The 57671-nt window shown below is 64.7% G+C and carries 54 protein-coding genes (2 of these 54 only partly in view); 18 read left to right on the top strand and 36 right to left on the bottom strand.

Annotated elements, in window-relative coordinates; all coding sequences use genetic code 11:
* Positions 1-250, bottom strand: partial view of a spirocyclase AveC family protein gene (locus tag BN973_RS22975; protein ID WP_036471017.1) — the 5' end (the start) only. 860 nt of this gene lie to the left of the window's left edge; the window shows 250 of its 1110 coding nt (coding positions 1-250); it begins with the start codon at positions 248-250; its stop codon lies off the left edge, out of view.
* A 78-nt stretch (positions 251-328) separates the two neighbouring features.
* Here BN973_RS22975 and BN973_RS30065 point away from each other — a divergent pair, with 78 nt between their 5' ends.
* Positions 329-949, top strand: coding sequence for a TetR/AcrR family transcriptional regulator (locus BN973_RS30065; RefSeq protein WP_051641431.1), 621 nt, complete (start codon positions 329-331; stop codon positions 947-949).
* Positions 950-1021: 72 nt separating this feature from the next.
* Here BN973_RS30065 and BN973_RS22965 read toward each other — a convergent pair whose 3' ends face one another.
* Together BN973_RS22965 and BN973_RS30060 are read right to left on the bottom strand one after the other, a co-directional pair.
* Entirely contained in the window at positions 1022-1918 is an 897-nt protein-coding gene (locus BN973_RS22965; protein WP_036471016.1) for a DUF7064 domain-containing protein, read from the bottom strand.
* Between the two features lie 158 nt (positions 1919-2076).
* On the bottom strand, positions 2077-2754 hold the full coding sequence (locus tag BN973_RS30060; protein ID WP_051641430.1) for a TetR/AcrR family transcriptional regulator: 678 nt from the start codon (positions 2752-2754) through the stop codon (positions 2077-2079).
* 270 nt (positions 2755-3024) lie between these two features.
* Here BN973_RS30060 and BN973_RS22955 point away from each other — a divergent pair, with 270 nt between their 5' ends.
* Positions 3025-4650 (top strand): PEP-utilizing enzyme, encoded by a 1626-nt coding sequence (locus BN973_RS22955; protein WP_036471015.1) that lies wholly within the window; start codon positions 3025-3027, stop codon positions 4648-4650.
* A gap of 96 nt (positions 4651-4746) precedes the next feature.
* Here BN973_RS22955 and BN973_RS22950 read toward each other — a convergent pair whose 3' ends face one another.
* Positions 4747-5208: a pyridoxamine 5'-phosphate oxidase family protein gene (locus tag BN973_RS22950; protein ID WP_197747372.1), complete on the bottom strand. Its 462-nt coding sequence runs from the start codon at positions 5206-5208 to the stop codon at positions 4747-4749.
* A 106-nt stretch (positions 5209-5314) separates the two neighbouring features.
* On the opposite strand from BN973_RS22950, the gene BN973_RS22945 reads away from it, so the two are divergent.
* Positions 5315-5677, top strand: coding sequence for a hypothetical protein (locus BN973_RS22945; RefSeq protein ID WP_139830316.1), 363 nt, complete (start codon positions 5315-5317; stop codon positions 5675-5677).
* Positions 5678-5781: 104 nt separating this feature from the next.
* On the opposite strand, the gene BN973_RS22940 is transcribed toward BN973_RS22945, so the two are convergent.
* Positions 5782-7272 (bottom strand): phosphotransferase family protein, encoded by a 1491-nt coding sequence (locus BN973_RS22940; protein ID WP_036471013.1) that lies wholly within the window; start codon positions 7270-7272, stop codon positions 5782-5784.
* A gap of 20 nt (positions 7273-7292) precedes the next feature.
* Positions 7293-8270: a DUF7065 domain-containing protein gene (locus BN973_RS22935; protein ID WP_139830317.1), complete on the bottom strand. Its 978-nt coding sequence runs from the start codon at positions 8268-8270 to the stop codon at positions 7293-7295.
* 171 nt (positions 8271-8441) lie between these two features.
* On the opposite strand from BN973_RS22935, the gene BN973_RS22930 reads away from it, so the two are divergent.
* A complete protein-coding gene (locus BN973_RS22930) occupies positions 8442-8966 on the top strand; it encodes a MarR family winged helix-turn-helix transcriptional regulator (protein WP_051641428.1) in 525 nt (174 codons plus the stop codon).
* Between the two features lie 172 nt (positions 8967-9138).
* Entirely contained in the window at positions 9139-9294 is a 156-nt protein-coding gene (locus BN973_RS31180; RefSeq protein ID WP_156959187.1) for a hypothetical protein, read from the top strand.
* Here BN973_RS31180 and BN973_RS22925 read toward each other — a convergent pair.
* The 7 genes from BN973_RS22925 to BN973_RS22895 all read right to left on the bottom strand — a co-directional run bounded on the left by BN973_RS22925 (position 9291) and on the right by BN973_RS22895 (position 16365).
* The gene (locus BN973_RS22925) at positions 9291-10523 is read right to left on the bottom strand and encodes a phosphotransferase (protein ID WP_084163510.1); all 1233 of its coding nucleotides are present in this window, start codon (positions 10521-10523) and stop codon (positions 9291-9293) included. The genes BN973_RS31180 and BN973_RS22925 overlap by 4 nt on opposite strands.
* Positions 10524-10606: 83 nt before the next feature.
* Positions 10607-11353 carry a hypothetical protein gene (locus BN973_RS30055; RefSeq protein WP_051641426.1) on the bottom strand — a complete coding sequence of 249 codons (747 nt, stop codon included), beginning with the start codon at positions 11351-11353 and terminating at the stop codon, positions 10607-10609.
* Between the two features lie 35 nt (positions 11354-11388).
* A complete protein-coding gene (locus BN973_RS22915; RefSeq protein WP_051641425.1) occupies positions 11389-12018 on the bottom strand; it encodes a TetR/AcrR family transcriptional regulator in 630 nt (209 codons plus the stop codon).
* Positions 12019-12054: 36 nt separating this feature from the next.
* Complete coding sequence (locus tag BN973_RS22910; RefSeq protein ID WP_051641424.1) at positions 12055-12876, bottom strand: enoyl-CoA hydratase/isomerase family protein; 822 nt, start codon at positions 12874-12876, stop codon at positions 12055-12057.
* 5 nt (positions 12877-12881) lie between these two features.
* On the bottom strand, positions 12882-13910 hold the full coding sequence (locus BN973_RS22905) for a DUF7064 domain-containing protein (RefSeq protein ID WP_036471011.1): 1029 nt from the start codon (positions 13908-13910) through the stop codon (positions 12882-12884).
* A 12-nt stretch (positions 13911-13922) separates the two neighbouring features.
* Positions 13923-14987 (bottom strand): phosphotransferase family protein, encoded by a 1065-nt coding sequence (locus BN973_RS22900; RefSeq protein ID WP_084163509.1) that lies wholly within the window; start codon positions 14985-14987, stop codon positions 13923-13925.
* Positions 14980-16365 (bottom strand): protoporphyrinogen/coproporphyrinogen oxidase, encoded by a 1386-nt coding sequence (locus BN973_RS22895; RefSeq protein WP_084163508.1) that lies wholly within the window; start codon positions 16363-16365, stop codon positions 14980-14982. The genes BN973_RS22900 and BN973_RS22895 overlap by 8 nt, the downstream gene beginning before the upstream one ends.
* Positions 16366-16652: 287 nt before the next feature.
* Between BN973_RS22895 and BN973_RS22890 the strand changes: the two genes are divergently transcribed.
* Both BN973_RS22890 and BN973_RS22885 read left to right on the top strand, forming a co-directional pair.
* The gene (locus tag BN973_RS22890; RefSeq protein WP_036471008.1) at positions 16653-17315 is read left to right on the top strand and encodes a hypothetical protein; all 663 of its coding nucleotides are present in this window, start codon (positions 16653-16655) and stop codon (positions 17313-17315) included.
* 2 nt (positions 17316-17317) lie between these two features.
* Entirely contained in the window at positions 17318-18625 is a 1308-nt protein-coding gene (locus tag BN973_RS22885; protein ID WP_036471007.1) for a protoporphyrinogen/coproporphyrinogen oxidase, read from the top strand.
* A 42-nt stretch (positions 18626-18667) separates the two neighbouring features.
* On the opposite strand, the gene BN973_RS22880 is transcribed toward BN973_RS22885, so the two are convergent.
* Positions 18668-19321, bottom strand: coding sequence for a TetR/AcrR family transcriptional regulator (locus BN973_RS22880; protein WP_169718246.1), 654 nt, complete (start codon positions 19319-19321; stop codon positions 18668-18670).
* Between the two features lie 165 nt (positions 19322-19486).
* Here BN973_RS22880 and BN973_RS22875 point away from each other — a divergent pair, with 165 nt between their 5' ends.
* A complete protein-coding gene (locus BN973_RS22875; protein WP_084163506.1) occupies positions 19487-21139 on the top strand; it encodes a phytoene desaturase family protein in 1653 nt (550 codons plus the stop codon).
* 20 nt (positions 21140-21159) lie between these two features.
* Here BN973_RS22875 and BN973_RS22870 read toward each other — a convergent pair whose 3' ends face one another.
* From BN973_RS22870 to BN973_RS22860, 3 genes are read right to left on the bottom strand one after another with little or no spacing between them, the layout of a single operon-like run.
* On the bottom strand, positions 21160-22569 hold the full coding sequence (locus BN973_RS22870; protein ID WP_036471004.1) for a cytochrome P450: 1410 nt from the start codon (positions 22567-22569) through the stop codon (positions 21160-21162).
* Positions 22570-22598: 29 nt separating this feature from the next.
* Complete coding sequence (locus BN973_RS22865) at positions 22599-24155, bottom strand: phytoene desaturase family protein (protein ID WP_036471003.1); 1557 nt, start codon at positions 24153-24155, stop codon at positions 22599-22601.
* Position 24156: 1 nt separating this feature from the next.
* Entirely contained in the window at positions 24157-25059 is a 903-nt protein-coding gene (locus BN973_RS22860; RefSeq protein WP_036471002.1) for a DUF1295 domain-containing protein, read from the bottom strand.
* A gap of 127 nt (positions 25060-25186) precedes the next feature.
* On the opposite strand from BN973_RS22860, the gene BN973_RS22855 reads away from it, so the two are divergent.
* The 4 genes from BN973_RS22855 to BN973_RS22840 are packed head-to-tail and all read left to right on the top strand — an operon-like array spanning position 25187 to position 29339.
* A complete protein-coding gene (locus BN973_RS22855) occupies positions 25187-26230 on the top strand; it encodes an LLM class flavin-dependent oxidoreductase (RefSeq protein WP_036471001.1) in 1044 nt (347 codons plus the stop codon).
* Positions 26231-26243: 13 nt separating this feature from the next.
* Positions 26244-27260, top strand: coding sequence for an LLM class flavin-dependent oxidoreductase (locus BN973_RS22850; protein ID WP_139830318.1), 1017 nt, complete (start codon positions 26244-26246; stop codon positions 27258-27260).
* Between the two features lie 7 nt (positions 27261-27267).
* Positions 27268-28590 carry a protoporphyrinogen/coproporphyrinogen oxidase gene (locus BN973_RS22845; protein ID WP_036470999.1) on the top strand — a complete coding sequence of 441 codons (1323 nt, stop codon included), beginning with the start codon at positions 27268-27270 and terminating at the stop codon, positions 28588-28590.
* A 17-nt stretch (positions 28591-28607) separates the two neighbouring features.
* Positions 28608-29339 carry a hypothetical protein gene (locus BN973_RS22840; protein ID WP_051641423.1) on the top strand — a complete coding sequence of 244 codons (732 nt, stop codon included), beginning with the start codon at positions 28608-28610 and terminating at the stop codon, positions 29337-29339.
* 22 nt (positions 29340-29361) lie between these two features.
* On the opposite strand, the gene BN973_RS22835 is transcribed toward BN973_RS22840, so the two are convergent.
* From BN973_RS22835 to BN973_RS31175, 6 genes are read right to left on the bottom strand one after another with little or no spacing between them, the layout of a single operon-like run.
* Positions 29362-30117, bottom strand: a complete 756-nt coding sequence (locus BN973_RS22835) for an SDR family NAD(P)-dependent oxidoreductase (protein ID WP_036470998.1) — start codon at positions 30115-30117, stop codon at positions 29362-29364.
* Between the two features lie 15 nt (positions 30118-30132).
* The gene (locus tag BN973_RS22830; RefSeq protein WP_036470997.1) at positions 30133-31188 is read right to left on the bottom strand and encodes a phosphotransferase; all 1056 of its coding nucleotides are present in this window, start codon (positions 31186-31188) and stop codon (positions 30133-30135) included.
* The gene (locus BN973_RS31450; RefSeq protein WP_036470996.1) at positions 31185-32180 is read right to left on the bottom strand and encodes a hypothetical protein; all 996 of its coding nucleotides are present in this window, start codon (positions 32178-32180) and stop codon (positions 31185-31187) included. The genes BN973_RS22830 and BN973_RS31450 overlap by 4 nt, the downstream gene beginning before the upstream one ends.
* Positions 32177-33337, bottom strand: coding sequence for an LLM class flavin-dependent oxidoreductase (locus BN973_RS22820; protein WP_036470995.1), 1161 nt, complete (start codon positions 33335-33337; stop codon positions 32177-32179). The genes BN973_RS31450 and BN973_RS22820 overlap by 4 nt, the downstream gene beginning before the upstream one ends.
* Positions 33334-34344, bottom strand: coding sequence for a DUF7065 domain-containing protein (locus BN973_RS22815; RefSeq protein WP_036470994.1), 1011 nt, complete (start codon positions 34342-34344; stop codon positions 33334-33336). The genes BN973_RS22820 and BN973_RS22815 overlap by 4 nt, the downstream gene beginning before the upstream one ends.
* Positions 34341-36038 (bottom strand): phytoene desaturase family protein, encoded by a 1698-nt coding sequence (locus tag BN973_RS31175; RefSeq protein WP_330981745.1) that lies wholly within the window; start codon positions 36036-36038, stop codon positions 34341-34343. Before BN973_RS31175 ends, BN973_RS22815 begins: the two co-directional genes overlap by 4 nt.
* A 65-nt stretch (positions 36039-36103) precedes the next feature.
* Here BN973_RS31175 and BN973_RS22805 point away from each other — a divergent pair, with 65 nt between their 5' ends.
* A complete protein-coding gene (locus BN973_RS22805) occupies positions 36104-38944 on the top strand; it encodes an ATP-binding protein (protein WP_084163502.1) in 2841 nt (946 codons plus the stop codon).
* Positions 38945-39110: 166 nt separating this feature from the next.
* Positions 39111-39806, top strand: coding sequence for a TetR/AcrR family transcriptional regulator (locus tag BN973_RS22800; RefSeq protein WP_084163501.1), 696 nt, complete (start codon positions 39111-39113; stop codon positions 39804-39806).
* 12 nt (positions 39807-39818) lie between these two features.
* Here the strand turns inward: BN973_RS22800 and BN973_RS22795 are convergent, their stop codons facing one another.
* From BN973_RS22795 to BN973_RS22765, 7 genes are all read right to left on the bottom strand, one after another.
* Positions 39819-41339 (bottom strand): class I adenylate-forming enzyme family protein, encoded by a 1521-nt coding sequence (locus BN973_RS22795; RefSeq protein WP_036470991.1) that lies wholly within the window; start codon positions 41337-41339, stop codon positions 39819-39821.
* A 104-nt stretch (positions 41340-41443) separates the two neighbouring features.
* A complete protein-coding gene (locus BN973_RS22790) occupies positions 41444-41869 on the bottom strand; it encodes a Zn-ribbon domain-containing OB-fold protein (RefSeq protein WP_084163500.1) in 426 nt (141 codons plus the stop codon).
* The gene (locus tag BN973_RS22785) at positions 41866-43047 is read right to left on the bottom strand and encodes a thiolase C-terminal domain-containing protein (protein WP_036470990.1); all 1182 of its coding nucleotides are present in this window, start codon (positions 43045-43047) and stop codon (positions 41866-41868) included. Before BN973_RS22785 ends, BN973_RS22790 begins: the two co-directional genes overlap by 4 nt.
* Positions 43044-44504: an aldehyde dehydrogenase gene (locus BN973_RS22780; protein WP_036470989.1), complete on the bottom strand. Its 1461-nt coding sequence runs from the start codon at positions 44502-44504 to the stop codon at positions 43044-43046. The genes BN973_RS22785 and BN973_RS22780 overlap by 4 nt, the downstream gene beginning before the upstream one ends.
* A 15-nt stretch (positions 44505-44519) precedes the next feature.
* Positions 44520-46922, bottom strand: coding sequence for a CaiB/BaiF CoA transferase family protein (locus BN973_RS22775; protein WP_036472905.1), 2403 nt, complete (start codon positions 46920-46922; stop codon positions 44520-44522).
* Positions 46923-47230: 308 nt separating this feature from the next.
* Entirely contained in the window at positions 47231-48685 is a 1455-nt protein-coding gene (locus tag BN973_RS22770) for an aldehyde dehydrogenase (RefSeq protein ID WP_036470988.1), read from the bottom strand.
* A gap of 100 nt (positions 48686-48785) precedes the next feature.
* Complete coding sequence (locus tag BN973_RS22765; protein ID WP_036470987.1) at positions 48786-50027, bottom strand: cytochrome P450; 1242 nt, start codon at positions 50025-50027, stop codon at positions 48786-48788.
* A gap of 347 nt (positions 50028-50374) precedes the next feature.
* Between BN973_RS22765 and BN973_RS22760 the strand changes: the two genes are divergently transcribed.
* Genes BN973_RS22760 through BN973_RS22750 form a run of 3 tightly spaced genes read left to right on the top strand, consistent with a single transcriptional unit; the run spans position 50375 to position 53133 of the window.
* Positions 50375-51538, top strand: a complete 1164-nt coding sequence (locus tag BN973_RS22760) for an aromatic ring-hydroxylating oxygenase subunit alpha (protein WP_036472904.1) — start codon at positions 50375-50377, stop codon at positions 51536-51538.
* The gene (locus tag BN973_RS22755; RefSeq protein ID WP_051641421.1) at positions 51535-52329 is read left to right on the top strand and encodes an SDR family NAD(P)-dependent oxidoreductase; all 795 of its coding nucleotides are present in this window, start codon (positions 51535-51537) and stop codon (positions 52327-52329) included. The genes BN973_RS22760 and BN973_RS22755 overlap by 4 nt, the downstream gene beginning before the upstream one ends.
* Positions 52330-52359: 30 nt before the next feature.
* A complete protein-coding gene (locus tag BN973_RS22750; protein WP_036470986.1) occupies positions 52360-53133 on the top strand; it encodes an SDR family NAD(P)-dependent oxidoreductase in 774 nt (257 codons plus the stop codon).
* A 21-nt stretch (positions 53134-53154) separates the two neighbouring features.
* Here BN973_RS22750 and BN973_RS22745 read toward each other — a convergent pair whose 3' ends face one another.
* Genes BN973_RS22745 through BN973_RS22730 form a run of 4 tightly spaced genes read right to left on the bottom strand, consistent with a single transcriptional unit; the run spans position 53155 to position 55562 of the window.
* The gene (locus BN973_RS22745; RefSeq protein ID WP_084163499.1) at positions 53155-53874 is read right to left on the bottom strand and encodes a hypothetical protein; all 720 of its coding nucleotides are present in this window, start codon (positions 53872-53874) and stop codon (positions 53155-53157) included.
* A gap of 50 nt (positions 53875-53924) precedes the next feature.
* Positions 53925-54194, bottom strand: a complete 270-nt coding sequence (locus BN973_RS22740; RefSeq protein WP_036470984.1) for a cytochrome C oxidase subunit IV family protein — start codon at positions 54192-54194, stop codon at positions 53925-53927.
* Positions 54195-54199: 5 nt separating this feature from the next.
* Positions 54200-54793, bottom strand: coding sequence for a cytochrome c oxidase subunit 3 (locus tag BN973_RS22735; RefSeq protein WP_036470983.1), 594 nt, complete (start codon positions 54791-54793; stop codon positions 54200-54202).
* A 25-nt stretch (positions 54794-54818) separates the two neighbouring features.
* Complete coding sequence (locus BN973_RS22730; protein ID WP_036470982.1) at positions 54819-55562, bottom strand: hypothetical protein; 744 nt, start codon at positions 55560-55562, stop codon at positions 54819-54821.
* A 228-nt stretch (positions 55563-55790) separates the two neighbouring features.
* Here BN973_RS22730 and BN973_RS30050 point away from each other — a divergent pair, with 228 nt between their 5' ends.
* The gene (locus tag BN973_RS30050) at positions 55791-56429 is read left to right on the top strand and encodes a TetR/AcrR family transcriptional regulator (protein ID WP_051641420.1); all 639 of its coding nucleotides are present in this window, start codon (positions 55791-55793) and stop codon (positions 56427-56429) included.
* Here BN973_RS30050 and BN973_RS22720 read toward each other — a convergent pair.
* Complete coding sequence (locus BN973_RS22720) at positions 56408-57136, bottom strand: TetR/AcrR family transcriptional regulator (protein WP_084163497.1); 729 nt, start codon at positions 57134-57136, stop codon at positions 56408-56410. The genes BN973_RS30050 and BN973_RS22720 overlap by 22 nt on opposite strands.
* On the bottom strand, positions 57102-57671 hold the 3' end of the coding sequence (locus tag BN973_RS22715; RefSeq protein ID WP_036470981.1) for a class I adenylate-forming enzyme family protein. It continues 957 nt past the right edge of the window; only the last 570 of its 1527 coding nucleotides appear in the window; its start codon lies off the right edge, out of view; it ends in the stop codon at positions 57102-57104. Before BN973_RS22715 ends, BN973_RS22720 begins: the two co-directional genes overlap by 35 nt.

Here is a 57671-nt window from a genome sequence, read left to right as displayed (position 1 = left end):
TGCCGAAGATCACTTCGACGCAGCGCACCAGCACCACGTACCAGGTCGGCTCCAGGCCGCGCCCGAGCGTGTTGGGCGTGAAGTCCCCGCTGACGATCCACATCGTCCAGCAGTAGGCGATCAGGGCCAGCCACAGAAAGCCGTGGACGATCCAGATCTTGGCCCACGTGCGTTGCGCCGCGACCGGATCCGGGCCAGCCACGCCGACCCCCGTCGGCTTGGCTGCCGTGAACGGGCGTTCATCCAGCATGTGACCACGGTAACAGATCTATCTGTCGATGAACAGATAAATATCTGTCTGTCGACAGAAACGTCGTACACTCGTGGCGTGTCCAGTGCGATCAAGCGTCGGTCGAGGACGAATCAGGAGCGCGTCGAGGAGTCGACGCTTGCCCTGATCGCGTCGGCGATCCAGCTGTTCGCCCGGCAGGGCTACGAGCGGACGACGGCCGTCGAGATCGGCATCAACGCCGGTTTCAGCCGCAACATGGTGCGGGACCGCTACGGCTCCAAAGACGCCTTGCTGCAGTCGGTTTTCGATACCTTCGCCGATCTTTTGCTTCCCGCCATGCGGCGCGAGCGCGGTGGCACCGGGCTGGACCGTGTGCTCAGTCAGCTCGACGATCTTCTGGACGCGGTAGAGCGCGAACCCGAAACGATGCGGGCGATGATCGTGCTCACCTTCGAGACACCGGCCGCGTTGCAGGGCTTCGCCGGTTGGTTTGACCGCCTTATTGCCGACTATGAGGCAGAACTCACCGACCACTTCGCTGCGGGTCAATCCGACGGCTCGGTCAGAAACGACCTCGACCCCGCGCGCGAGGCCGAGATCTTCGTGTCTTACGCAATCGGCCTGTGCTTCAGGTCAGCCCTGCGCCACGATGGCTACGACTTCGCGGGAGAGATCAAAGCCTGGAGGGCCCGCCTTGCGCAACAGTACTCCGTCTAACCTCTTGTGACGGTGGGGTTTTCGAGGCCTCTGCTTGGGGCTTGCTCGATCGAAGGCCGTCGGCTGCGGTGTTCACCGAGGCAGGTCGCGGATTCGGGCGAGGCGTTCGAGCCAGCCGTAACCTCGTTCGTCGTCCCATTCGAAGACGAGAGGCCCTTCGACGAGCATTGTTGCGGCCGGGTCGTCGACGTCGACGCCCAGGGCTTGGCCGATGGGGTGCAGCAACGTAAATGGGGTCGCCGCCGTCACCTGCCCGGAGACGGTCACGGTGCCGAAGTCACCGCCCAAGCTGATCTGCACCTCACGGGGGTCGCCGGACGGACTTGTCACCGGTGGAACTTCCATGGCGCTGACATCGTGAATCGTCTTGCCGTCGAACAGCATTCCGGCGGTAAAGCCGGGCCCGTCGTCCTGCCAGATCCGTACCCCGAAGTAGACCTTGCCGCTGGGGGTGAACCCGAACGACCAGCCTTCCCTGGCGAGCTTGCTGTGATCGCGGAACCCGCGGCTGTGGTCGCGGAATCCCCGAGCGGAGAAGTTGGTGGTCAGACCGGCGATGGTGACCGCCCCGTCGAGTTGCATCGCCTGCTCGGTGTGCATGTGCCCGAAGTCCTGACCGACGATGCTGCCGGCACTCCAGGGCGGCAGCACCGCGCGGGCCGTGATGTCCATCCGCAGCGGTTCCACCGGTCCGTCGGTGTGCAGACCCACGGCGAGCCGCTTGGTGGTCACCCGTCGCGCCATGCCGTCGAACCGCAGCCGCCAGGTCTGGCACGGCTCGACACAGCGGAAAGAGATCGCGCCGGCATCAGCGAGATCGCGGGTGCGGGAACTGGCGAAGGATCGGGACACCAGGATGTCGCCGTTCGCCAGGTGCAGACACAGCACGCCCTCCCAGACTGCGGGGTCGGGCGCGACCCGAGAGAAGTGGGCATAGAACGAGATCCCGCTCGATAGGTCGTTTCCCACGCACACAAGGTTTTCGCTCCACCCTGGCGCGCGGTCGTCGGGAACCACCAGCAGGTCGTCCGCCGGTTCAACACCGTAAGGGTTTCCCAGGTCGATGATCAGCTCCTGACTCTTCGAAGTTGCAATGCAGTGGCGGCCGGCTCAGATGGGCCGCGCGATCAGCCGATACCTTCCCGCACCATTTGGCTCATCAGCGCGATCAATTCGGTGCGGCCGGGCCGGTACAGGCCCTCCGGCAGCAACAGCGGAGCCAGGGCGGTGACTCCGATGACCATGCCGGTGATGAGCCTGACCCACATCTGGGCGTGCTCGATTTTGTAGGTGTGGCCGGACCGGTGCCAGTGGTCCACGCTGAGTTCGTTGAACCGGGCGAACATCTCGTCCATCCGGGCCACGGCGTCGCGCACCGGGCCGGCCGCCTCGGGGTCGCCGAGAGCGGAGATCAACGCCAGCACCGAATAGCTCTTGGAGTTCAAGTGGTCGTAGAGGCTGGCCACGCTGGGCTCGTAGATCGCTTTATGGTCGATTGCCGGATCGGCGCCGTCGGTGATCAGTGACCGGTACTCGGCGGTGTAGTCGGTGAGGAAACCGAGGAACGGCTCGACCACCGCCGCGGTGAAAAGGCCTTCCTTGGAACCGAATTGGCGGTACACCGTCACCGGTGGAGTCCTGGCGAGTCTGGCGATCTCACTCGTGGTGGCCCCGCTGTAGCCGCGACGGGCAAAGACCAGCGCGGCCGAATCGATCAATGCCGTGCGGACATCGGCGCTGCTGCGCCGCGGCCGGCGGGAGCGTTGGCCGCCGCCGGGGGCGGTATCGCCTGACGACCGCGTCATCAGATGACCAGTCTCAACTGGCCGGGCGGATCGGCGACGGTACCGCCGAGGCGGGCCGCAGCGTGATCATCGCCCATATCTAGCAGAGTACAACTACTCAGCCCGTGGTGCTGAATATCGGTGTAGGCAAGTGACAATGGCGAAGTGAGACCGTTCGTTGACAGGGCACTAGATACATGATCATATCTATCCGGTAGCACGACGTCACCCCCAGAAGGAGATCCGGGATGCGGGCACAGGCCCTTGCCTGCCTGATGATTCGAGTGACCCGTGCTCGGTGAGGACTGGGACGTCCTCCACAGTCCAGATCCTGCGGACTCGCACTGGTCCACCGACAACGTGGGAGAGGCCGCGCCCGGGGTGCTGACGCCATTGAGCTGGAGCATGTGGGGCCGGACCGGCGACCGCATGCCCCGTGAGGTTGCCTACCGAATGGGCATCTTCTCCGCCGCGGATCGGCGTCAGTTCCCGCCGATCGTGCGGCCCTTCTACGGGCGGATCGCTTTGCGCATGGAGTACCTCGCCACCGTCGGTGATCGCATGCCGGGGGTCGACGGCGCGGATCTCGTCGCGAACATGTTCGGCCGAGTCCCCGACACCATGAACTTTGCCTCGACCATGCGTCGCTACCCGATTATCTGCTACCGGCTTCCGCGAGCGATGATCAGCGCGCCCAGACAGGTTCGGCGCCGTGCGACGATCATCGATGCCTGGTGGCGCTCGAGCATTGCTGCGCTCCCTGATCTTTCGCGCTCCGAGTGTGTTTCGGTGCTTCGTGACGCGGTAGATCGCTTCGACGAATCCCTGACCTGGCACTCCCTGGCGCTGCTGGCAGTGGTCCAGCCAATGTTGGTGCAGCTGACCAAGTTGGTGGAGCGGGCCGGAGTAGGCGACGTAGGGACGTTGAGCGGAACCGGCGGAGCAGAGATGGCGATCGTTTCCGACATCTGGCTGGCCTCCCGGGGCGCGATGACGGTTGCCGATGTGGTTGCCAACCATGGGTTCCACGGCCCACTGGAAGGCGAGATCTCCAGCCGGGTCTGGCGAGAGGACAGCGCACCGCTGGAGCGGATGATCAGCAGCTACGCCGACCGCCCGGATTCCGAGGATCCGGTGCAACGCGAGCGGCGAGCGAGCGCACAACTTCCCGAAGCGCAACGAGAGGTGGTAGCAGCGCTGCCGCCCAGCCGGCGGCTATCGGCACGGCTGCTGCTGACCCTGGCCGAGCGCATACTCCCGCTGCGCGGGGTGGGCAAACGCTCGTTCTTACAATCGCTGGACGTCGCGCGCGGCGCCGCCCGCCAACTCGGCGAGCACCTCGTCGCACACGGCGAACTCTCCTCGGTCGACGACGTCTTCCAGCTCACCGTCGATGAACTTACCCGCGGGTTTCCGGCAGATGCGCGCAATCTGCTGAACCGTCGGCTGGAACGCGGCCGCGAGTACGCGACACTGAGCCTGCCGGGCAACTGGCGCGGGATACCCGACACAACGGTCAGCACCGTGAATCCCGACGGCAAGGTGATCGTGCGGGATGTCGGTGAGACGATCCGCGGTTTGGGCGTCAGCGCCGGGGTGACCGAAGGCCAAGTGCGGGTCGTCATCGACCCGTCCTTTGCCGAAGTCGAACCCGGCGAAGTGCTCGTCGCGCGCACTACCGACCCCAGCTGGGCGTCGATCATGTTCTTGTCCAGCGCGCTGGTCGTCGACATCGGCGGACCGCTGAGCCACGCCGCGGTCGTCGCTCGCGAACTCGGCCTGCCCTGTGTGGTCAACACCCGCACGGGAAGCAGCCTGCTGCGCACCGGCGATCGCGTCCGCGTCGACGGCGACACCGGCACCGTCGAAGTCCTCGAACGCGCGCAAGACCGCTTCGCCGCCCAGGAAAGCAGGTGACTGCGGCGTATCACTTCCGGTCGACGAAGCCCGCCGCCGCGACGACAGTCCCTGCCGCTGCTTTGGCTTGCCCGCCAAGCGAACTCGGTCGTTGCGTCACGCTCCGGTACGGGTGCGCGCGTAGCTGAAGTTCAACGCGGTCAGCTTCGTCGGCCGCAATTGGAGGAACACGGCTCCCGGCGGCCCGCCGTCACGCAGGTAGCCTCGGTAGTCATCGGGTGAGTCCGACCAGGACTCTTCGTCGGAACCCAGGTAGCGGTACAGCAGTCGGCGAGCACGTTCGACGTCGTAGTCATGGATCTGCACGGATCCCTGGGCGATGACTTGCTTGACAATCCCATTGTCGAAATCGCCGACATCGACGCAGAACGCGACGCTGGGGTCCTTCTGTACCCGCGCATGCAGTTTTGCCCACGGGCCACTGATGATCCAGAAGGCGCCGCCTTCCCACTGATACCAAAGCGGTCTGATTGTTGGGCCGTTGGTGGCCAGCTGTCCGGTGAGCGGGCCCGACAAGAAGTCGTCGACTTCTTCGGGAGACATGGCGAGATCTTCCACGGTAACTCCTTGCGGCGACGCGAACCTAAGAGTAAAGCTACCACTGGATGTGAACGAGCGTTCCCGCAACCGCGGAGCGCGACCCAGGGAAGGATCTAGGTGCTCAATGGCTCTGACGACGACGACGACTCTCGCGGCAGCGCGATCAGCGATCGGCGCGAGTGGCTGGCTGATGCCGATCACCGCCGCCAGGCTGTTCGGGATGAACGTCTCCAAGGATGTCAGCGCGGCGCTCTTTCTCAGGCTCGGCGGCACTCGTGACTTTGCGCTGGCCGTCGCACCTTTGGTGACCGAACGCCGGTCGAGGTCTCAGATGTTGAGGGTCGCCGCGGCGTGCGACGTCGGCGATATCCTGGCCGCCGGCATCGCGCACCGGCGTGGCAAGATCTCGGGGTTCAGTGCGGCACTGTTCATATCGGCCTCGCTGGGTTGCCTGGCGTTGAGTGTCAAGGCCCTGTTCGAGCGCTAGGGGATCGACGGCAGCTGCCGCGACGTATTCGCAGACTCTTTCAAGGCGCCGAACGAGTCCACGTCCTCGATCATGTTCGTCATTCGCTCGAGGTTGGGCCGCCTCTAGCGGCTCGACAGCTGTTCGTAGCTTCGGATAAGTTCTTGCGTGGCCTGAAGAAACCGGGGAATGTAAAGGTGGGGGAGGGCGATCACCTTGAGGTCGTCGATCTGCCTCGCGTACAACTTGGCGCTGACCAGGTTCGCGGCGCAGGCGTTACGGACGTGCCCCCAGATCTGGAAGAAATGAAGCCGACGCTCGTCGATGACGGGTCCGCCCGCGGCTCGGTAGGCGCGGATGAACGCCGCCCAGTCCAGTGCCTCGCCGAGACTGTTGCGGACGTAGGCCAGATCTTCAGCGGGATCACCGAGATGCCCGAATTCCCAATCGATCACGGCCGTGAGGCGGCCGTCGTCGAACAGGAAGTTGTGGAAGCCGATGTCCCCGTGCAGAAGCACCGGATGGCCGTCCGACACTGGCACATGATCCAGCAGCCAGCCAAACAAGGCCATGATCGCGGGCGACGGCAGGTGCGCTTCCCTCGCGAACAGCCCGCGCCAATCAGTTAGGTATGTCCCGACCACGTCCCTGAGCGGACGATTCACAAGCTCGGGACGGATCATCTCTGTCAGGTGGCCGAAATCCTCGAGGCCACGCATCGTGTGAAGCCGAGCCAACAGTTCCGCCAAGGTCTGTGCCAGGTCTTGCGGTACGAGGCTGTTCGGCTCGAACACGGTGCCCCCGGCCACACCTGCGGCGCACCTCATCACCAGGAAATGTCCGCCAGGTAGAAGGCGGTGCTCGGTATCCAGCCAAAGTGCTTCCGGTGCAGGGAAACCACGCGCGTGCACCGCGCGGATGAGTTCGAATTCCTTTTCGATGCGGTGACAGTCGTTGCCGATAAGCGCAATGGCAAGGTCGCGACGCAGGATGTAGGACCCGTTGAGGGCCTTCCCCGAAACGTCGAACAGGTATGTCTGTTTCCCGAAGCCGCCGGCTAGGGCCCGAAAGGCCGTAACCGTAAGCTCCGGCTCGGAGAAGCGATCACGTAGATAGGCGGTCCACCGTTCGTGCGTGGTCTCGGGGGCCGCTTCCACGTCGTCGCTAGCCCCGGGCATCAGGTCCGAGAGATCGGCGGATTCCCAGTCGATAAAGAGATCGGCGATCCGGCCGCGAACGACTTGTGGAAGATCGGATGTGGCAGCGATATTCGCCGCGAGGCGCTGAGTTGCGGCGATCACCTCTCGCCACGCCGCTTCTGCGTCGCCAAGCGAGGCGGCGCCTTTGTTCTCCTCGATCATGATGCAGAGCGCGCGACACTGGGCCTGTAGGGAAGGAGGCGTTAGGAGGCCTTCGACCGACGCTAGACATTTGGACAGGCGATCGATCTGGGACCGCATGAGGCCCGTACCTCCGCTTTCGCGAATGGCGAGCAGGCGTAGCGCCACTGCGAGGCATTGCAGCGCGGAGCCCTCTCCCGGGTTATCCGTCAGCGTGGTCAGCTGGCGTACCTCGCGGTTCGCGGCTTTCAGTACCTGATCGGCTGGAAACAGCATGGGACCTCTCTCCGAACGGGCTAAGCCCGCAACGAGCGGATGAACTTCCGGGCGTGTTGTAAGGGAAAGAAGTCCATCTCTTCGCCGTAGCAGATTTGGCCGTCGAACTCCCATTCAAACTGAGCCCACCACTGAAACATCCACGGGTACAACACCGTACTGAGTATGGCTTTGGCGTTGCCGACTGCCTTAAACTCCCGCCCGAGTGAATCAATCCCGCACATTTCCATTCGCATCGGGGCGCCGTCGTCACGACGCATGGTGGTCGCGCACGTCCCGTTGGAAAGTGAACCGTAACGCCCACCCTTGAGATACCAGCCCGCGGCAATGCGCAACTTCGTGTCGGTTACCGGGTCACGTTCAGGCGGCAGGTCGGACATCGCGTAGACCTGAAAGCCGCTCTTCTCGGAGGCGATCCCCCACGGGAAGTAACCGCGCGTGTTGTTGACGAGCTTGCGCACCCCCCATGAGTGATCACGCATCGACCAGCAGTCGACATGGAACGTTTCTCCGTCCACCTTGACCGTGCCCTTCATGCGCCCAGGCTGCTCGTAATGCTGTCTTGCCGGCGCCCACTCTTGTTGACCTTCGGGCTGCCCGGTTTGGTGTGGCGGCAGGAAGCTCTCCCAAGTTAGCTCGAGTTCGCAGCCCGCGCCCGCGTAGAAACTGGAGTTCCCGCCGTAGCTCAGCCGATACGTCTTCCAGGGTTCGACGCAGTGCACATGCAGACCGTTGGGGAACCCGAAGTCGTACATCTCCCACGTCGGATCCAGCGGGAAGATACTTCCCATGTCGTAATACCGGCAGTTGTACATCTCTTCCCCAGTCGGATCCCAGATCGCGATCCCGCCCGACGAGTACTTCATGTTCGGGCGGTGGTAGAAGTACACGAATCCGTTGAGGGTTCGCTCCGGAATGCTGAAGCCGAACCATGCACTTTCGTTCCAGAATGGGTCGTCTGTGCGTTGGTGAAACACATCATCTGCGGGACTTATCACGGCTTCCCCTCGTCGAACCGAGAGATAGTCCTCTAGGAGACTGTCTCGCAAGAGACCATAGCAGCGGCCGCAAAGCCGAGTCAATGGCTCGATGGAACGTTCGAGTCGGGTGCGGAATCATCCGCGGCTACCGGAAACGCTGCTAAGCTACCGCGAGAACCGAAGGGCACAATGAAGGCAAAAGAGACGAAGCGCTCCGGCGAAATCTTCAGTCGGACTGCGTTTCTGATCACCGACGTCGCGCGCAGATACCGCGTGACGTTCGACCAGAAGGTGCGCGATTTGAACCTGGCGCGCACCGAGTGGTGGCTGCTGCGCCACCTGTATTTTCTTGAGGGTAGTACGCAGGCCGAGCTTACCGAGCTGATGGATATCACCAAGGGCGGAATGGGCAAGGTCATTGACCGGCTGGAAAAGGAGGGCCTCGTTCGGCGGTGCCCTGACGACAACGACCGACGATCTAACCGCATTTTCCTAACGCCCAAGACGAAGCCGCTGGCCTCCCAGCTTCACCGCTTGTCCGAGCAGGTCGAGCGACGAGCATTGTTTCCCCTTTCCGACGAGGAGATTGCAACGCTTGACCACCTTCTCAACAAGATGCGCGACGGCTTTATCGAGTGGGAGAACGAAGGGGTCGAGGAGAAGGTGCAACCTAAAAAGAGGAACGGGCGCTCCACCACCCGAGCGCGGGAGTGAGTTCACCAATGCCCGTGAACGAACGTTTCTAGACCGAGCCTATGACTTCTTCTCGGAATCCACAGGTGCGGATGGCCAAGCGCAAGTGTCAGCCCGGACGGCGGTAGTGGCGACTCGTGACTTTGCGCTGGCCGTCGCACCTTTGGTGACCGAACGCCGGTCGAGGTCTCAGATGTTGAGGGTCGCCGCGGCGTGCGACGTCGGCGATATCCTGGCCGCCGGCATCGCGCACCGGCGTGGCAAGATCTCGGGGTTCAGTGCGGCACTGTTCATATCGGCCTCGCTGGGTTGCTTGGCGTTGAGTGTCAAGGCCCTGTTCGAGCGCTAGGGGATCGACGGCAGCTGCCGCGACGTATTCGCAGACTCTTTCAAGGCGCCGAACGAGTCCAGGTCCTCGATCATGTTCGTCATTCGCTCGAGGTTGGCCAGCGACACTTCGTCGGGTTGCATCGCCGGCTGCAGTCGGCCGGCGCCAATGGTGTACAGCCAGAACACAAGACCGTGGAAAGCTTGCTGGCGATATGCCAACCAGGCTTCGCCGAAGGACAGCGGGGGAGCGCCTGCCGCATGTAGGCGGTCGACGTACAGCTCGATGAGCTCGCGCTCCCAGGCGCGCCGATCCCGCACCGTCAGCGCCGAACTGAGCGCATACGAGACGTCGAGGGCCCAAATGCCACGGCTGATCAGCTGCCAGTCGTACAAGCCCATGCCGCCATCGGGAGTCAGATACCAGTTGCGGGAATGGACGTCGGAATGCAACAGCGTGCTGGGTGCCGATTTGTGCATCGCCAGCGATGTCATCAGAGCCGGGAAGACCTCGGCCCGGCGGCGACGGAACCCCGCGGGAAAGACCGACTCCGCGCGGTCGAACCCGATCAGCGTGCGACGCGGAAATGCGATTGTCTCGTTGACGTCGACCTGCCACCTGTGGGCATCTTTGACGACGGCCAGGTCACCGGCGAATCGCGGGCTCTCCCAAAGCATTCCGTGGACAGTCGCCAACGTTGTGATGATCGCTTCGGCCCTGGTCCGATCGATGTAGTGCTTAGTCGGATCGCCAAACGTCGCCTTCCTGGTGGTCGCGACGTCTTCCATCAAGAACATCGAGCGGCCTGACCTGTTGTCGACCGCCATGTAGTAGCCATGGGGGGCTTCGATGTCGAGCGTTGGGCGGATCCGGTCGTAGAACAATGCTTCGCACGTCAGCGCCGCAGACGGAACAGTCACCGCGCGGGAGGTGAACTTGGGGGTCGACTTGGTAAAGACCGATACCGGCAGCCCGGCTCGGCGCCCGACGTCGTTGTAGTCGATAGCCAGCACTCGCCTGGTGGTCGACCCGTCGCTCCCGGACGCGGTCGACACTGCGGTCACCCATGCTCCAGGGTGACCGCCGCATAGGGCGGCAGTCAGCCACTCCGGTGTGAGCGCGTCCACGGAGGGTGGGATCTCGGCCAGCGTAGTGGGTTTGGGACGTCGCAACCGCTCGTTGACGATGTGGGCACCGATTCGTCCCAGCTGGCCGGCGACCCTGAGCTTCTGGTTAAGCGACTCGGACATGAAGCGTTCTTCCTTCGCGCTGACGAGACCACGCTGTTATTGATACAAGTTATATCAAAAATGAGCCTCCGCGAGTAGATCTGTCACCGTGGAGCACTGTGCGCAGCCGCGGTTTCTGATGTGGCCTCGATCGACCTGCGATCGCGCTGAACCGCTTGACGCAAGACGACGAAATTCACGATGAAAAAGCCGCTGAACACCACGACTGGGACCCAGACGCCGAAGATGCCGTTCCAGGCGAACGGTCCCTTGTGGAAGAAGAACAGCAGTTGATCTGGAACGATCGTCAACGCCATCCAGCCGTTGGCATAACCGCACCAGCGCGGAAACACCGGCGCCGCGCTCTTGTCGCACAGCGAGGCGACCATCACCGCCAGGGGCATCGCCAAGTACATGGTGACGCCGCCGAGAAACTGCAGCCATGCCATATCGTTCATCAGGTAGATCAGTTCGGCGCGCCGGTCGGGGCGAAAGGCCGCGGTCAGCCACCAGATCGCGGGATAAAAGGTCAGCACCATATTGCCGGCCGCGCCCAACAGGAAGGTGTAGGTCAAGACGCCGGCGGTGCCCTCGATGCGTGCAATGAACTGTGATGTCACCGCGGCGAAAGGGATGAAAATCAAAGCGGCGAGCATGACGATCAGCATCGCGATGCGAATTCGCGGGTAGTCGCCTTGGTAGAGCGCGGCGACCTGGGCAGCGCCGGCCGACGGGGCCGTGGGCGGGAGGAACCCGGCTATTGCGCCCCAGCCGACGAACAGTGCGACCAGATAGCCGATCGCACACCAGACGCCGAACATCTGGATCCGTGACTTGGTCAAGGGCTCCACGTCGCCTCCCGTAAACGGTCGTTTACGCGTTGACGTCAGGCTGAACGGGCCGGGGGTCTCTTTGGGCGGACGCGCTTTGCAGTGGACGCGGGGCGCGAGGCATCGTTGTCCAACCACTCCAAGCCCTGCAGGGCCATTCCGGTCAGGATGTCAGCGAGTCCGGCGGTTCGCAGCGACTTCTCCGGCCACATGGGTGTCGAGTCGATCAGCCCGTGCGTCGCGTGGACCGCGACGGTGAGAACGTCGCGCGACTGATTCGGGTAGCAGGCGTGCAGGCAATCCACCCATCGGTCGATGTACCGCTTGATCCGGGCACTTAACCTCGAGCGGTACTCCTTCGGGATCGAATTGCGTTCTCTGGTCCACACACTCATCAGTTCGCGTTCCTCAAGGGCTCGCTGCACGTGCCCTCGCACCAGGTGCTCCAGTTCCTCTCGCGGATCATCGAACTGGCCGCCCGTCGACATCAGGACCCGGTCGATAGCCTCGTCGAGCAGTGTCATCAGGATCTCGTCTTTACCGCTGAAGTAGCGATAGATCGCCGGGCCGGACACGCCCGCTTTCTCACCGATGAGATCCACCCCGACGCCATCAAATCCACGTTCATGAAACAGGTGCATCGCGGTACGCAGGATTTGCTCTGAACGGTCGTTACGCTTGGCCATTTCTTAACGGTAGCGCAGACTGGCCGGTGACCAGCGTCAGTTTGTTCGTTCCGGGGGAGTACGTTCGGTCAGCTGCGGTGGCCGCTTTGCGGCGAACGCCCGTGTTGCTTCGGCGAAATCAGGTTGCTCCTGCAGCCAACCCTGCGTGTGTGCTTCGTGGTTCAGCTGATCGACGAAGTCGGCGTCGAGAGCGCGATGATGGGCTCGCTTGATCGTCGCGACGCTCACCGACAGCTCGGCGAAACGCCCGGCCATTGCGACTGCATCCGCCAGCGCCCGACCGTCCTCGGCCAGTCGATTCACCAGGCCCCAGCTACACGCCTCGGAGGCGGAGAGGCGCTCGGCGAGCAACGCCAATTCATTGGCCCGCCCCAGGCCCACGACACGGGGGAGCAACCAGGTCAGGCCGGCGTCGGGCATTAGGCCAATCTTGGCGAACGACAACTCAAAACGTGCCGACGCGGCGGCAACGCGGAGGTCGCATGCCAGTGCTAACGACACTCCCGCGCCGGCCGCGACACCGTTGATCGCCGCGATGATCGGCAGTTGCAGTGACTGCATCGTCAGCACCAGTGGATTCCACGCGTCCAGAAGTACCTCGCGCGCATTGCCCACATCGCCCGAAATGTCGGCGCCCGCACAGAATCCCCGACCCGCGCCGGTGAGCACAACGGCACGGATCCGGGGGTCAGCCTCCAACTCGAGGAAAGCCGATCTCAGTTTGTCGCCCGCCTCCGTGGTAACCGCATTGAGGCGCTCGGGCCGGTTGATCGTGATGACGCCCACGGTGCCGTCACGCTCGACGAGCACATCAGCGGTGGGTTCGGTGCGGTCGGCGATAGGGGTCGAAGATGTCATAGCCACTACTTTCCTAAGAACCGTCGGACATAGTCATGCCACTGCACCTGCTGCAGGTCGCCGTGGCAAACCTGACCTTCACATTCCCACCGGGCGAGGCAGATCCAGGTATCCATATTCGGCCACACTGCAAGACGATTGGCGGCAACCACTTCGCCGCGGATCTCGTAGTCGCGTCCCTTCGCGTCGGTCATCACCATCTGAGCAGTGGTCGGCGCCAGCGTTGCGGGGGAGTGATCGACCCGTTTGCGAGTGGCCACAACAGGTATCAACTCGCCATCACGGTAAACCCAGCCGCCCTTGGTGGAATCGCCTCCGGGCACCTGCAGATGCCCCGCCCAGTCGGGCTCGAGATCGGGATGGTCGTATGCGGTACAGCCGAACATGAAGTTCTCGCCGAAAACGCCGGTCATCCAATCGATCGGCGGCACCGGAGCATGCTGCTCGGAGCGGCTCTGCCCCCACGATCGATCACGAACGTGTGTGCAATCCACCGGGTAGGTCTTGCCGCGCAAGGTGAGTTCGCCTTGTGCACGCACCGCCTGCTCAAAGTGCATGCCGGTCTGCAGCAGCATGGGCTCCATCAGGGCCTGAGTCTCGATGTCAAACGCATTCCCGCGCAGCTCGTCGCGGTAGCGCAGCCGATGCCTTTTGAGCGGTTCGACCGTCTGCACGTGATACCCGTTGTCGAACTTGTAGTCCCACAGATCGTTTGCGAGCACATCCTCACTCATGAATGAGGTCCAATTGAACAGCTCGGATTGCAGCACGTGTTGTTTCACGCCCTGCCACACCCAGGCCCCACCGCTGACCACGCCCAGGTTCGGGTGGTGCCACATATAGGTCAGCGCATGGATGTTCTCCTCCGGCACGCTGAAGCCGAAGAACTGTGTTTCGGTCAGGGTTGGCGATCGGTTCGCGTCCTTGAACTCCGGATGCAGGAGATCGTCTTCGGGTGTAGCGGTCTGGAACGAGAGGTTCTTTTCTTCCCAAAACGCTCTGTCTTGTGTTTCTGCATCAGCTTTAATGGACACCTTTGCCTCCCTTTAGGATTCGACGAGCTGCCAACACGGTTGCAAGAGTGGTGCCTGGGCCTTGCGGTCGGCTTCCGTCATATTTCGTTGCAGAGCGCTGACCGCAACAAGGATCATGTACGCGGCGAATTTCTTGAAGTAGTCAAAGTCGCGCAGTGGACGACCGCCGGCGGCGCGATACATGGCCAGCCACTCCTCTTCGCTCGGCGGTTGCAGCAGCCCGCTGTCCGGTGGCGCCGCGAAAATGCGGTTGCTGACGCATTGCAGCGCGAGGTCCGCTTCGGCACGGCCCAGGCTGGACATCTCCCAATCCAGCACCGCGGCCAACCGGGTGCCGTCGAAGAAGTAGTTCTGCAGCGTCGAGTCGCCGTGCATCAGCTCTGTCTCGCCATCGGGGAGGTTGTCGAGCAGCCAGCTGCGCACCGGAACCAACCGCTGGTACTCGGGCAGTCGTACCCATTCCCAGGTCTGCCAATACCAATTGATGCACTTCTCCAGGGGGGCCACGCCGGGTGCTTTCATCACGAAGTTCTGCAGGCCGCGCGCTTCGATGTCGGTGCGGTGAATGGCGACCAGCGCTGCCATGACCTTGCCGAGCATCTCCTCGCGATCCGCCGGGGTGGCCTCGGCGAGCGGGCCCTGAATGAAAGCTGCCGGATGCTGTCCCCTGCCGTGAACGCGCCCCATGACGTAGCCGGCCGCGCCCAGCCAGCTGCCATCGGCGTCGAGCCACAACGGTTCCGGCACCGGCACATCGGTACCGTGGAGCGCGCGCTGCACCTCGAACTGTCGCGACAAGTCGTATTCGAAGAACAATCGTTTGTCGCTGACCGGCGCATGGCGTAGCACCAGTTCTCGGGTGACCCGACCGTGTCCGGTACCGAAGGTCGCGTCGAACAGCACTGTGCCACTTGATGCCCCGACTTCACCGCCGTCACCGATCACCATCACCTCGACGTCGCCGTCGATGCCGGGCTGGTTCTCGATGAACTGGCGAATCTGGTCGGCACCGATCTTGTTGACCTGGGTCTTGCCCGCGCCGATCACCGAACTGAGCATCGATTGCACATCAGCCATGAGTGAACTCCTCTTGTTTCGTGTAAACGGAATGACCGTGGTGCTCTTGCAAGTTCGCCGCCGCACGGTTGCCCCAGGCGACGGCGGTGTTCTGGCCGGTCTGGGACAGATAATCACCGGCGAACTGGATGCGAGACGTCGGATCGATGTGCGAGGTGAACTCGGCGATTTGCTGATAGACGCCAACGCGGGTCTGCGGCAACGCCACTGGCCAGCGGCGCACATAGGTGAAATCGACCGTGTCTCGTAACTCGGGGAACAGTCGCAGCACCGTTTGCAGCGAGCGCGCGATGAGCTCGTCGTCCGAGCGCTGCATCCACGCCGCGGCTGCCGACATCTCCCAACTCACCGACAGCAGTCCGTGGCCCGCCGGAGCGCGATCGGGTGCTTTGTTGCTTTCGACGATGATCATGCAGATCTCGGGATCCTCGGCAGCCGGAAGCTGGACCAGAAACGCGGGCGTGTCGGGCGCCCGTGTCGTTCCGACGGCGACGTTGATCGCCCGCGTGAAGCGCAATGCGTCGTTGAGGGTGGCGAGCCGAGGATTGGCAGCCGCGCAGAGGGAGGCCGCCACCGGCAGCGGAGTCGCGACGACGCACGCGTCGGCCTCGACGGTCTTCGTCTGGCCTTCGGGATCGCGATAACCCAGGCGCACACCGTCGGCGGTGTCGGTCAGTGAGACCACGGGGGAGCGAAGGTGCACCGTCTGTACGCGAGACAGCAGTGCATCGATGATGGCGGCCTGCCCGCCGGCCAGCGTGGACAGGTGCCCGGCAACGGCGTTGACCAGACCCGACATCAGCTCGACGCGGCTGACCTTGTCCGAATTGGCCAGCAGTAACGCGCGGGTGATCGGTTCACCCAAATAGGTGTCGGCCTCGTCGCCGGCGAGCCTGCGGATGTAATCGCGAGCCGTTTCCGTATCGAGTGGTGCGGCGGCGCGTAAGTCGTCGTAGGACAGCATGCCGCGCAGGCTGGCACGCGCGACGTCGAATACGACGCGCGCGAGCCGAAGCTTGGTGGACCAGCTCAGTGCGTCTGTCGTCAGCCCCGACCGGAGCAGCCGATCGAGGCGCAACAGCCGGACCCGCCCCCCGCGGTACACGCCGAGATAGGGCGCCGTATCGACCATGCGCAGGCCCAGCTCTTTCGCCAGCTGCGTTGCGATCGGATACCGCGCCGCGAACGCGGTGGCGCCGGTGTCGACGCAGTATCCGTGTCGCGTGATGGTCTCCACGCGCCCACCCGCGCGGGGTTCGGCTTCGAAGACTTCTACCGTCCAGCCCGCTTGCTGCAGACGGTAGGCGGCGGTAAGGCCGGCGATTCCAGCGCCGGCCACGACCGCGCGGCGCGATTTCACAATCGGTGGTCGGGGCACCTGGTGGCTTCTACGACTCTCGTGAGGAGGTTATTTTGAGACAGTAAGGTTTATAAATGCCTGGTGTCAACTATCGTTTACCAAAATTCCCCATCGACAGGGTTAAAGTCATGCACTACCAGGTAGTGTGTCTCAAAAGAGTGGCAACGATCGTTTACGTACTGTGAGCCGCGTCGAGTAAGGGCATTCCGGCCGGCCGGAGAGGATGCGAAATGCTATCGCCTCAGGCAAATCTGAGACTCCTGCGGCGCACCTCATGGAGCGGGTATGTCTACATTGCGTTCCTGATGGTCGGCATCTTGCCGCTCGCCCGGTTCTTCCCCTCCCAGCCGCCGACCTGGGACGCCAACCAGATCACCCACGTGTATCACTCCAACGTCGCCGGGATCCGCGTCGGTATGGTGCTGGTGCTCGTCGGCTCGATGTTCTATGTGCCGTGGACGGCAATGCTTGCCAAACTCATCGCGGCCGTGGAGGGAAAGCCGGGAATACTCACCTTCTGTCAGATCATCGCCGGCTGTACCAACGTGCTGCTCACCGCGTACCCCGCCGGTTGGTGGCTGACTGCGTCGTTTCGTTCGGACCGCGATCCGAAGCTGGTGCAGCTGCTCAACGACATCGCCTGGCTGCAATTCCTCGGCGTGATCGCGCCGTTCTACTTCGTGGTCATCAGTCTCATCTACGCCTCACTGGCCGATGAAGACCCCGATCCGATCATTCCGCGCTGGGTGGGATGGTTCAACGTGTTCTTCATGCTCGACCTGATACCGCTGAGCATCATCTTCTTCTTCAAGACCGGGCCGTTCGCGTGGAACGGGTTGTTCGGCTTCTATCTGCCGTTCGCGACATTCTGGGTCTGGTTCTTCGTGATGACCCACACGGTCCGCCGCGCGTTGCACCGCCTTGACGACGCGCCCGCCCCCTCGGCCGCTTCGGCCCGGGCAGCCTGAGAATGCCGCGCGCCGCGATCGTCGGAGCGGGTCTGTCCGGCCTGACGGCCGGTTATCGCCTGCAGACGGCCGGCTGGCAGGTCGATGTCTTCGAATCCACCAACTCACCCGGCGGCCGCGTGCAAACCCTGCGCCGTGACGGCTATGCGATCGACACCGGCGCGTCGGCGCTCGGTTCGACCTACCACAGCTACCTGGCGCTGGCGCGCGAACTCGGTGTCGAGATGCGCCGCACCGCACCGCATATCGGAATTCGGCGCGCCGGAGCGACCCATCTGCTCGATATGGACAAGATGGTGCGTTCGGGTCTGAGGACACCGCTGCTGTCGGTGGGCGCGAAGTTGCGAGTGCCGCGGCTGGCGCTGGATGTAGCGATGGCCAAGGCTCGCGGCCGCCTGGACTACGCGGACATGAGCAAGGCCGCGTCGCTGGACACCGAAAGCGCGCGGGCGTACGCCAGGCGGGCGTTGTCCGCCGAAATAGACAGCTACCTGTGCGAGCCGATCGTGCGCACCATGCTGATCGCCGACACCGACAAGGTGTCCAAGGTGGAGTTGCTGTCCGGAATCGGCAACATCTTCACCGCCAAGATCCAGGCGGCCGCCGGCGGACAGGGCCGAGTGCCCGAGGCGCTGGCCGAGCGGCTCAAGGTTCACCTGCAGACACCGGTCACTCAGGTGCGGCGGCATGAAAACCGGGTCCTGGTAAGCCATTCCGGCACGACGTCGGACTACGACGCCTGCGTCGTCAGCTGCCCACTGCCCGAGGCGACGGACATCTGCGTCGACGATCGCGACGTTCTTGGCTCACTGAACAACAGTCTGGGCTACACCCAATGCGTCAGCGTCGCCGTCGGCACCATCCGGCCCCCGGACTGCCCGGCGTTCCTGCTGATGTTCCCGTCGGTGGAGGATCCCGACATCGCCTTGATCTTCCTCGACCACAACAAGGCCCCGGATCGGGCTCCGGCCGGACGCGGCTTGCTGAGTTGTCTGTGGGAGACCGGCGCGTCCGAACGGCTGATCGATGCGCCCGACGAGCAGCTGGTCGATCACACCTTGGCCACCGTGTTCAAGGTGTTCCCCGAACTGCGCGATGCCGTCGAGTTCACCCACGTGACCCGGTGGCGGCGGGCACTACCGTTCACCCGCATCGGCGCCTACCGGGACATCGGGCGCCTCAACGCGTCGTTGGACCCCGCTTCGCCGGTGCAGTACGCGGCCGACTTCATGTCGGCGGCCGGTCAGAACACCGCGGTCGAGTTTGGAAATCGGGCCGCGCGCAATCTGATTGGAGTGCGGGCGAGCTGAGGCGACGGGCCTCGATGGTTTCGCCTGCGGGCAGCGGCCAGATCACGCCGACCCGAACAACGTGCCTTCCCACATGACCGCCAGGGTCTCCAGCAGGTCCTGTTCATCGTCCAGATCGTCGTCGGCGTCGGTCCCGGCCAGGTAGAACAGCTGCTCGCTCGACCAGAGCAAAGCCGCGCTGCGCTGACGTGCCCTCCTGCGACGGGCCGCTCCGTGGTTGGCGCCACCTTCCAATTGCCCCGCGATCGCATCGGTGAATTTCTCCACGAGCGCGAGCCACTTGACCCGTAGCTCCGGTACGGAGTGCCAATTCTCGTGTGTGGCATGGAAAACCGGGCGGTGTAGCTTCCACAGCTTTGCCGACTCCTGCAGGACCGCGGCAATCGCCTGGCGCCGATCGCCGTCGGGTAGTCGCTGGAACAGCGGGTCGAGCAGGTCGAACAGCTCGAGCATGACGCGACCCAACACTTCGGCGACCACCTCGCCTTTCGACGAGAAGTAGGCGTAAAACGTCGCCCGGGAAACCTGCGCCTCGGTGAGGATTTGGTCGATGGTGATCTTGTGAAACGGCGTTTCCGCCAACACCCGCTCGGCGGCTTCGACGATGACGGTCATGTAGTCCGGCCGCGTGCGGCCGCTCAGGCGTTCGGCCCTTCGCTTGTCCCGCACGTCGCGGAGAGTCGACGGCTCTGACATGTGCATTCCTCGCTGCTGCGACGACCGGAGGTGACCAGGCTCTGCCCGACTGTAATACGCACCGCGCCGCCGTCATGCTAGACGTACTGTTTCATCTACTATACAGTCCGTTCATGTAGGCATACATTATGTTCAATCAAGGCGGAGTGGTGAAGGGGAGATGCCGTGGTCTCGTCGGCAATAAAAGACAACTCGGCTGCAGATGTGATCGTGGTCGGTGCCGGCCATAACGGATTGACGTGTGCGGCTTACCTGGCGCGCGCGGGCAAGAAGGTGTTGGTGCTGGAGGCGCGCGACGTGGTCGGTGGCCTCGCGTGGACGATGGAAATGCCCAATGCGCCCGGCTACAAGGTCAATCCGTGTTCGGTCGAGTTCCTGCTGACCGGTGTGGAGCCGTCCATTGATCATGAACTCGAGCTTGAGAAGTACGGGCTGCGTTGGGTGTATCCCGATACGCTGCTGACCTGGCTGGGGCCCGACGGGCAGGTGATGCCGATTTGGAAAGACCGCGGCCGCCTGGTCGAGGAGATCAAGCGCTATTCACACAAGGACGCTCGCCGCTACGAGCAGTTGTGCGACGACATCACCGCGACTCTCAAGGTTGCCCTGCCGTATCTGCAGGGGCATCCCGTCCGGGTCCGGCCGGCGGCATTGGCGGAGATGCTCGTCCGAACAGCCAAGGGGCCCAAGTCGATTGCCCGCGGCGCCCGGGCGATGCTGGGTTCCATCGAACAGGTCTGCGAAGAGTACTTCGACCGCGACGAGATCAAGGTGCCGGTCGCCACCTATTCACTGGCCAGTTTCGCCCCGACGTGGGAAGCCGGCACGGGTCTGCACTTGTCCCTGATCGCCGGGTTGCACGAGTGGGGGGTGCGCCATCCGGTCGGCGGCACCGGCGCGTACACCCAGGCCTTGGCCCGCTGCGTGGAGGCGCACGGTGGCACGATCCTCACCGCCGCCAAGGCCAAACAGATCCTCACCGAGGGCGGCCAGGCACGAGGCGTCACGCTCGAGGACGGGCGGACATTCACCGCGCGCGAGGTGGTTGCAGCCACCGACCCGATCACCCTGGTGACCAAGCTGCTCGACCCCGACGTGGTGCCGGAACAAACACGCGACGAGGTCCGCGGACTTCAGAATCTGCATTCCAACATCTACACGTTCAAGGTCGACTGCGCCCTGGACCGGCGACTCACTTTTCCCCGCTACCAACAGGGTCGCAGCCCAGAAGCGTTGTCGGCCATCACGATTTGCCCGAACATGGAGTACCTCAACCGCTCGGCCCATGCCGCGATCAATGGCGAGTTCACCCACGAGATCCCGATTCAGCACATCACCAGCTCGATCTACGACCGCACCTTGGTGCCCGAGGGCAGTGACGGAGACACGCTGTACTTCTATGCGTTCAACACTCCGCGCAAACTCGCGGGCGGGCGCACGTGGGAGGACGAGAAGGAGCAGTACGTCAAGCTGATGATGGACAACTTCGCCCAGTACGCACCGGAATTGGGCGACGCAATCCTCGACGTTCATATCACCACGCCCGACGACTTCGAGTCGCGATACCACGTGACGCGCGGCAACTACGAACACGTGGACTGTTCCCTGGCGCAGATGGGACCGTGGCGTCCGACGCCGTCGCTGTCAGCGTGGCAGACGCCCGTCGACGGGCTGTGGCACACCGGGGCAGGCGCGTTCCCGATGGCATTCCTCAGCGGATGGCCGGGACGCGGCAGTGCTCGCGAGATTCTGCGACACAACGGCAACAGGCGAATCACTCGGCGATTGGGCAGGCGTTCACGGTCGCGCGCAACGTGATTGGCGCCCGGGCGGGCTGATCAGGCGTGTGTCGAGGACGCATCCCGTGCGGTTGCTGGGCAGGGTGGCGCGTCGGCCGCCGCGGGCGTAGCGGTCAGCGGGTTACGCACGGAGCGGACACAGATTCGCGCGCCGCGGTGCGGCACCAGGATGACATGCTTGACTCGCTGCCTTTCGCCCTGAGCCGTAGTGGTTTTCAGCTCAACACGGCGGAGAATCTCGCGCAGCACAACCCTCATCTCCGTCATCGCGAACGTCGCACCGAGACAGCGCCGATTGCCGCCGCCGAACGGCAGCCAGGTGGTCGGACTGAGTGTGGCGCCGAGCATCCGGTCGGGGTCGAATCGCTCGGGGTCGCGATATTGCGCGGGGCTTGCGTGCACCAGTCCGATGCCCGGAGCGACCATGACGCCGGCAGGGAGGTGGTAGCCCGCCAGCTCGACGGGCCGGGTCAGGACCCGGCCGACATCGAAGACGACCGGACGGACGCGCAGGATTTCCTTGGCGATCGCATCGAGGTACTCGTCGCCCGCCGGGTCACCGGCCGCACTCGCCTCGGCGGCGCGTGCCGCCTTCGCCAGCATGTCCGGATGCCTGACGAGCCGCTCCAGCGTCCACGACAGTGCCGTGGCGGTTGTGTCGTGACCGGCCGACAGCAGTGTCATGAGTTGGTCGCGTAGTTCGGAGTCGGTCATCGTCCGACCGTCGTCGTGGTTGGCCCGCACCAGCATCGCGAGCACGTCGGTGCGCTTCGCGAGGTCGGGATCGGCTCGCCGATCGGCGATCTCGGCGTACAGCAGCCGGTCGGCTTGCGCGATGTGGCGGTGCACGTAGCGCCAGGGGCGACGGCGTTGCAGGTCGGGATTGGCGATCGCCAGGGACGCCCACGGCCCGAGGTTGAGCAGACGCGGCATCACCTCCCGCAATGCGGCCAGCCGTACCGGATCGGTGGCGCCGATGACGGTTCGCAAGATCACCTCGAGCGTGATCTCAGACATCTTGGGCGCAACGGGGAACTCCGTGTCGAGCGGCCAGCGGGCAATGTTGTCGGCGGCGATCTGGGAAATCACGGCGGCCTGGCGGGCAACGGCATCGCGCTGAAACGGTGCGATCATCAGGCGGCGTCGATCACGATGCAGGTCCTCGTCGATCACCAGCACCGAGCTTTCGCCGACGAATCCGGCCAGCAGTGAATTCGCTTCGCCGGCATGGTAAGTCGTCGGATCACCGGCAAAAACCGTCTTGATGTCGGCGGGATCATCCAGGTAGACGAGTGTTCCCACCGACGCAATTCGCAACGTGAATACGCTGCCGTAGCGGCGCCGGCAGGCGGCCACAAAACGGGGCCAGTAGCGCAGCATCAGCGCGGTCTGCACCGACCGGGGGAGTCGGGGCCCCGGCGGCAACGGGTTCGGCGCGGCTGCGTTCATGATCGAAGCATACGATCACCCAGCAGCGGCTAGAGGTTTTTCAGGACGGTGCGGGCGGTGGTCCTGCCCGCCCAGCCGTGCACGCCGCCCATCGGATGCGCGCCCGCTCCGGTGTGCCACAGGCCCTGGATGGGTGTGCGGTAACCCGCCAGCGCCGCGGTCGGGCGATTGGGACCCATCTGGTTCAACGACATGTCGACGACCACGTAGCTACCCTCGTGGGTCATTTCCCGTAGCTCGTCGGGACTCTTGACCCAGCTGCCGATGACGGTGTCGGCAAACCCCGGCGCCACCTCGTCGACCTTCTGTATCGCCTGGGCGGCGAAGGGCTCACGGTGTTGTGCCCATCCGCTGCCGTCGGCAAAGGTCTGCGGAACAGCGGTGCAGAACAGATACATGGTGTCGCCGGCACTGCCCGCCGGCACCTGCGAGCGATCGAAGGCCGACGGCATCAGGGCCCACATCGGAGTCTCGGGCGGGATGCGGCCGTGCATCGCGGTGTCGAGCGCACGGTCGACATAGTCCTTGTCGTCGCCGATCAGCATGTAGCTGCCCCACAGTTCGGGTCTGTCGCACAGCAGCTTTGGTCGCCGTGACAGCGCCACGTCGATCTTGGTGTTGTTGATGCCCCAGCCGTTGATGCGGATGTTGCGTACCTCGTCGAGTACCGCGTCGGGGACATGCGCCGAGTCGACCAGCTTGCTCATCAGTGTGACAGGGTCGACCGCCGCGACGACCTGCTGAGCGTGCAGCACCTCACCGTCGGCCAATCGCACTCCGGACGCCTGCCCGTCTCGGACCAGAATCTCGTCGACGGCCGCGTCCGTGCGGGTCTCGCCGCCGTGGTGGCGCAGGCACGCGGCGAGTGCGCCGGTGAACTCGGCCATGCCGCCCACCGGACGTTTGATACCCCACCCGATGTGCAGCATGATCACGCCCAGCACCGCTCCCGACCCCGGTTCCCGCAGCGGCGCTTCCGAACCCGAGGCGTAGATCGCCAGCAGCGACTTGACCTCGTCGGACTCGAACATCGACTCGATGAGTTGATGCGGGGAGGCCATCAGCATTCGCGCGACCGGCGCGAGATTGCGGCGCCTGCGCACGGCACGCCAACCCAGTTCCGCGACCGTCTTGGCCCGCGGGCGGGTGGGATGGTCCATCAGGTATGGCGCCGCCACATACCAGAAGTCGCACCACATCTCGCAGAGCCGGGCGAACTTGGAGGCATCTCGTTTGGAATAGCGCCGGATCTCTTCGACGGTCCGGTCGAGTGAGCGCCACAGCCCGATCGACTGGCCTTCCGGCCCGACGTAGGCCCCCCACGGCTCCGGGTTGGCTTGGCGCAGGCCGAAGGATTCCAGCCGAAGCTCAGTGACGATGGACGGCTCCAAGTTGGTGAACAGCAGATCCACCGCACACGGGTTCATCACGAATCCCGGTGCTTGACAGACGGTTTCGCGCGAGTACGTCATGCCGCCGAGCCACGGCTTTCGCTCCAGCACGACCACGCGCTTGCCGGCCCGGGCGAGATAGGTGGCGCAGGTCAGGCCGTGGTGCCCGCCGCCGACGACGATGACGTCATACATCTCAATGCGCGTTTGCGTTGGCGCGCTGCTCGGCCAGCCGGGCCTGATTGCGCGCGATAGCGTCGGCCGACAACGGCAGCGGCAGGAATCGGCGGGTGCGGGCCATCAACTCCTGATACTCCGGTCGCACGCCCATGTAGTTGTCCTGGAACGCCGAACCCAGCACGGAGGTCAGCATGATCGTGTTGAGGATCGGGCCGGCGACTGTCCACCAGCAAGCCGGATTGCCGGCGACGGCCACCAGCCACATGCCCCACCAGACCGTCGTGGTGCCGAAGTAATTCGGGTGGCGGCTGTGCTTCCAGACCCCGGTGTTGAGATAGCGCGGGCGTGTGTCCAGCGCCAGGAAGGCCTGCAGCTGCGCGTCGGCAACCGTCTCGAAGTACAGGCCGACCATGAACACCAACAGGCCGACAAATGCGAGTAGGCCGATGCCGCCGTTGGGGGTTCGGTTCTTCAAAATGCCGACGACGGCAGGCATCCCGATCAGCACGATGATCACGGCCTGGGGCTCCATCACCCGGAAGAAGCTCTTCCACCAGTAGCCCGGCGACATCTCCTTGACGAAGTTCAAATAACGCGGATCGCCACCGTGCACCGGCACATAGCGGCGCCAGCGCGCGGCCAGGTACCAGCCCAGCCGGCCGCCGTGCAGCATCACCATGAACAACAGCAGTGCCGCGGTGACCGATTGGGCGCCGACGATCAGGTATGCGAACAACGCCGGAACCGCGTAGGCGAAGCCGTACCAGCCGTCCATCATCGAGTGGTTGCCCTGCAGCAGGCCCACCAGCCACAGGATCGTCACCACCGTGAACGTGAAGATCGCACAAAACAGGAAGACACTGAGGTCGCTGGACGGGTTTACGCCCAGGCTGCTGACCAATCCGCTCAGACCGCTCACCCGCCTACCGTAACAAATTTTGAGAACGATCGGTCACAAAATATTGAAACCCTGCTAGGGTCCTTAAGGTGCGTCACTCTCGATCCGTGTTTACGTTCGTTCAGCAATCGGACGGCCGAGGTAACGGATGCGCATAGGGCACGGACACTTCTTTCAAAACCTCGACGGACGGTCCGATCACGAGGTCTGGCGAACAGAGATGGCACTCGCCGATCGCGCCGAACGGCTCGGCTTCGACTCGGTGTGGGCGGTCGAGCACCACTTCGCGGACTACTCGATGTCGACGGATCCGCTGCAGTTTCTGACCTGGGTCGCGGCGCGCACCGAGCGGGTGCAGCTCGGCACGATGGTGTCGGTGCTGCCCTGGCACGACCCGATTCGGCTGGCCGAGCACGCGTGCGTGCTCGACCACCTCTCGGGCGGACGCCTGATCCTCGGCATGGGACGCGGCCTGGCGCGTGCGGAATTCGACGGATTCGGCGTCGAGATGGGGCGCTCTCGCCAACTTTTCGACCAGTACGCCGCCGAGCTGTTGGACGCGTTCGAAACCGGACACCTCCGCGGCGTCGAGCTGCGGCCGGCGCCGTTGGCGCCGCTGCGCGGTCGGGTCTTCGCGTCGTCGATCTCGCCGGAGTCCGCCGAGGTGATGGCCCGTCTTGGGGCGGGGATCATGATCTTTCTGCAAAAGCCTTGGGAACAAACGGTCGGTGACCTGCAGCGCTACGCCGAGCACTACCGGCGATACCGAGGTGCAGACCCGCCCAAGCCGATGGTGGTGATCTTCAACGCCTGCCACGAGGACCCTGACATCGCCGCCCAGCTGTTCGAGCAAGTTGTCGCCTACTACCGATCGACAATCGATCACTACGGGTTCGCCGACGAGGCGATGGCCGAGATACCGGGCTATGAGTACTACGGCAACATCGCGCGCACGATCGCCAAGCACGGCCACGAACAGTTCGCCCACTTTCTGGCCGAGCTGCAACCGTGGGGGACGCCCGACGAAGTCATCGAGAAGACGCGCGACATAGTGCGCCGCACCGATGCGGGTGGCCTGATCGTCGTTTCGGCGTTCGGCAATCTGGCATCCGACGTCGCGGCGGCCAACCAACAACGTTTTGCCCGAGTCGTCATGCCCGCGCTGTACGAAACAGTGGGCAGCTCAACCTGAAAGGGGTAGGGATTTGAAGCTTGGAATCACGATGCCCAGCCGGACGGCGTCGCTCAAGCGCATACCGGAGTATGCCCGGATGGCCGATGAGGCCGGTTTAGATTCGGTGTGGACGTACGAGGTGTACCGCAACCCGTTTGCGATGTTATGCACGTCGGCGTTGGCCACCTCCGACATCGAGCTGTGCTCGGGGCTGGCGACCGCCTTCAACCGTTCGCCGTTCGAGGCGGCGAATGCGGCGGCCGACGTCGATGAGCTATCCGGCGGCCGGATGAAATTCGGCCTCGGTACCGGGGTTCCGGAGTTTCTTCAGGCCTTCCACTCCACCGACTTCAACAAGCCGATCAAGCGGCTCAGTGAATACGTCGACGTGTTGCGCCGTTCTTGGGCGTACCTCGCCGGTGAAGAAGTCAAGCCCTTCACCGGCTCTTACTACAACTTCGTCGCCCCGCCGATCAACCCGTGGGGGCTGCGAGAGATGGTGCGCCCGGAGATTCCGATTCTCGTCGCGGGCATGCGGCCGCAGATGTTGAAATTGTGCGGAGCCAAGGCCGACGGATGGGTCGGATACCTCTGGACGCCGAAGTTTTTCGAGCAGATTGTGCTTCCCAACATCGCCGAGGGCGCGCGCTCGGCCGGCCGTGACCCGGACGGCCTCGATCTGGCATGTGAGGTCATCTGTTGCGTTCACCCGGATCGCGATGTCGCGCTGGCACGTGCCAAGAAGCACGTCGGGTTCTATATTGCGCACCCGGTGTCTGATGTGGTCGCCGAAATCGAGGGCGTGCAGGACCTGGTCAACGAACTACGCGTGTCGATGATGCAGAAGGGGCTAGCGGCGTTCGAGGACACGCCCGAAGAGCTTGTCGAACTGTTCTCCATCACCGGAACTCCGGAAGAGTGCCGCCAGAAACTCGACAACTACAAGGGCTTACCGCATCTGGCCCTGCACACGTCCTATGTTCCTCCATTTACCGCCGAGGAATCCGAGGACTGCTACCTGCAAATCATCGACGCGTTTAAACGGTAGGACTGCGATGACGGACGACGTTATCGTCGTCGGTGGCGGGCCCTCGGGATTGGCTGCGGCGCAACGATTATCACGAGCCGGCACGCCGGTCCGGGTGCTGGAGGCCAACGACAGGGTGGGCGGGAAGATGCTCACCACGCACCGGGACGGTTATATCCTCGACGAGGGCGCGTTCTTCCTGCCGACCACGCACCGGACGCTGCTGGCCACTGCCGCAGAGATTGGGATGGTCGACGAGATCGTCCCCGGCGGCTTCATCCTCGGCATCGTCCGCGACGGGGTCATCCACGACTTGGATGGCGATCACCTGCTGACCTCGCTGGCCCGGACGCGCGTGTTGTCCGTCCGGGCTAAGGCAGAGGCCGTCAAGGTTCTACCCGAATTGATCCGCGCCCGCCGGGCCGGCTATGCGCGGATGCCTGAGGTGGGACCGTATGACACCGAGACGGTTTCGGCGTGGTCTGGATCGCGGTTGGGTGCCGAACTGCAGGAGTATCTGGTCGAGACGGTTCTCCGAGGTATCGCCGCTACCAGTGGCGACACCGCATCCCGGGGAGATTTCCTGGCGATCCTGGCGCTGTTCGGCGGCGCCAAGCTGGTCAGCTTCCGCGGTGGGATGGGTTCCTACACCGACCGGCTGGCTCGCGACGTGAAAACCGAAGTCGGCGCGCAGGTTACCTCGGTCGAGGACACCGGAAGTGGTGTCACGGTCACGTGGCGGGACCGGGGCGGGGTCGAACGCGTCGAGGACGCGGCGGCGTGCGTGGTCGCGACTCCCGGGGAGACGACCACGCGGATCGTGCCCGGGCTGGACAGTTGGCGGCGGTCATTCCTCGGCCGGGTACGCAACGGAAAGCTGATCCTGCTCAAGGTCGGGCTGTCCCAAAGCCCGCGGGGGGTGAAGTCCACCTACCTCCTGGTGCCGCGCGCAAGCCACCCCTTCCTCACCGGAATCATGTTGGACCACCACAAGGCGCCCGGTCGCGCCCCCGCAGGCAAGGGGCTGCTCACCATCGCGGCACTGGACTCGTGGAGCGAAGCGCACTGGGCGGACGACGACAACCAGATACGTGCTGCCCTGCTCACTGCTCTGGATCAGATCCTTCCTGGCACAACCGATTACATCGAATTTGCCGATGTGTTTCGGTGGCGCGAGGAATACACCACGGTCGGCTTTTACCGCGACCTTGGTCGATTCCGGCAAATCTGCGAGCAGGATCGGCGAATTCAGTTGGCGGGTGACTCCCAGGCCTTCCAGAACCTGGAATCGGCAACGATCACCGGTCAGCGGGCAGCCGAGCGGCTGCTCGCCAGCGATCTGCTGTCCTGACATTCGGAGGCGCGGCCATGATGACGGAACGACACCAGCGCATCTGTGTATGGGGCGGAATCACGTTCGCCCCGCTCTTCTTCGTCGGCTTCTGGTTGCTTGCGGGCTTCATACCACCGCCCGCGCCGGGCATGAGCGCCGACGCGGTGGTGCGGATGTTCGCCGAAAACCGCGGCCGGATTCGAATCGGCATCTGGGTTGCCTGCGCGGCTGCGCCTTTCCTGGCGTTCTTCGTCGCCGCGCTCACCCATCAAATCCGGCGGATCGCAGGCAGCGATTCGCCGCTGGCGACAGCGCAGTTGATCGCCGGATCCTGCTTGATCCTTGAGTTCCTTTTCCCGCAACTGGTTTGGCAGACGGCGGCCTACCGGAGCGAACGCAGCCCCGAGACGATTCAGATGCTCAACGACCTGGCGTGGCTACCGTACGTAGGGATCGTGGGAACGGCGATGGTTCAGATGGCCATCATTGCGATAGTCGTATTTCAGGACCGTCGGACGCGGCCGCTGCTGCCGCGCTGGTGTGCCTATCTCAACATTTGGACCGCGCTGGGCGTCGCGCCGGGCAGTTTCGTCGTGTTCGTGCACAACGGCCCTGTCGCCTGGAACGGGATACTGGCCTGGTGGCTGCTCTGCGTCTCGTTCTTCGTCTGGATGGTGACGATGACATGGCTGATGTTGCGCGCCAGTCACATCGCCGAAGACAACGAGGCGCAGGGCGAGGCGATGTTGCAGCCCAGCTCCGGCTAGCGCCCAAACGCACCGGCAACCGCTATGCCACCGTGTATCCACCGTCGACGGGAATTGCGGCGCCGGTAAGGTAGGAAGCACCGTCGCCCGCGAGAAATACTGCAACTGATGCGATTTCGTTGGGGCGGCCCAATCTGGCCTGCGATGTCATGGCGACGGCCTGTGCCTGTATCCGCTGGTATACATCCGGAGCCGTCTCGCTAAGCTCGGCGAGCATCGGCGTTTCGATGACGCCGGGAAGTATTGCATTCACCCGGACGCCGGAACTTCCGTACTCGTGCGCTGCGACACGCGTCAAACCGACCACTCCAGCCTTGCTGGCCGCGTAGGCACCCGTTCCCGCGAAAGCGACGACCGCGGCTACCGACGCGATATTGATGACAGCACCGCCTCCGCTGGAGATCAAGGCCGGAATCGACTTCTTCATCACGAGATATGTCCCGCGAAGATTCACAGCGATCACCTGGTCAAAGTTCGCCGACTCGGATTCCGCCAACGGAATCAACACGCCATCGATGCCCGCATTGTTGACCACAACGTCGAGCCGGCCGAACTCGCGCAGCGTTCTTTCGATCAGGGTGTCGACGTCGTCTTCACTGCTGACGTCGCACGCGACGCCGACCCCGTCTCGCAGCCCCGATGCCACCTGCTCAGGGTTGCCGGCACTATCGCAGATCACGACGGACGCTCCACGGTCATCAAAAGCGCGGGCAATGGCGGCTCCGATCCCACGAGCCGCCCCGGTGACGATCGCTACTCTGCCGTCGAGTTCCGCCATGTGGCTCCGTTGCCCTCAGAACAAGTCAGCCGACGAGTGCCGCTCTACTGCGGAACCGAGCCGGCGAACCATGTCGTCGAGTCTGTCGCGTCCGCGCTGGTCGGAGGCCTCCCAACGAACATTCGCCATGATCGGCCACAACAGGTTGTAGGCCGTCGCCCACCGGTACTGTTCGCGCGCCTGGTCAGGTTCGTAGTTCGTCAGGCCACTGCAATAGCGTTGTATGAGAGCATCTTCGATGCCCGCAAGGCGTTCTGGCGGCATACTGGTGCAAAGCAGGTACTCGAGTTCCCGGATGCCGCACTCCTGTCCGACGGTCTGGAAGTCGATGAACACCGGTTCGCCGTTCGTGTCGAGAAGCAGGTTATCCGAGCGCAATTCGCCGTGCGTAATACAGGTCGGCGTCGCCAACACATCGAGCATCCGTGGCTGCAGCTCGGTGAAGTGATCCGAGATCCAAACCGCGCTGGGCGGCAACAGTTCCACCAGGGCATCGCGGCGCAGCCCCCACACGTAGGCGAAGAGCTGGCCGTACTGCTGCTGTAGGGTGCGCCCGTCACCCGAGGAGGTAGGCCAAAATTTGGCGGAATACCGTTGCAATAGCTGTTCTTTGCCCCATGACCAACCATGAAACCGGGCGAGCCCGTCGATGATCCCCTCGGCTTGTTGCCGGCTGAATCCCTCGTGCTGGTCGATCTGGACACAATCGCCGGCCAGGTCCTCCATGACCAACACGAAGTCTGTGGAGTCGGTTGCCTGCTCGGCGGAATAGATTCTCGGCGTACGCACCGGCAGGTGTGGCGCGAGCTCGCGATAGAACTCGATTTCGCGGCTGTAGGTGCCGATGCCGTCCAGCATCGCGCGGGTGTCGCCGACGATCGGCATCTTGACCAGCACGCTCGTCGGTATGCCGGGCGGACCGTCGAGAGTGAGCCGGAACAGCCGACAGGCGAATGCCGTTCCCAGTCCCACGCTTTCGCGGGCGACCACCCGCACCGATGTGCCCAGCGCCTGGCTGGCCCACGAGTCATCGAGGTCGTCGGCCGACTGTGGAAGCTGTCGCAGGCTCATCGCACCAGCACCGATCGTTCGGTGAGGCCGAAACCGACCTGTCCGTCCCAATCGAATCTGGTCATTGCCTCGGCAAGCAGATGGTGGCAGCCGTCCCCGCGCGCGGCCCCACGGACGATCTCCCCCGGACCGGCGATCGTCAAGGCACCGACCTGACCAATCGTGGCCGTCAGCTGGATCGTCTCGTTCTCGATTTCCAGGGTGAGCGTGTAGTCGTCGCCCCGCCGGTCCCACGAGTCGAGCAGCGGTGCGGCGCTGACCAGCCGACCGTAGCGCACACTTTCGGCGGTGCACACGGCCGCGTGGTTCATCCGCCCGGAACCGTCGCGATTCGCCAGATACATCAGGCAGAAGGCGCGGCCGTCGGGCCATTCGGCATGGCACCAGATGTGATTGTGCAGACCCGTCAGGTCGCGGACCCCGGTGCTGTGATCCCGGATCCCGGTGCCGGCCACCGCAAGCGAAACGTCACCGTACGAAAGCGTTCCGGTCACGGTGCAGTGCTGCTCGTAGTGCGACGAAGCCCAATTCTGCTCGTGCATCTCGCCCAGTTCGAAAGGCGGGCACATCGCCTCGTAGACGAGGTCGAAGGCCAGCTTGACGTGCACCCCATCCGCAACACCACCGCCGCGAAGCTCATCGCCGGAGATCAACCGGGCCGGACCACGAAATGTCTTGCGCCACTTGCGCCACGGCTCGATGCATTGGTAGGTGAGGCAGGGGCCGGCCGGCCCCTGTGGCGTCTCGCTGCCGTAGCAGAAGCCCCGGGCGGCCAAGAACTTGTCGCCGGGCAGGTAGACGAGGGCCAGCTCGTCCCAGGCGGGTTGGTCGAACGAAACCCGCCCGATATGCAAGAACACGCCAAGGCGCTCGGCGGGGAAATAGGCCTGGCTCAGATAATTCTCGACCCACAGCGCGACGTCCGGAAGGTTGTGCAGAACTTCATCCGCATCGGCGAGATGAGCAGGCCGCACCGGTTGGGTCGTGGTCATGCGACGACCCCGGCCGGTAGTTTGATCAACGCCGACATCTCGTCGGCGCGACGCAGCGACTCCAAGCCCTCCTGCGGCCCGAGTGCCAGTGGCGTCATATCCAGCCAGCCGACGAATCGCGCTCCGGCCTCGACGAATTCGGAGTGCAGCTTGGCCATCTCTTTGGGTGTGCCGACGTGGTAGGCCTTACGCGACATCGACACGGGCGTGGCGTCGACAATGCGCCGGACTTCCTCGTCGGATTGCTCGAACGGCGCCCACTTGACCGCGTAGTGCCAGCCGTCGGGCATCACCGGCGTCTCGCCCTCGTCGAGCCAGCGTTTCTGGTCCAGCCGGCCGAACTGGCCCGCGAAATACCGGACGATCGGATTGGCCAGCACCTTGTCGATGACCTCGGGATCCTCGTGGCACACGCAGATGCTCCAGATGCCGAATCCGAACGCCTCGGGGTCGCGGCCGTAGCTTTCCACCTGCTGGCGCAGCGCATTGACCGTCTCGGCGAATTGCTCGGGGGTCTGGATGGCTTGCGGTGAGGCGGCCTCGAAGCCGTCCGCGTAGCGCGCCGCGATATCCAGTAGCACCGGACCGCCGCCCAGCGCCCAGAATTCGGGGCGTTTGTCCGGGCGGTGATTGCCGATCGTCGCGTTCTTCAGGTGCCAGTGGTTCGTTTCCTGCGTCCACGGCTGCGGCTCGTCGTAGAGACGGCGGACGAGTTGCAGGATGTCCTCGAGCCTCTGCAGGCCCTCGGTGCGCTTGTATCCGAACGGTTTTGTCTGCCGAAGCTCGCCGGCCCCGACCGCCACCACGACGTTGCCGGTCGTCGCGTTGCTCAGCGTGAGAACCTTGCGGAGGAGCTCGGCCGGTGCGCTGCGGATGGCGTCGGTGGACAGCCGAATGTTGGCATCGGGGTTGTGGGCCAGCGCGATCGCGGCTTGCACGAACGGGTCGTAGGTGGAGTTGCCGTCGATGAACTCGGCCGCCGGGGTGTTCTCGGGGCTCCACAGCTGACCCGGGAACCAGCCCGACAGTTCGTCCCACAGCCACAGGTAGTCGATGTTCGGGCTGTCGTGGACGGCCTTCGCGAATTGGGCGAATGCTGGGATCGGCGTGGTCCGGTGGTTGTCGAGTGGATAGCCGGTCACGACATGGGAGTTCATTTAATTGATTCCTTTCTGGGTCTGATCACGGTGCGCTCGCAGAGCCCGTAGCCGGTCTGACCGTTCCAGCTCAGGCGGGCCTGGGATTCGTATACGACGTGGCTGGCCTGGGGTGTGCGGTCGGTCCCAAGCGTCATTTCGACCGGTCCGACGAAGGAAAACGGCATGGGCGCAACGATTTCCCCGCGAATCTGGTGGATCTCGCCACCAGCCTGCAGTTCGATCCGCCACGGATCGAAGACCTGAGATTCGGCGTCGATCAGCGCATCGTGGCTGACCAACGATGCGTGCGTCATGCCCGCGGCGTCGCCGATGACGTGGAAGTTGAGCAGCGCATCCCCGCCGCCACGGCGGGCGATGTACATCGTGGAAAGCCAACGCCCGTCCGGGAATTCGCCATGAATCCAGAAGTGGTTGCCCATCACCGAGAGGTCGCGTGGGCCCCATGTGTGGTCGCGCATCCCGGTGCCCTCCATCTCGATGCGCTCACCGTCGAGGGTGATCTGGCCGGTGCAGCTGAAGTGCTGCTCATAGTGGGTGTGGCCGAAGTTGCCCGGGCGCACGTCGCCGACACCGAAGGGCGCGCCCAGCGCGCTCTGTTTCAGCTCGACGTCGAGTCCGACATGCATACCCGAGGGAGCCGGGCCGTCGCGCAGGATTCGGCCGTCGATCAGTTGAGCCGCACCCCGGTAACGGGTCACGTTTTCTTCGAACGGCCGCGGCGCCTCGAAGGACAGGCTGCCGCCGACCTGGTGCTCGGACGGCCCGTAGCCGAAACCTTTGGCCACCGCGAATCGATCGCCCGGCAGGTACACGGCGACCACCTCACTCCAGAGCGCGGTGTCCCACGCGGTGCGGTTGGTGTGTGCGTAGAAGCCGACGTTGCTGCGCGGGCAGAACGCCTGGACCAGCAGGCTTTCCGACCAGCCCGCAACGTCTTGCGGTGGATGGGCGAAGTCGTCGGAATCGGCGAACTCGTGGGCTCTCACCCGGGCGGGCGGCGTCATTCGGTGGCCCTGGATTGCAGCGGCGGCAGCGTCGAGGATGCCGCCTTCTTGCGGGCGCGTCTGCGCAGCCGCGATGGACCCCGCAGTACCGCGTCCGCGGTGTTGCGGCCGGGCCAGCCGCTGATGTAGGCCATCGGGAACGCACCCGCCCCGGAATGCCAAACCCGCTCGACCGGACTCTCATAACCGGCCAGCGCCGGGATGGGCCGCGTCGGGCCGAGCTGGTTCAGCGTGAGGTCGACGTGCTCGTAGTTGCCGCCGTGGACGAAATAGCGTTCCTCGAAATCCGGTGGCGCGGTGAGGTGCGCATCGATGATCAGGTCCCGGGTGCCGGGCGCATAGAGTTCGTAGTGATCCAGCGCCCGCTCGAAGTAATCCTTTTTCTCGTCGTCCCAGCTACGTCCGTTCGACAGCGTGATCGGGGTGTTGAAGCAATAGAACTTCAGTGTCTCGCCCGCGCTGGAAGGCGGAACGAGGCTGCGGTCGTAGACCGACGAGCTCAGCGTGGCCATCGGGATTTCGTCGGTGAATGTGCCTGCCATGCCGTCGACGGTCGACCGCCGCATGTAGTCCATCGTCGGACACAACATCAGCGTCGAGGTGTACTCGTCGTCGTGGAATCCCGGGAATTTCGGCCGGCCGGACAATGCGATTTCGGCGTCGAAATACAGCACGTTGTAGCGGCCGACCTGTAGCGACCGGAGCTGGTCGAAGGTCGAGTCGGGTACGTCGGACGGGTCGAGCAGCTTGGTCAGCAAGGTGTGGGGATCCACTGCGCAGACCACGTCGGATGCCAGGATCTGCTCGCCGCTGTCGAGTTCGGCGCCGCGCGCGGTTCCGTTGTGTGTCAGCACCCGCTTGACCTTGGCGCCGACGCGGATCTCGCCGCCGTGGTGGCGGACCGCGTTGGCGATCGCCTGGGTGAAGGCGCCGCTGCCGCCGACCGGCCGCTTCACGCCCCATTGATGGATTCCGCACAGGAACGCCAGGTGGAATCCGGTACCGGTCTCGGTGATCGGCCCGAAGGTGCCCGCCGAGTAGGCGGCGATCGGGGCCTTGATCTCTTCTCTCTCGAACCACTCTTCGAGCACGGCGTCGATCGAGCCGAGCATGACGCGGGCGCCTTTGGCCAGCTTGGTACGACTCTTGGCGGCCTGCTTGAGCACGTCGAAGACAGTGTGCGCCTTTATCCGCCATGGGTGGCCATGAAAGTAGGGCATCAGGGTCAACAGGGTTTCGGTGATGATGTCGACGAGTTCCTCGTACCGCTGCGCGTCGCGGCGTGAGTACTTGGCGATTTCGGTCTTGGTGCGGGCGATGTCCTGGTAGAAGGCGACGCTGGCACCGTCGGGGCCCAGCCAGGTCGTTAGCGCGGTCGGGTGCACCCACCGTAGGCCGTGCTTGTGCAGTTCCAGCTGGTCGACGATCGAGGGCTGGACGCCGGGCAAGACGAACTCGACGCTGCATGGGCTCACCTTGAAGCCTGGCGCGTTGGGCATCTCCATCGTCCAGACCAGGCCGCCGACGGTATCGCGGGCCTCGAGCACCAAAACCCGCTTGCCTGCCTTGGCCAGAAATGCGGCGCAGGTGAGGCCGTTGTGGCCGCCCCCGACGACCACCACGTCGTACGTTTTCGGTTGCGTGCTGGTACCCACGTCGGCAACGTATCGCCGGCAGCGGGCCGCGGTCGCCACCCACCCGGGGGAGGATTTTGCTGGCCCTATGGTGGGTTTTGGGTTAGTGCAATACTGCGCGAATAATGTCGAGACCTGTTCGCCCGCTCGAACGCGACCGTGAATTGGATGCGCTGCGCTCCGTGATTGCACACGCGCGCAGCGGTCACGGACAGGCGTGCGTGATCGAAGGGCCCAGCGGAATCGGGAAGTCATACCTGCTCGACGAGGCGGCCGCACTCGCGGCCGAGGCCGGTTTCACGGTGCTGCGAGCGCGGGGCAGCGAACTCACCGGCGAGCTGGCCTTCGGAATGGCCGTCGAATTGGTCGAACCACAGTTGGTGCGCGCGAGTGCCGATGAGCGCGCCGAATTGCTCAGCGGCCCAGCGGTGCTCGCCGAACCGATGGTGAGTCGTCGCGTCCAGCCGGCCGAATACACCGCCACAACAGACGAATTCACGGTCATCCACGGCTTGTACTGGCTGATGGTCAACCTGTCCGGGCATGGACCTTTCGCCCTGCTCGTCGACGACGCGCAGTGGGCCGATCCCGGCTCGCTGAAGTTTTTCGCCTATCTGGGCGAGCGGCTGGACGATTTGCCGATCGCGCTGCTGACCGCGGTGCGCACCGGTGACCCCGAGACCCATTCGGATTTGGTCTCTTTGCTATGGGAGAGCAGCGCCGCACCGTCGATTCGGCCGCCCGAACTCAGTCGGCAGGCGGTCGGCGAGCTGCTCGCAACGGGCCTGGAGTCCCAAGTCGATGACGCCCTGATCGACACGGTGCACCACGAGACGGGCGGCAACCCCTTTCTGGTCAGCGAGGTTATCGCCGAGTTGCGCGACGAATCAGACATCACGGCGGCCAGCACGGGTTCGTTGCGGACACCGCACTCGGTGCGACGCCAGATCGCCCGTCGGCTGACGCGGCTGGGCCCGGATGCCCGTGAACTGGCCAAGGCTGCCGCCGTGTTGGGCGACGGAACGTCCCTGGCCGTCATCACCCGATTGGCAGCCCTGCGACCCGCTCCGGCGGTTACCGCTGCCGAGCAGCTCGTTGCCGCGCGGATATTCGACGCCGCGGACCCAGCCTGGTTCGCTCACCCGATGATCCGATCGGCGACGTACGCATCCCTGGCGCCGGGGGAGAAGCCCGAAGCGCACGCGCGGGCGGCGAAGCTGCTCGCAGCAATCGGAACCGACTCCGAGGTCGTCGCGCGCCATCTGCTAGAGGCCACGCCAAGTGAGGAGGCTTGGGTGGCGGGAGTTCTGCATGCGGCCGCGCGTGCGGCCGCTCGAAAAGGGTCTCCGGCGAACGCGATTCGTTATCTGCGCCGCGCGCTGGACACCGCCCCACCGGATTCGGTCTCGCCGCGCCTCCTGATTGACCTCGGTCTGACCGAAGCGGCCGCGGGGCAGACGACGTCGTTGCAGCGCTTCGAGCAGGCGGCACTGCTGATCGACGAGCCGACCGTACGCGCCGACGCGCTGTATTCGTTGGGGCAAACGCTGTACCGCTACGGCAGGCACGAGGAAGCCGCCGCCGCCTTCCGTCGCGGTGCCGAGCTATTCGAGGACGGCGATCTGCAGGTCTTTAGGAGATTCCAGGCATCGTCGATGTGCGCCGAATCCTATTTGGCGCCAATTCACCGCCGGGTTGATTTGCTCGACGCCACCGAAGTGTCACCGCCGCAGGGCGCCGGTGACAGGGCAATGCTGGCCATCCGGGCACTGAACATGTCGCTCACGGTGCCCCCGGCATCCAGGGCGGCGACGTTGGCGGGCATGGCAATTGCCGATGGCAGACTTCTGGTCGAACAGACATCGGAATCGCCGGTGGTCAATCTTGTTGTGTTGCCGTTGCTTTACGGTGGCGAACTAGAGGCGGCAGAGCGCCACATCGATGCCGTGCTCGCTGACGCGCGCAGCCGTGGTGCGTCACTGGCCTTCGCCGAGGCCGCGTTGATGCGGGCGCTGGTGTGTTATGCGGCGGGCCGCGTCAACGATGCGATGGTGGACGCGCAGATCGCGGTGGAGGGGATGAACCGCGGTTGGCACGCGCTGGCTCCGACGGCGCTGGCGACGCTCGTCCATTGCATGATCGAGCGCGGCGAATTAGATCAAGCCGCCGACATGCTGAGCCGCGGCGAACACGAGTTGGCGCCCCCAGAAGCGTTGGGAATCAACGCTTGGTTCTACGTCGCGAGGGCGCGGCTTCGACTGTGGCGCCGGGAGGTCGCCGCGGCGCGGGCCGACCTGGACTCGGCAGTCCACTCGCTTCGCGACTACGGCATGATCAACCCGGCAGTGCTGCCATGGCGACCGCTCGCCTGCATGGCCGCCGCCGCTGCAGGCGATACCGAGCACGCCCGGGAGCTCATCGAATCCGAGATCGAGCTTGCCCGGCGATTCGAAACGCCGATCGCGTTGGGTGCCGCCCTTCGAAGGTCCGCGCTCGTGCACGAGCCTTCGGAAGCGCTGGCCACCCTCACCGAGTCCGTGGCGGTGCTCGAGAAGACCGGCGCCCGGCTGGAACTCGCGCGGGCACTGACCGATCTCGGCGTCCACCTGCGCCGCGCCGGATCGCGGGTGGCTGCGCGCGATCCGTTGACCAGCGCCCTCGACCTGGCACACCGTGGTGGTGCGACGGCGCTGGCCAACCGCGCGCGTGAGGAGCTAGTGGCAGCCGGCGCACGCCCACGCCGGCCGGCCCGGGTCGGCGCCGAATCGTTGACCCCGACCGAGCGACGGCTCGCCCAGCTCGCCGCGTCGGGGCACGACAACCGGAGTATCGCGGAGTTGACGTTCGTGTCGCGCAACACCGTTGCGTGGCACCTACGCAATGTGTTCCGCAAGCTCGCGGTGGATTCCCGCGAGGCTCTCTCCGAAGCCTTGGCGGATTACGGGCCACGGCGCAACGACGTGTAGTACCGCAACGACGGTCTCCCGCCAAGGCGAGCGAAGGGCCATCTAGGCCGGCAGCCACCGCAACGGTTCGGGGCTCAACCGCGCAAACCTGCTGGTCTTAGGTTTACGTGACCGATGGCACGTCGCGGTTGCTGCTTTCAAGCAGCCAATAGTCGATAATGTGGCTATGCCGCGTCCCTCCAAGCCCCTAATCCGCCGCGATGCCGTAGTTGAGGCGTCGTTGCGCATCATCGACACGGAGGGCCTCGACGCGTTCAGCCTGCCCCGGCTCGCGCGGGAACTCAATGTGCAGGCGCCATCGCTGTACCACCACTTCGAGGACAAGGCGGAGATCTTGAAGGCGGTGGCGCGGGCGATAGTGGTCGAGACACGCTTGCCCGACCCCACCTCGGTGCCCAATTGGATTGAGTGGCTCGTCGCACTGAGCCTGGCGTTTCGCGATTCGATGTTACGGCACCACAATGCCGTACCGCTGCTACTGCAATTCATGCCACGCGATGTGCTCATCCGCAACTACAACGAGTCCGCGTTGTATCTCACCGAGATTGGTGTCCCGCTCGAACAAGTGGTGTTGATCCTTGAAGGCCTGGACAAGTTGACGTTGGGTGCCGGAATCACCGAGGCGATGCACCGCGACGAGGCCAGCGGTCGGCCCTTCGCCAACGCGGATCCGGTCACCGAGCCCTTTCTGGTTGCGGCGGTGGCGGCCAATCAGCGATCTGCTACCGGAGTTTTTGCCGAGTCCATCCGCAGTTTTCTGCGCGGTGCGGCGTCGCAGGTGCCGGAGTCGGCACCGCCGCCGCAGCATTGGGGTGACTACGGTTCGACGGCAACGGATCTCGAGGAGTCGACCGCCTCCTAGTGGCCCCCGGGTTCACCCGGCGGCTTGCGTGTCGAGGGTCAGCTCGGGGTGTGCGTCCCGGATTTGGCGCCGCGCCACCTTACCGCTGGCCATCCGGGGTAACGGAGCGTGTTGGATGATGACGTGGCGCGGTACCTTGTAGCCCGCGAGTTGTGTCCGGCAGTGTTCGGTGACCGCCTCCGCTGTAACGTCCGCATCCGTGTAGATGACCGCTGCCGGCGCCTCGCCGAATTTGGGGTCGAACGCTGAAACCACGCATGCCTCGATCACACCGGGCAGCTCGGCGAGGACTGCCTCGATCTCGGAGGGAGCAACATTGAAGCCTCCCGTGATGATGATGTCCTTGAGCCGGTCCACGACACGAATCCCGTCGGCGTCCCGGATCCCGACGTCGCCGCTATGAAACCAGCCATTGCGCATGGCCGCCGCGTAGGCATGATCGTTTCGCCAATACCCCGGGGTGATACCCGGGCCGGAGACGATGATTTCACCGGGTTCATCGGGATCGCAGTCGGTACCGTCGGGCCGCACCACGCGCAGCCGCGTGAAAACGGTTCCGGTGCCGATTAACTCGGGCCGCGTGACGGCCTTGTCCTTCGGATTGATCGTGGAAAGTCCGCCCAGCTCGGTCATCCCATAGGCCTGCTGAACGGTCACGCCCTTGTCGAGCCAAGCCCGCATTGTTGCGACCGGGGCCGAGGCGCCGGCGATCGTCGCCAACTCCAGCGACGACAGGTCGGCCGCGGCGAAATCTGGATGGGCTGCCATGCGCTCGTACAAAAGCGGTACACCAGAATGGATTTGGATCCGCTCGCTGGAGAGCCGGCGCAGCGTGGTAGCGGCATCGAAGCCGCGCTCGTAGTAGATCGTCATGCCCCGGATCAGCGGGTGCAGGATGTGCCAGAGCAGGCCCGGGGCCCCCGACATGGACAGCGTATAGATGATGCGAGCCCCGGGCCGAAATGCCGGTTCGGTGATGGCAAGATCCGCAACAAGATTGAAAGTGCTGCGATGGGTGAAGATTACACCCTTCGGGTGCGAGGTCGTTCCGCTCGTGTACACGATTTGGGTGATGTCGTCGGGGTGCGCGTCTTCGCGGCGGGCAACTGCACGGTGCTGTTCGTGGCGCAACGCGGCGAACTCTTCCAGGCGCCACACCCGCACCGCGGTCCCGTCAACCGCCGCGGTGATCCGGTCATGGTGGGCGTGGTCAGAGAGAACGAGCCGAGGGCCGGAATCTTCGACCAGATAGCGCAGTTCCTCCGCGGTGAACCGATTGTTCAAGGGGACGACGACGACCCCGATCTTCAGCGCCCCGATCGCGGCAACGACCCATTCCAGGCTGTTGTCGCCGATGATGCCGACCCGGTCACCGGCCTGCAGTTCTGCAGCGGCCAGATATGTTGCGGCACAGTCGGTCCAGCGGTCCAGCGTCGGATAGTCGAGCGTGTCCGTACCGTCGAACACTATGGCGGCGCGCTCGGGGGACCGGCGCGCCCAGTAGCTCAGGCCATCGGTTACCAGTTCGGTCATCGCGTGTGCTCTCCCTTGTGATGAGGCCACAGCGCGACGAGCAGCGGACTGGCTCGCAGGTGGGGCCACGCGGAGGAAACCTTATTTCGGTAGGTAAGTATGTGTCAACGGTCACAACGACTTTCCAGCTCGAATACCGGTATCACTTCGCCCTCATCGTCGTCGCCGGAACGCTCAAAACGCGCGCGGACCGGGTCACCCACACGTAGCCGGGTGGGATCGTCGGCCAGCAACCGCACCATCAGCCATGGGCCCTCAGCCAATTCGACGATCGCACTGACATACGGCACCGAGGCCGCCAGCGCCGGCAGCGGTGCGCGATGAACGACGGCCCAGCTGACCAGCGTCCCCGCACCGGTGGCGACCCAGGGTTGCAAATCCGACGACCCGGTAATCGGGTCGGTGCGAGCCTCAGGGGCCAGCACGGTCCCCGACGGGCCGCGCTTGAGGAGCAACTCGTCGCGCGCGGCAGCCTCGAAAAACGCGGCGCTGGCCTCGTCGCGCACGACGGCGGGCAGCTTGGCGCTCATGCGGCGGTCCCGCGTCGATGGGGGCTGAGCACAAGCGTGGCGTGGTGCTCGAGGATGCCGCCGTTCCCGCTGACCAGCACCACGTCGTTGCGGGGGGCTTGACGCGCACCGCCGTGGCCGCGGACCTGGATGATCGCCTCCGATAGTGGGGTCATGCCCCACATGTAGTACGCCGACAGCTGCCCGCCGCCGGTATTGCAGGCAAGCTTGCCGCCCGGCCCCAGCGCGCCCCCCGAAACGAATTCGCCGCCTTCGCCTTTGGCGCAGAATCCGTAGTCCTCGAGGGTGACCAGCACGGTGTAGGTGTAGCAGTCGTACAGCTGTACGACGTCCACGTCGTCGACCCCGATGCCGGCCATTCGCATGGCCTGCGGTCCCGACCGCGCCGCCGGGGTGACCAGTCCCCACTGCGAGCCCGTGTGCATGCGCCGCGGGGCGTGCGCCTGCCCGTAACCCCATACGTACACCGGTGGATGGGCCAGGTTCGCTGCCCGGTCCGGCGCGGTGACGACCACCGCGATCGCGCCATTGCTGACCAGGCAGCAGTCCAGCAGGTGCAAAGGCTCGGCGATCCACCGCGATTCTTGGTGTTCGTCGATGGTCAACGGCTGGCGCATTTGTGCGACGGGATTGCTTGCGGCCCATGCGCGTTGGGCGACCGCGATTTCGCCGAGTTGCCGCGATGTTGTCCCGTAGGCCTGCATGTGCCGGCGTGCGCAGAGCGCATAGAGGATGTTCGGATTGACCGCGCCGGACGCCAGTGACCAGCCGGCCAATCCACGGGCGGCATTGGCGGAGCCGGACCGGCTCGGCGAGCGCCACGACGCCCCCGCGGAGCGGTCGGCCGTCAGCGGCGTGTCGGCGAACACGCACGCCACGGTGGTGGCGGCGCCGGCGGCGATGGCCTGCGCGGCCTGCGCGACCATCACCGCCGCGGTCGCGCCAAAGGCGTTGATCTGCGCAAGGAGATTCAGCTCGCCCAGGCTCAACACGGCGGCCAGCCCGACCCCGACATCTTGTTTCACCCCGGCGCTGACCAGCAGCCCGTCCAGATCGCGCAGCTCCAGGCCCGCGTCAGCGACCGCGCGCTGAACGGCCTCCACCGCCAGCGCGGTCGACGAGCGCCCATAGACCTTGCCCAGGTCGGTCATGCCCAGCCCGACGAGTGCTCCTGTCACCGGTCCTCCCGGACCGGTGCCCGGTACACCGACTTGAGCGCCAGATAAGGTGCCAGGCCTTCGGGCCCCAGTTCGCGCCCCAGCCCACTGGCCTTGACCCCCCCGAACGGCCCGACGACGTCGAGGGCGTAGTGATTGATGCCTACCGAACCGGTGCGCATGCGGGCCGCGAGCGCCGCGCCCCGTTCCGGGTCGGCCGCCCACACCGTGCCGCCCAGCCCGTAGTCGGAGTCGTTGGCGATGGCGATGGCCTCGTCGTCGTCGCGGTAGGGCAGCACGCACAGCACCGGTCCGAAGATCTCGTCGCGGGCGATCGCCATTGCGTTGTCGACGTCGGCGAAGACCGTGGGTTCGACGAACCAACCCAGGGACTGATCGGCGGGTACGCCGCCGCCGGTGGTCAGCCGCGCACCGGCGGCCCTGCCGTTTTCGATGTAGCCGAGCACCCGGGCGCGCTGGGCCGCGCTGACCAATGGTCCGATTTGGGTGGCCTTGTCCAGCGGATCGCCAACCCGTAAGGCACGGACCGTATCGGTGACCGCGTCGACGATCTCGCCGTACCTCGATGCCGGCGCCAATATCCGAGTGGTGGCATGGCAGGTCTGGCCGTTGTTGGGCAGGCAGATGTCGGCCAGCGCGGCCACAAAGTCGTCCAGTTCGGCGTCGTCGGTGATGACGGCCGCGGATTTACCACCGAGTTCCAGCGTGACCGGCCGTAGCAGCCGCCCACATACCTCACCGATCGCGCGTCCGGCAGCGGTCGAGCCGGTGAATGCGACCTTGTCGACACCGGGATGAGCGACCAACGCGGCGCCTGCTTCGCGGTCGCCGGGGATCACGTTGAGCACACCTGCCGGCAGGCCGGCCTGCAATGCGGCATCCGCCCACGCGAAGGCATCCAGCGCGGTCTCCGGCGGCGGTTTGAGCACGACCGTGCAGCCGGCGGCCAGCGCCGGCGCGATCTTCATCGCGGCCAGGCCCATCGGATAGTTCCACGGGACCACCGCCGCGACCACTCCGACGGGTTCGCGTCGGACCGTGACCTGAGACAGCGCGCCGGTCCGAACGTCTTGGTCGTCGATGCGTTCGGCCAACCCGGCGTAGTAATCCAGCGCGATGGACGGGAAAAAGCCGTTGGCGCCCAGGGAAAGTCGTCGGGGCATGCCGTTTTCGCGGCTGACCAGTGCGGCGATGTCCTTGCCGCGCGCCTTCAGCGACGCGCCCATCGCGCGCATCACCTCCGCGCGTTGCGCCCCCGACGTGGCCCCCCACGAACCCCGCAGGGCCTCACCCGCGGCGTTCACCGCGGCGTCGACGTCGCCGATGCCGGCCAATGTCGCGCTCCCGAGCAGCTTGCCGGTGGCCGCTTCGAGCACGTCGGTGGTTTTCGCGGGCCGCGACGCAGGCGACCAGCCGCCTCCGATGAAAAACGCATTCCTATCCAGGCAGATGTCCACGCGTGTCCCGTCCTTTCACGGTGGGGGTTGGTTCGCCGCCGCGGCGTCTTCGGGTGCAGACTGCAGCACCCCGGCTGCAACAAGGCGGTCGATCTCGTCGGGTTTGAGGCGCAGCAGCGACGCGCATATTTCCCGGGTGTGTTCGCCCGGCGTCGGCGCCGGACGCAGCGCGGGATCGGGAATGCTGGAAAAACCGGCGACGCGCGCCGAGGCCGGGACGGGCCGGGACAGCAGGGGGTGGTGCAGGGTGTGGAAGGAATCCCGCGCGACCAGTTGTGGGTGCGTGAGTTCGTCGGGCAGGCGCAGCATTGCGGCGGCCGGAACTCCGACGGCCTGCAACCGCTCTTCTACCTGGGCGGGATGGTGGCGCGCCGTCCAGGCGGCCAGCTGCTGCTCGATCTGTGCGCGCCGCGCGGCGCGTCCGGCGAAGTGCCGTGCGTCCGGATCATCCGGCAGGCCGGTCACCGCGGCCAGGGCCCGCCAATCGTCGTCGTCGCGCACCTCGATCACGCACCACTCGTCATCGCCCGCGCACGGGAACACACCGGCCGGCGCGGCGCCGCTGCGCCGGTTGCCCTCGGCGCCAACGCTTCCCGGGCGGCTGGAGGCGGCCGCCAGAGTGGGGCCCAGCGCATAGACCGCGACATCGGCCTGCGGTACCTCGATGGACTGGCCGGGTCCGGTCGCTCCGCGGCCGATGACGGCCGCGAGTGCCGCGACCGCCGCGGCGTGCCCGGCGACGTGATCGGGATAGACCGTGGAGCCGTCACAAAAGGCGCTCGGGTCGTCGGGATCGGCGTCGGTGTCGCGCCACAGTGCGGACAGGCCGCAGGACGCCCGGACCAGGGGCCCATAGCCCATCCGGCTTCGCCACGGGCCGCGACTGCCGAACGCGCTGCTATCGGTGACGACAAGGCGGGGATTGATGCGGGCCAGCTCGGCGTGGCTGAACCCGAGCGATTCGAGCGTGCCGGGTTTGAAGTTTGCTGCCACGATGTCGGTATCGGCGACGAGTTCGCGGAACAGGCGCGCGCCGTCGGGACTGCGCAAATCCAGACCAAGACCGCGTTTGTTGCGGTGGCCCCACGCGAATGAGGCATTCATGCCGCCGCCCTTGCGGGTCTGGCGCAGACCATCGGGGAACGCGGAGTTCTCGACCTTGATGACATCGGCGCCGTAGTCAGCGAACAGCCGGCCGAGTTCGGCGCCGAACACGATTACGCCGAGATCGAGCATCCGCAGACCGGTCAGCGGCGGGGCTCCGCTCGGCAACGACGGTAGCCCGAGGTCGTGATCGGGTCTGGCGGAGCGGGTCGTGCTCAGCAGGTCGTTGTGCTCGCCGGGGCGGGGTGCGCGCCGACGCAGCCCAGCGCGCACGCCGTCGATGAACACGTAGCCGGACGGCACGGTCGCGTGCAGGCCCGCATCGATTTCGGCCGGCGCGAGGGTACCCGTGCCCGTGAAGTGGTCGCTGGCAAGCACCTCATCGACGCTCAGCACACCGGCGATCGGAATTCCTCGCGCCGTGCCCTCGGCGACGAGCTTCTCGCGGCTGTGATCGGCGAACAGCGCGGCGATAAGCGGGTTGAGCCGGTCGGAGGCTGCAAAGCGGGCGGGAATCGCGTCATAGCGGGGATCGGCGAATTCGGCGGGCTCACCCAGCCACGAGAACATCGCACGCCACTGGCGGGTGGCCAGCAGACAGATCCGGACGTGGCCGTCGGCGCAGGGGAAGATCGGGTAGAAGTTGGCGGCATCGGGTCGCCCGCGCGGAAAGGTTTCGGAGCGTCCGGCTGCCGCGGAGCCTTGCGAACCGAAGCCCGGGTCGAATCCGTGGACTACTGCCTCCAACGCCGAAACGTCTACGTGCTCACCGCGGCCCGTGCGCACTCGCTTGACGTACGCCACCAGGGCCGCCCACGCGGCGTGGACGCCGACGGTCAAGGACACCACCCCCCGGGGCGGTTGCAGCGGGGTGCCGCCGGGCAATCCCGACCGCGACAGCACACCGCCGGCGGCGGCGAGCACGTCCTCGGTGGCCACCCGGTCGCGGTGCGGGCCGGTGCGCCCGAAATCGGTGATCGATACGACCACCAGCGCGGGGTTTGCCCGCGACAGCGCCGCCGACGTCAGTGCGCGCGCCTGTGCCTGCGCGTGGGTCAAGGACTCGAGCACGATATCCGCGTCGGCCACCAGCCCCAGCAGCGCCGACCGGCCGGCGGGATCATCGAGGTCGAGGACGACCCCGGCCTTGTTGGCGTTGCGGAGGGCGAAGGCCACCGGGTCGCGGCGCCCGGGGGATCCGCCCGGCGGCTCGATACGGATGACTTCTGCCCCGAGGTCGGCCAGGATGCGGCCACACCATTCGGCGGCGTTCTCGGTGAGATCCAGGACGCGCAGGGCGCTCAACGGCAACATCGACGTCGTGGTCAATGCGGCGCCTTCCTTTTGTGCCGGGTCCCGGACTACAACACGCGGCAGGCGGTAGCCGCGGGCCACCACTTGCCGCTTGTGGGGTGTGGCGGGTGCAGACCTCGCCAATTTGCCTAATGGTAGTAGGTTTACTCGCCCGGAGCAAATGTGCGGTCGGAACCCGAAGTGTGCCGGCCCGATCCTCCGCGCCTAGCCCCACGCGCGTCGTGATCGTTCAAAGGTGGGTTCCTCCAACGCTTCTCGAGAGCGGTCATCGCCACCGACGCCGCCGGAAAGCTGTACCGCCGCTACGGTCAGCTGAAAAGGGCCGCGGTGGGTGCGTCGAGGTTGATGGTCTTCAGCTCGTAGTAGGCCTGCACGGCTTCGGGGCCGGTGTCACGGCCGATGCCGGAATTCTTCACTCCGCCAAAGGGTGCTTCGCTGTTGTAGACAAAGGCATTGACGCTGAACGTGCCGGTGCGGACGCGGCGTGCGACTTCCGCGGCCCGCTGCGGGTCGGCGGTGAACACACCGCCGTGTAGTCCGTAGTCGGAGTCGTTGGCGATCGCGATGGCCTCATCGAGGCTGTCGTAGCGCAGCACCGATGCCACTGGTCCGAAGATTTCCTCACGGGCGATCCGCATGGAGTTGTCGACGCCGGTGAATACCGTGGGCTGAATATAGAAGCCCTTTTCCAGGCCGGGAGGCGTCCCACCGCCGGTGGCGATGACGGCACCTTCGTCTCTTCCGGCATCGAGGTAGGACTGCACCCGGTTGCGCTGGCGCGCCGAAACCAGCGGGCCCATCGTCGTGGCGGGGTCGAATGGATCGCCCACCACGAATGATTCGGCGGTGGCCACCAGCGCCGCGGTGAATTCGTCGTAGCGGCTGGCCGGCAGCAGCACCCGGCTGAAGGCGGCGCACACCTGACCGGTATTGAAGAAGCAGCCCATCGCCAACCCCGTCATCGTCGTCGCGATGTCGGCATCGTCGAGGACGATTGCCGCCGATTTGCCACCCAGCTCCAGCTGCAGTCGTTTGAAGTTGCCGCCGCATTGCCGACCGATATCGCGGCCCGCGGCAGTGGATCCCGTGAAACTGACCTTGTCGATCCCCGGGTGGGCCACCAGCGTCGCACCCGTTTGGCGGCCGCCGGTGATCAGATTGAAAACCCCCGCGGGCACGCCTGCCTTACTGAGCGCCTCGGCGATAAAGAAGGCGTCGAGCGGGGTCTCGGGAGCCGGTTTGTAGACCACGCTGCACCCGGTCACGAGCGCCGGAATGATCTTGGAAATAGCCAAATTGAAGGGCCCGTTCCACGGCGCGATCGACGCGACCACACCCACCGGTTCCTTGACGACCGCGGCGGTACACATTTGGGTCTGTCTGAGTTCGCTGACCGGATCACCCTGTGCGACATGGAGAAAGTAGCGTCCGGTGTCCAGCGCGCCGGGGATCTGGACCCCGGCGATGCTGGTCGGAAGACCCATCTCGGAGGTCACGAGCCTAGCGATCTCATCGATGCGCGACCCGAGTAACCGCAGCGCTTGCTCGAGCACGTCAGCGCGCTCGGTGACGCTCATCGCCCGCCATACTCCTTGGTCGAACGCACTGCGGGCGGCGCGCACCGCCATGTCGACGTCCTCGGTGCCCGCGTCGGGCACCTGACCGATCACCTCTTCGGTGGACGGACTCACGACATCGATCCGTGCCTCCGACGTGGGCTTGCGCCACTCGCCGCCAACGAGGAGCTCCTCATGTACGTTCACGTCGTCCCCTTCCGCTGTTCGCTATGGTGCAAATCGGTAAGAATGTCGCGTCAAGTGTCTAAATCCATTCGGCAGAAGGGAATTGGATCGCACGACTCGGTTATGCCGCCGTTGCCTCGGGGGTGAAGCGAATGTGCAACTCCAGTACGCCCCGCACTTGCGCGGTGTTCGAGACCGACGGCCGGTCGGGATCGGGCTCGACATCGGGGAGTCGACGGTATAGCTCCTCAAACGCGATGCGCAGCATCACGCGTGCCAGATGAGAGCCAAGGCATCGGTGTGGTCCGGCACCAAACGACATGTGCCGGTTGGGCGAGCGGGTCACTTGCAAGTCGTCCGGGTTGTCGAATTCCCGCTCGTCGCGGTTGGCCCCGGCGAGCACGACCAGCAGTTGATCGCCGGCCCGTAGCTGCACGCCGCCCAATTCGGTGTCGTGGACCACGCTACGTCCCGCGGATACCGCGGCCTCCATGCGCAGCACTTCCTCCACTGCCGCGGGGATCAGGCTGGGGTCTTGGACAAGCGCATCCCGCTGTTCGCGGTGCGCCGCGAGGTGCATGAGGCCCCAGGCCAATGACCCTTGAGTGGTGTGCAATCCGGCGATGAGCAACAGCATGAAAATGTTGCACAACTCGTCGTCGGTCAGCGCCCTGGGCTGACCGTCAATCACGATGTCGCTGTTGATGATCGATGCCGTCACATCCGACGCGTCGGCAGCTCGGCGGCGCCGATCGTCGACTACTGCCGCGAAGTAGGCCATCATCCTGCCCGCCGCTTCGGCCCGGGCGGCGATGGACTCTTCCTCGCTGGCGCCAGGGATGCCATGCAGCGTGGTATCGGTGGCTTCGGTAAACATCGGCGCGTCCGCCAGCGGCCAGCCCATCAATGCCAGAAACACGCGCGCCGGCAACTCATGGGCGAATTCGGAGATGAACTCCGCCGACCCGCGGGCGGCGAACCCGTCGATCAACTCGGTCACGATGGCGCGGATTTGCGGTTCCATCGCGTTCATCCGGTGCGGATTGAAAAGCGGTTGCAGCGCACGCCGGTACACGGTGTGGGTGGGTGGGTCGTACTCGAGGGGAATGAACTTGCCAAAGCCGTGCGGTATCAAGTTGTTCGGATAGCTGGAGAATCGGGCTGGGTCGCGTAGCACCTCAGCGATTTCCTGGTACCGGGTGACGATCCAATGCCCACCGTACAAAGGGGAGTAGACCACCGGACCGGCGCCGGCCACCTCCACAATTCGCTGGTTGAACATGTCCACGGGCGCGGCCAGGGTGGGGTCGTAGACGTCGAAATCGACGACCAGATCCGCCGGGACTGCTTCGGTGGTGGTCATAACCCAACTCGCTCCTGCCATTCCGATTGTTGTGCTGACCATCGGGCTGCCCTACTGGGTGACGCAATCGCCCGCGCCCTTTGAGCGCAGCCGAGCGTCGCCCGGAGGCGGGTCAATGCAATTAACTTATGGACCTAGGTAAACTGTGTCAAGCATCACGGTTGTGGCGGCGACGGGTGTATGCCACAGACTTTTGGTCACCATCAGTGCGGTGCAAGCGCAGGCCGTACGTGGCGCCGATCGGCGCGGAGTTGCTTCCGTCGCTCCCAGGGATGGTGTAAACCTAGTGGTGGTAGGTATTGGGATTCGCGGGCAGTTACGCGGCGGATCGCGAGGAGGACGCGGCGATGGCACAGGCTCTGACGGCGTCACAGGGACGCATCGGGAAGATGCTCGACCACCTGAAAAACGGCACCACCGATGAATACGACCAGGTGGTGACCGTACAGCCCGGGGAGTTCACCGATCCGGAGATCGCCGCGCGGGAACGCGAATTGGTTTTCGGCAGGGTGCCTTCCATTGTGTGCCACGGCTCCGAGGTCGCGCGTCCGGGTGACTTTCTTACCGTGCAGATGCCGCGCAACAAGGTCATCGTGGTGCGGCAGCGGGACGGCAGCGTGAAGTCGTTCGTGAACCACTGCCGGCATCGCGGTGCGCTGCTCGAGGAGCGCGAGCGCGGCAGCTGTCGGCTGTTCTCCTGCGGATATCACCGCTGGTCCTACAACCCGGACGGTTCGCTGCGCGCGGTCACGCGCGGCAATACCTTCGGCGACGTGGACCGCGCCCAGCACGGCCTGATCGAGTTGCCCACCCAGGAGCGCCACGGGCTGGTATGGATGGTCGACGAGGCCAGTGCCTCCATCGACGTCGCCGATTGGCTGGGTCGTGCGGTCGACGAGCTGCTGGCCGGCTACCGGATGGAACGGCTCGTTACTTTCCGCAGCGCTGCATACGACGAGCCGGTCAACTGGAAGATCATGCAGGACGCGTTCATCGACAACTATCACATCCAGTACGCGCATCCGAATTCAGCGGGAAAGCACGTTTACACCAATGTGCAGAGTGTCGAGGACTATGGCCGCCACGTACGGATGACGACTCCGCGCAAGTCGATCGACCGTGTGATGGCCGACGAGCCGCGCTATGAGGTGCTGGCCAAGCACATCATCGATGGGCATTTCCTGTTGCCCAACAGCACATTGTTGCGTCAGACCACGCATTTCGAGTTGTTGACGTTTCGCCCGCATCCCATCGAACCGGGCCGTTGTCGGATGGAGATGCGGCTAATGGTGCCCACCATCGAGGACAGCGGGATGGATGAGGGGAAGTGGCAACGGCTTTGGGAGAAGAACTGGGACATTCTGCAAGCCGTGCTCTATGACGAAGATTTCCCCTTGTTGCGGGGATCGCAGACGGCTATGGAAAGCGCGAATGCGGGACCGATGCTATTGGGGCGAAATGAGTTGGTGAATCATATATTTCGCCGAGAGTTGGGCAAGCTGACGTCGTGACTGCTGATCAGTCCCAGGACGACACTGACCCACGGGGCCCCTACGATTTGAGTGGCACGACGGTGGTGGTTACCGGCGGCAATACCGGCATCGGGGCGGCGCTGGCCCACGGTGTCGGGCGTGCCGGGGCCGCCGTAGCGATCTGGGCGCGAAATGATGACCGCAACCAAGCGGCGGTGACGTCGTTGCGTGCGAAGGGCATCGAAGCGTGGTCGGTGGTGTGTGACGTCGCCAGCGAAGCCGAAGTCGAGCGCGCGATGCATGCCACTCTGCGACGATTCGGGCGCGTCGATAGCCTGTTTGCCAACGCCGGAATCGCGGCCGCGACCCCGTACGTCGAAACCACGTTGGCCGATTGGCAACGCGTTCTGCAAACCAACCTGGATGGCGGTTTCCTCACCACGCGCGCCGCTGCCCGGCACATGATCGACCGGGGGAGTGGATCGATTGTGGTGGTGTCCTCGATGGTGTCGCGCTACGGTGCCGCCCGTCAGGCCGCGTACGCCGTCACCAAGAGCGGCTTGGTCGGTCTGGGCCGCACGCTCGCAGTCGAACTGGCCCGTTATGGCATCCGGGTGAACATCCTGGTCCCGGGATGGACGACCACCGCGATGAATGAATTCCTGCGTGCCGACCCGAAGTTCATGAAAGCCGCGACTGCACGAATTCCGGTCCGCCGCTGGGCGTCCCACGAAGACTACCTCGATATTGCTCCGTTCCTTGCGCATAGCGGGCTGACCTACCACACCGGCAACGAAGTGGTTGTCGACGGCGGCTATAGCGTCTTCTGAGAGCTCGGACTAGAAGGCAGGAGTTGGCCGGTGACGACGACCAATGGTGTGCTTGACCTGTTCCGGGTCACTGGCCGCGTCGCGGTCGTGACCGGGGCGGGCAGTGGTCTGGGCGCGGGTTTCGCCCGCGCCCTCGCCGAGGCGGGGGCCGACGTCGTGATCGCCGGCCGTCGACCGGGACCCTTGGAGACAACCGCGCGCGGCGTTCGCGAGGTCGGGAGGGAATGCCTGGCGGTACCGACCGATGTCACATGTCCCGAGGACTGCGCGGCGCTGGTCGACGCGGCGGTCGATCAATTCGGTCGGATCGACGTGCTGGTGAACAACGCCGGCGTCTCGCTGGTGAAACCCGCATCGCGGGAACGACCGGAGGATTTCACCTCGGTGGTCCAGGTGAACCTGTTCGGCGCCTATTGGGTCGCGCAGGCCTGCGCGCGGGTGATGGGTCACGGCTCGAGCATCATCAACGTCTCCAGCATGCTTGGCCTGATCAAATCCCACCTGCCGCAAGCCGCCTACGCGTCCAGCAAAGCCGGGCTGATCGGCTTGACCAAAGACTTGTCCAATCAGTGGGCGGCCCGCAAAGGCATTCGCGTCAATGCCATTGCGCCGGGATTCGTCGAGACCGACATGATCGGCGACATGTCGAGCGAAACCCTGGACCGATTCCTCGCCGGGTGTTCACTGGGAAGGGTCGCCACCCAGCGCGAGATCGACACTGTGGTGGTGTTTTTGGCCAGCCCGGCGTCCAGCTATATCACCGGCTCCACGATCGCCGTCGACGGCGGCACCTCGGGTCATTGACGACGATTGCGCGGCACCGACTCAGGGCGCTACCGGTTCCACGGCCTGCGACGCCGACGCGATCTCCTGGGACAGCTTCTGATGGATGGTGACCGTCATCGACATGATCCAGATGACGAACGCCACGAGGGGGATGTACAAGCCGACCACCCCGTTCCACGCGAACGGTCCATGCTTGAAGAACAACACCAACCCGGCCGGGATGATCAGCATGGCCACCCACAGGTTGAGGTATCCGAGCCATCGCGGTAGCACCGGCTCGCTGCGGTGATCGATCAGAATCGCGGCGGCGATCGCGAGCAATTGCACCCAAAGCGACCAGATGACCGTCACAAACAGGATCCAGCCGACGTCGTGAAGCGCACGGGTCACGTCGGGTGCGCGATCGTCGTACCGGAAGGCGACGGCCATCCACACGCCGATCGGCGTGATGAACTCCAGGGACAGCAACGCGCACGAGACCATCTGCACGTCGGCGAGTGCCTTCGCTCCGTCGATTCGTCGCAGCTGGCCCGAGATCGCGATGGCCCACGGAACCAGCAGGGCCGAACCCGCCATCGAGATGATCATGCCGAGCTTTATCGCATTGGGGTGGTCTGCATAGAGACGCACGATCTCGGCGGCGCTGGCGCTCGGATGCGAGGGCGGTATGAACCCCGCGATGAACAGGAACGCGCCCAGCCACAGCGCGATCATCCCCGGGCCGGTCCAAATCAGGACTCGCTGCACTCTCGCTTCCACTGCTACCTCCTGGCAAGACTGTTGTCGCGCGCTGCGTCTCCGTCAAGTGTTTAGGCGAAAATAAAAACTCCCAGGAGCAGCGCGCACACAATTAGGCAATACGCTTCGAACAGCCCGCGCAAGACATTTGGTGCCTCCCGCAGCTCCATGAAGTACATGCCGACCAAGCGGACTTTGACGAAGGCGATCAGCAGGATGATCACGCTGGCCAGCTGGTGACCGTGCATACCGTGCTGAGTCCCCAGCGCCCAGGACACACCGGTGGCGGTTATCAATAGGACCCACACCGCCGTCGCCGGCGTGCGCAGCAAGGCCGACATTCGTCTCACCTGACCAAGAAAATAAGCGGGAACAGCACCAGCCACAGCAGATCGACCATGTGCCAAAAGCAGGCTCCGCCCTCGAAGAATGCCCACTGGTGTTTGGAGAGCTCGGCCCTGCGGGCGAGGAAGAACAGCGCCGTGAGCACGCCCAACCCGAGGATCAGGTGGAAGAGGTGCAACCCGGTCAGGACGAAGTAGAGCAGGTAGAACCCGTTGGTGGTCGGGATCTGGTGCGCCGCAATCCGTTCGGAGTACTCGAAGACCTTGACGACGATGAAGGCCACGCCGCACAGGAAAGCCGCGGCGATCAGCCGTCGTGCGAGTAGCCGCTCGGCCGCTCGCATGGCACGGACGGCCAACACCACGAACAGCGAACTGATCAGCAGGAACACCGTGTTGACCGCGCCGAAGTTCTTGTTCAGGGTGGACTGCGACACATCGAAGAGATCGACGTGCTTGCCGCGCTGGACCAGGTAGTACGTGAAGAAAACGGCAAAAACGCAGATGTCGCCGAGTATGAAGATCCAGACGCCTTCTTCGCCGGGAACCCTTTTGGCCTTGTGCGTTGCTGCCGGTGCCGTCGACTGCGTCGTCATGGGCGGCAAGGGAATGTCCTTCGCCCTAGACCGCGGCCATCTCGCGCGGACCCTCGGGGCTTCTCGCCTTTTGTCGGTCGATGGCTTGCAGGGTCAGCACCGACATCGCGATCATCCACCCGAAGAAGATTGCGAAGGGGATCCAGAAGGCGCCGACACCGTTGTAGGCAAACAGGCCGTCGTGGAAGAACACAATCAGCCCGGCGGGGAAGATCAAGATGGCACACCAGAAGTTCAGGTATGCGACCCAGCGCGGGTACAGCGTCGGCACGTTGTGGTCCTTGATGATGGCCAGGCCGATCACCGCCATCCACACCGCGAACGGGGGCCAGGTGAACAGGAAGTCGAACCACACCCAGTCGTTCATGATCTGCATCACCGCCGGGTCCAGCGACTCCGGCCGAAACGCGATGACGCCCCACGTCATCGGAATCAAGATGAAGAAGACGTAGCCGCCGCCCTGCAGCGCGATCGACGAGTACGTCAGGATCGGCCAGCCGCGTTCCATTTTGCGAATGAAGATGGTGATCGCCATGCACCACGTTGCCCAGAACGACCAGAAGATGCACTGGATCAAGCATCCCAGCCGGATTTCGTCCCGCCGGTCGATGAACCGTTGGGCGAGCTCCTTTGCCGACAGAGCCGGCGATGGCGGCGGAATGAAATGCATCATGAAACCCTGCGCCAGGATCATCGCCACGATCAGCGCGATGCCCGACCAGACAGCGGCCTTGGCCAGCCCCGAGTCAAGCTCAATCTGTTTCGCCATGCGACACCGCTCCTCCGTATGCGAAGATAAGTGTCACTATCTTAGATCGTAAGTGGTGCTTACGATAGAGGCAGAAATTCCGGACGCTCCACCCGGGGGCCGGCACGCCCGCGGATCGGTCCGAAGCTGCACGCGACGGGGGTTAGAGTCGGGAGAACATTGTCGAGTAAGGAGGCCCGGAATGCTGAGTTCGGCGTTAACAGCCGGGTCTCCCCGTTAGCCGATCCGGTGGCCAGTCCCCGAAACGGACGCCGAGGCGTCGACGAGATCCGGGCCCTAGTCCTGCAGGCTGCGCACCGCCTGTTTTCCGAACAGGGCTATCACGGCACCACGACCCGTCAGATCGCCGAGGCCGCTGGTGTCGGTGAGTCGGTACTTTTCCGCAACTTCGGAAGCAAGGCTGAGCTGTTCGAAACGACGATCTTGGCGCCGTTCACGGAGTTTGTGAATCAGTGGGCCAAGACCTGGAACGTGACTGTGGCAGCGCAAACCGACCCCGCCGAGGTCGCGCGGTCGTTCGTCAAAGGCTTCTACGGCCTGGCCGCCGAGCACAAGGAGTTGTTTCGGACGCTGGTGGCCGCCCGGGTCATCGGTGGTGAGCCGGTGCTCGCCGAGGTGGCTGCGCGGGTGAGCAGCAAGCTCGCGGACAATCTGCGCTCCGTGCAGCTGGTGCTCACTGAGCACGGTGCGGCGCGGCATTTCCGTGAGCTCGACGCCCCGGTTGCGGTGGCCCTGTCCGTCGGCTCGGTGCTGTCGCTGGTGCTGCTCGACGACTGGCTTTTTCCGTCAGACCAACGCCGTCCCGGCAAGAGCCGCCAGATCGAGGAAGCCGTGCAGATGCTGCTCTATGGAGTAACCGGCCGCTGAACAGGCGAAAATGCCGGTAATACAAACGTTTTCAATAGCATGCGGGTTCCGGCATCGTCGGCGCCGGTAGCATCACACCGTCCCACGAGGATGAACTGCACCAATGCCAGCCACTGGCCGACGGCCAACACGTCAAGATCTGACCGGATTTCGCCGCGTTGCATTGCCCGCCGCAGCACCGGCTCCCACATCTCGGCGGTAAGTTCGGCGGCAAGCGCGGATCCGTTGACGATCGGCGTAGTCACGTCCCGGTATTCGGGGCCAACCAGGATCCGGACGATCGGGTCCCGTCGACCGTGGTCGACGAGATACAACAGCCCCTCGACGAGTTGTTGGTCGAAGGACCCAAACCCGAAGATGTAGTGACGGGCACGATCGAACAGCATCCGTGCGCGCCGTTCGATCAACGCGCCCAACAGATTATCGCGGTCGCCGAAATACCGGTACACGGTGGGACGGGAGACACCGGCTTGCCTGCCGATGTCGTCCATGGTGGTTTTCGAGACCCCATAGCGCGCAATGACGTCTTCTGCCGCGGCCAGGATCTGTTCGCGCGCCACCGTGGCGTCGCTACTGAGAACGCTGGTATTGGTGCGCCGCCTGGTCCTGCCGTGGCCCGCGAGTCGGAGAGACACCCCCGGCGCGAGCAACCCGCCCGCGTCGGGCCCGGCGTCACCTCGCGCGGGTAAATCGTTGGCCGATGTCATGGTATTCCTCCCGGACCGCCTGTTTTGCGATCTTGCCGCTGGGCAATCGGGGCAGTGGTTCCGACCGCAGCACCACATACCGCGGCACCTTGTAGTCGGAAAGCAGTTGTTCGCAGTGCGCGATCACCGCGGTCTCGTTGAGGCCCTTGGCTTCCGGTGCCACCGTGATGATCGCGGCGGGGGTCTCACCGAACCGCGCGTCGGCGGCGGCGATGACGGCCACCTCGTCGACGCCGTCAAGAGTCGCGATGGCCGCCTCCAGCTCCACCGGTGAGATGTTGATTCCGCCGGAGATGATCAGGTCTTTGATGCGGTCGACGAAGGTGATGCGCCCCTGTGCGTCGCGTGTTCCCAGATCGCCGCTGTGCAGCCAGCCGTCGCGAATCGCGGTGGAGGTTGCTTGCGGATCATCCCAATATCCGGGGGTGACCCCGGGGCCGCGCACCACGATCTCGCCGTGCTCACCCGGGGCGGCTGCCGAGCCGTCGTCGGTCATGACCGTCACCTCGGTGAAGATCGAGCCCATTCCGCACGA

This window comes from Mycobacterium triplex (assembly GCF_000689255.1).
Taxonomy (GTDB): domain Bacteria; phylum Actinomycetota; class Actinomycetes; order Mycobacteriales; family Mycobacteriaceae; genus Mycobacterium; species Mycobacterium triplex.
The sequence above is the reverse complement of the archived record's forward strand: the minus strand, read 5'-3'. Positions and strand labels throughout refer to the sequence as shown.

What these genes read in the sequence shown, in the direction of transcription:
- BN973_RS22800 (WP_084163501.1), top strand. Translation starts at nt 39,111, where the DNA reads ATGCCGCGTCCCTCCAAGCCCCTAATCCGCCGCGATGCCGTAGTTGAG.
- BN973_RS22880 (WP_169718246.1), bottom strand. Translation starts at nt 19,321, where the DNA reads ATGTCAGAGCCGTCGACTCTCCGCGACGTGCGGGACAAGCGAAGGGCC.
- BN973_RS22740 (WP_036470984.1), bottom strand. Translation starts at nt 54,194, where the DNA reads ATGTCGGCCTTGCTGCGCACGCCGGCGACGGCGGTGTGGGTCCTATTG.
- BN973_RS22845 (WP_036470999.1), top strand. Translation starts at nt 27,268, where the DNA reads ATGACGGACGACGTTATCGTCGTCGGTGGCGGGCCCTCGGGATTGGCT.
- BN973_RS22735 (WP_036470983.1), bottom strand. Translation starts at nt 54,793, where the DNA reads ATGACGACGCAGTCGACGGCACCGGCAGCAACGCACAAGGCCAAAAGG.
- BN973_RS22910 (WP_051641424.1), bottom strand. Translation starts at nt 12,876, where the DNA reads ATGACATCTTCGACCCCTATCGCCGACCGCACCGAACCCACCGCTGAT.
- BN973_RS22790 (WP_084163500.1), bottom strand. Translation starts at nt 41,869, where the DNA reads ATGAGCGCCAAGCTGCCCGCCGTCGTGCGCGACGAGGCCAGCGCCGCG.
- BN973_RS22765 (WP_036470987.1), bottom strand. Translation starts at nt 50,027, where the DNA reads ATGACCACCACCGAAGCAGTCCCGGCGGATCTGGTCGTCGATTTCGAC.
- BN973_RS22865 (WP_036471003.1), bottom strand. Translation starts at nt 24,155, where the DNA reads ATGTATGACGTCATCGTCGTCGGCGGCGGGCACCACGGCCTGACCTGC.
- BN973_RS22730 (WP_036470982.1), bottom strand. Translation starts at nt 55,562, where the DNA reads ATGGCGAAACAGATTGAGCTTGACTCGGGGCTGGCCAAGGCCGCTGTC.
- BN973_RS22885 (WP_036471007.1), top strand. Translation starts at nt 17,318, where the DNA reads ATGCCGCGCGCCGCGATCGTCGGAGCGGGTCTGTCCGGCCTGACGGCC.
- BN973_RS22795 (WP_036470991.1), bottom strand. Translation starts at nt 41,339, where the DNA reads ATGACCGAACTGGTAACCGATGGCCTGAGCTACTGGGCGCGCCGGTCC.
- BN973_RS22805 (WP_084163502.1), top strand. Translation starts at nt 36,104, where the DNA reads ATGTCGAGACCTGTTCGCCCGCTCGAACGCGACCGTGAATTGGATGCG.
- BN973_RS22760 (WP_036472904.1), top strand. Translation starts at nt 50,375, where the DNA reads ATGGCACAGGCTCTGACGGCGTCACAGGGACGCATCGGGAAGATGCTC.
- BN973_RS30060 (WP_051641430.1), bottom strand. Translation starts at nt 2,754, where the DNA reads ATGACGCGGTCGTCAGGCGATACCGCCCCCGGCGGCGGCCAACGCTCC.
- BN973_RS31450 (WP_036470996.1), bottom strand. Translation starts at nt 32,180, where the DNA reads ATGACCACGACCCAACCGGTGCGGCCTGCTCATCTCGCCGATGCGGAT.
- BN973_RS22830 (WP_036470997.1), bottom strand. Translation starts at nt 31,188, where the DNA reads ATGAGCCTGCGACAGCTTCCACAGTCGGCCGACGACCTCGATGACTCG.
- BN973_RS22940 (WP_036471013.1), bottom strand. Translation starts at nt 7,272, where the DNA reads ATGCTGTTTCCAGCCGATCAGGTACTGAAAGCCGCGAACCGCGAGGTA.
- BN973_RS22840 (WP_051641423.1), top strand. Translation starts at nt 28,608, where the DNA reads ATGATGACGGAACGACACCAGCGCATCTGTGTATGGGGCGGAATCACG.
- BN973_RS22720 (WP_084163497.1), bottom strand. Translation starts at nt 57,136, where the DNA reads ATGACATCGGCCAACGATTTACCCGCGCGAGGTGACGCCGGGCCCGAC.
- BN973_RS22915 (WP_051641425.1), bottom strand. Translation starts at nt 12,018, where the DNA reads ATGGCCAAGCGTAACGACCGTTCAGAGCAAATCCTGCGTACCGCGATG.
- BN973_RS31180 (WP_156959187.1), top strand. Translation starts at nt 9,139, where the DNA reads ATGTTGAGGGTCGCCGCGGCGTGCGACGTCGGCGATATCCTGGCCGCC.
- BN973_RS22820 (WP_036470995.1), bottom strand. Translation starts at nt 33,337, where the DNA reads ATGAACTCCCATGTCGTGACCGGCTATCCACTCGACAACCACCGGACC.
- BN973_RS22945 (WP_139830316.1), top strand. Translation starts at nt 5,315, where the DNA reads ATGGCTCTGACGACGACGACGACTCTCGCGGCAGCGCGATCAGCGATC.
- BN973_RS22900 (WP_084163509.1), bottom strand. Translation starts at nt 14,987, where the DNA reads ATGGCTGATGTGCAATCGATGCTCAGTTCGGTGATCGGCGCGGGCAAG.
- BN973_RS22835 (WP_036470998.1), bottom strand. Translation starts at nt 30,117, where the DNA reads ATGGCGGAACTCGACGGCAGAGTAGCGATCGTCACCGGGGCGGCTCGT.
- BN973_RS22775 (WP_036472905.1), bottom strand. Translation starts at nt 46,922, where the DNA reads ATGTTGCCGTTGAGCGCCCTGCGCGTCCTGGATCTCACCGAGAACGCC.
- BN973_RS22870 (WP_036471004.1), bottom strand. Translation starts at nt 22,569, where the DNA reads ATGAACGCAGCCGCGCCGAACCCGTTGCCGCCGGGGCCCCGACTCCCC.
- BN973_RS22925 (WP_084163510.1), bottom strand. Translation starts at nt 10,523, where the DNA reads ATGTCCGAGTCGCTTAACCAGAAGCTCAGGGTCGCCGGCCAGCTGGGA.
- BN973_RS22815 (WP_036470994.1), bottom strand. Translation starts at nt 34,344, where the DNA reads ATGACGCCGCCCGCCCGGGTGAGAGCCCACGAGTTCGCCGATTCCGAC.
- BN973_RS22930 (WP_051641428.1), top strand. Translation starts at nt 8,442, where the DNA reads ATGAAGGCAAAAGAGACGAAGCGCTCCGGCGAAATCTTCAGTCGGACT.
- BN973_RS22855 (WP_036471001.1), top strand. Translation starts at nt 25,187, where the DNA reads ATGCGCATAGGGCACGGACACTTCTTTCAAAACCTCGACGGACGGTCC.
- BN973_RS22890 (WP_036471008.1), top strand. Translation starts at nt 16,653, where the DNA reads ATGGTCGGCATCTTGCCGCTCGCCCGGTTCTTCCCCTCCCAGCCGCCG.